Genomic DNA, 57671 nt, shown 5'->3' on the forward strand with positions numbered 1-57671 from the left:
GCGTCCTCCAGCTGCCGCACTTCCTCGGGGGACCAGTCGGCGACCACCCGGGCCAGGCAGGACTGGTTGACCTCGCGGTCTTCGATGAGCCGGCGCCCGCCTTCGTCCGTGATGCGGAGCTTGCGGGCCATGCCGCCGTCCGGATCGGGGACGCGCTCGGCCAGTCCGCAGCGCAGCAGCGCGGCCGTCTGGCGGTTCACGGTCGAGGTGTCGAGCCCGAAAGCGTCCGACAACTGCCCGATGGACATGGGGCCTTGTGTGTCGATCCGGCTGAGCAGCAGGTACGCCGACCGCTCCAGGCGTTCGGCGTCGCGATCGCGCCGGGCCAGCACCTGGTGCCGCGCGAGCAGCATCAGCTCCCGCTCCAGTTTCTCCAGCACCGCGCCTCCCCGCTCCTTGCGACGTCCCATTGTCGCGGACGCTGCAATATGCATGATACATAGCGTGTGTACTATGCACTTCTCGTCGTCATCCGGCGAGCCGCAGCTCAATCCGGAGGACCCGCATGACCGTCACCACGTCCACCGCCTCCCGCGCGGCCGAGATCCTGTCCCGGCCCATCGAACTGAACGGCCTGACCGTCCCCAACCGCATCGCGATGGCGCCGATGACGCGGATGTTCTCCCCCGGCGGCGTGCCCGGTGAGGACGTGCGGGCGTACTACGCCAGCCGGGCCGCGGCGGGTGTCGGCCTGATCGTCACCGAGGGCACTTACGTCGGTCACGACTCCGCCGGGCAGAACGACCGGGTGCCGCGGTTCCACGGCGAGGACCAGCTGGCGGGGTGGGCGAAGGTCGCCGAGGCCGTGCACGAATCGGGCGGCACCATCGTGCCCCAGCTGTGGCACATAGGCATGGTGCGCAAGCAGGGCGAGGCACCGTACGCCGAGGCCCCCGCCGTGGGGCCCTCGGGCATCCGCGTCGACGGCACCGAGGGGACCGGCAAGGCGATGACCCGCGCCGACCTCGACGACGTCATCGGCGCCTTCGCGGACGCGGCGGCGGAGGCGGAGCGGATCGGCTTCGACGGTGTCGAACTGCACGGCGCCCACGGCTACCTGATCGACCAGTTCCTGTGGGAGCGCACCAACCGCCGCACCGACGCCTACGGCGGCGACGCGGTGGCCCGTACGAAGTTCGCCGCGGAGGTCGTCGCCGCGGTACGCGAGCGCGTCGCGGCCGACTTCCCGGTGATCTTCCGCTTCTCCCAGTGGAAGCAGGAGGCCTACGACGGGCGGCTCGCGCAGACGCCGGAGGAGCTGGAAGCGATCCTGGCCCCGCTGACGGCGGCCGGCGTGGACGCGTTCCACGCCTCCACCCGGCGCTACTGGATCCCGGAGTTCGAGGGCTCGGACCTGAACCTGGCGGGCTGGACCAAGAAGCTCACCGGCCGGCCGACCATCACCGTCGGCTCGGTCGGCCTCGACGGCGACTTCCTGCGCGCCTTCGCCGGCGAAGGCGCGGCGCTCGGCGACATCGACAACCTCCTGGACCGCATGGAGCGGGAGGAGTTCGACATGGTCGCCATCGGCCGGGCGCTGCTCCAGGACCCCCAGTGGGCGGCGAAGGTCCTGGGCGACCGCTTCGACGAGCTCGAGCCGTACGACGCGGCGGCGCTCAGGTCGCTCAGCCGGTAGCCGGTAGCCGGTAGCCGGTAGGCGTTGGCCATTGGCCATTGGCTATTGGCCGGACGAACCCGTCCGCACGGCCGGTCCGCGCGTCTAGGGGCCGGTCGTGCCGTCGAGCATCTCGCGCAGGATGTCCAAGTGGCCGTTGTGGCGGGCCGTCTCCTCGGTGAGGTGCAGGAGGATCCAGCGCAGGTCGACGCGCAGGCCCTTGCGGACGGTCTCGGCCCGCTGGTCCAGGGGCGCCGCGGCGACCAGTTCGCGGTACCGGGCGCTCTGTTCGGCGTATGCGTCGAGGAGCTGCGCCAGCGGGAAGTCGACGGCGATCCGCATCTCGCGGTCGGGATCTTCGTCGGTCCAGGGGCCGTGGTCCTCCTCACCGAGGAAGATCACCTGGAACCAGTAGTACTCGACCCAGCGCAGGTGGTTGATCAGTCCGCTCAGGGTCATCAGCGGTGAGCCGGGCAGGAGCGCCTTGCGGGCGTTCTCGGCGGAGACGCCTTCGCACTTGGCGAGGGCGGTGCCCCGTGCGTAGTCGAGGAACGTGGTGAGCTGGGTGCGCTCGTCCCACGCGGGAGGTATGTCGTCGATTCTCGTCATCCCGCGAAGGATCACCGATCGACGCGATGGGTGTCGAGGCATTTTCTGCCGGGTCCGCCCGCACCTCCCGGCCCCGTCCTCTTCCCCGCCGCGCCCGTCAGGGCTTCAGGCCCGCCCGCTTGAGGGCGATCTCGGACAGATCGGCGATGACCCGCGGGTCGCCGCGGCGCCAGGCGTCGGCGAGGCCGCCCGCGGGGGCGGGGATCGTGGAGAGGGCGCGCGGCGGTCCGGTGAGGGCGCGCAGGGCGAGCAGGTCGGCGCCTCCGGGTGCGTCGAGGAGGTCCCGGATGGTGGCGCTGCGGCGGATCCAGCGCACGCGCAAGGGAAGCCACAGCAGCAGGACGAAGGCCACGGGAAGGACGATCAGGGCGAGCGTCGCCAGATTGGCCACCTGGCTGACGACGTCCTGCAGCGACCGTCCCGCGTCGGCGAGTCCGACGCCGGCGTCGGCCGCGGACCGGAACGGCTTCCTCAGCAGGTCGCCGACGAGCGGCACGCCGGAGGCGGTGTCCCCGGCTTCGGTGAGGGCGTTGGCCAGGCCTTGGCCGGAACTTTCGACCTTCCGTCCCGGTTCGGCCAGCCGCATGATCGCGCCGCGGACGGTCAGGGCGAACGTCACCGCGGCGGCGATCAGCAGGACGGCGAACAGGTCCGCGAGGATCTGCCGGTTCCGCCGTGCTGGGGTCTGGGCGTAGAGGCGCATGGGCATGGGCTGCTCCTGTTCCGGCGCCGGCGGCAGGGGTCGGCCGGTCACTCGACCGTATGCCGGACTCGGCCGTCAGGTGGTGTCCTTCGGTGTGCGGCCGTGACACGTCGCCGAGTCGGCGCAGTGCCCATCCCCGGACGCCACCGTCGGACCCGGCGGACCTGCCGGTCCCGTTCCGGGCGACCGGGTCCGTACCGGCTCCTGGTCAGCCCTCGGCGGGAACCGCGGCGAACACGGGGGCGCCGACGGCCCGGTCCAGGCGGTATCGCCTGAGCGACCGGTCGAAGCGGGCGCGGCTGCCCGGCAGGACTCCGCGGAGGTCGGCGATCAGCGCGCCGTCCGGCACCCGGGCGGCGAGGTGCGCGACCACCGGGTCCGCACTGCCGCGCAGCTCGGCCGCGGGGTGCAGGGGCAGTTCGGGGCCGTCCAGCCGCAAGAGGTCCCAGAAATAGTCGGCGTACTGCTGGACGCCCTCCTCGAAGCCGGTCTCCTCGACCAGTTCCTCCGCCGCGGCGATGAGCCGGTCGAGCCAGTGCGGCAGCGAGTCGGCCTCGACGTGGAGGCCGCCCTCGCGGTACTGCATCAGGACCTGGCCCCACCGGCCGTCGGCCTCGATGTCTACCCAGGTGACGCCGCCGCCCCCGTCGTCGGTGACCAGCCAGTGGGGGTGCGGCAGGCCGTGGTCGCCGGCCTGGCGGGGGTGGCCGGTCAGGGCGAATTCCACCGGCGGCACGGCGAAGCCGCCGAGCCGGCCCAGCAGTTCGCGGGCCTCGGCCGGTACCGGGACGGGCCAGCGGTCGAAGTCGGCGGCCTCGACGCCGGGTTGTACCGCGAGGTCGAACGGGACGCGGGCGGCCAGCTCCCGCAGCCGCGCGAGGAGGGTGTCACCGGAGATCATCCGGCCACGCTACAGCCGGACCGGCCCGGACCGGCCCGGACCGGCCCCGTGGTGCAGCCGGGGGGCTCCGCACCGGGCGCGGGTCATCGCGCGCCCGCGCAGTGCCTCGCCGCCGTCGCGGGCCCGCGTCCTGGATCGGGCCGGCGCGCCGGTGGGGTTTCACCTGGTCGGGTCAAGCGAGGCCGGGTGCCTGCCGCGAATGGCCCAGCATCGGGACACCGGGCGGGCCGGACATCGGATGAGACGCCTAACGTCGCTGGCAGAGACATCGGTGCGCGCGGCTTGTGGAGGTGTCATGGCCCGTCGGGGCGGCTTGCTTGCGGGCGTCTGCGCGACCACGGTCGCCGTCGGCCTGCTCCTGACCGGGGGCGCCCGGGGCGGCCCGACGCCGTCGCGGCAGGACTCCGGCGCACATGCCGGGAGCGAGGTCGCGGTGGGGGCCTACCTGCACTACGGATCGCCGGGCGTCGAGCGGATGCGGGGGCTCTCGCGCTGGCTCGGGGGTACGGAGCTGCGTGCCGGGCACACCTATCTGCCGGGCGACACCTGGGCGAACATCGAGGGGGCGCCCGATTCCCTGCGGAGCTGGGCGCGGTGGCGCAACGCGAGAGCCGACCGGCTGTTCGTGCTGAACGTGCCCATGCAGGAGCGCAACGAGGCCCGCTTCCCCGACGCCCGGGTCGCCGAGCTGATCCGCACCGGCGCGCGGGGCACGTACGACCACCACTTCCGGCGGCTGGCCGAGCGCCTGGTCGACCTCGACGTGCCGGACACGGTGATCGTGCTCGGCTGGGAGATGAACGGCTTCGACTACACCCACCGGTGCAAGCCCGACCCCGAGAACTGGAAGAAGTACTGGCGGCGCATCGTGGCCGCCATGCGCTCCGTCAAGGGGCAGGACTTCCGTTTCGACTTCGCCCCCAACCGCGGCGGGGACGCGATCGCGTGGACCCGCTGCTACCCGGGTGACGACGTGGTCGATGTCGTCGGAATGGACTCGTACGACCAGGAACCCGGCCGGACCTTCGACGAGCAGGTCACCCAGCCCTACGGGCTGCGGCACCAGGTCGATTTCGCCAGGGCGCACGGCAAGGAGACCTCGTACCCCGAGTGGGGTCTGTTCCGGCACGGAGACAACCCCGAGTACGTGCGGCGCATGCTGGAATGGATCAAGGAGACCAGGCCGCTCTACCACAGCATCACGGACTTCTGCCCGCACGGCGTGTGGCAGTGCGGGCAGAATCCGCGCTCCTCGCAGGTGTTCCGGGACCTCCTCTCAGGTCGCCGGGCGGGGAGCGGGTGGGTGGCGGGTGCGTGGCAGGGTGGAACGCATGCCATCACTCCTGCTCCGCATCGTCGGTCGAGATCTCCCCGGTCGTGAATGCGGCGGATACCGGGACGTCCATGTCGCCGTGCAGCGCGGGCGCGAGCCCGAAGGAATCGTTCCCGGGGACGCCGCGGAGGCGGTCTGGGAGTTCCCCGTGGAGGTGGTCGCCTCACCGGACGGGAGCCGGGACTTCCGCGGACCTCACGTCCACGGGCGACGCGGGGGCCGGTTCCTGTACCTGACGTGGGGGGAACTGCCGGACGGCGGGGCGTTCACGATGTTCCGCCGGGCCAAGCTGCTGCTCGACGACCTCCCGCCGCGGGTCCTCGAACGGGGCGCGGCGGAAACGGAGCTACGCCTGACGGACCGCTGCGGGATGCCCGTGTGCGCCGCGGTGCGCCCGCCCGGGGTCCTCTGGCGCTGAACGGACGCGGACTCGCCTGGCCCGGCTACCGGACGGCATCGCCGGACGCATCGGCCACCGGGCGTAAACCCGTGGATCTACGCCCCCGCGCGTTGTACATCGGTGAGCCGATGCCGCCCCGGAGGGCACGTGACAGCGTTCCCCTGTGCCCACGGACCGCCCGTCGCGGCATGGTTGACGATGCGTCACCACAGGAGGGGACCATGACCACGCCCATGATCGATCCCATGTCCACGCCCATGAACACCACACCGTTCATCCCCCGCGAGGGCATGACGCGCCGCCGCGTGCTGGGAGCCGCGCTGGCCGTCGGCGCCGCCGTACCGCTGGTCGCCGCCGGCCCCGTGTGGGCCCACCCGGCAGGGCCCGCCGCCGATGACCCGAAGCGGCTCACGCTGCCCGCGCCGACCGGGCCGCATCCCGTGGGCGCGGTCCAGCTGCACCTCGTCGACCGGTCACGCCCGGACGCGATCGCGGGGCCCGGCACGTTCCGCGAGCTGATGGCCACCGTCTGGTACCCGGCCCGGGACGTCACGCGGTACCCGGTGGCGCCCTGGATGCCGGCCGGGGCGTTCCGGGCGTTCCTCGACGACGTCGGGTTCAGCGACCTGGCCTCCCTGGGGCCGCTCACGGCCGGCCACGTGGGCGCTCCGGTGCTCCGGTCGGGCCGCCGGCTGCCCGTCGTCGTGTTCTCGCACGGTGCGCGCAGTCACCAGGGCGACCACACCGTCATGGTCCAGGAGTTCGCCAGCCGCGGATACGCGGCCGTGACGATCGCGCACCAGTACGACACGTACACCGAGTTCCCCGACGGCCGCGTCGCCGTCCCGCTCCGCGACCGGCGGGGGCCGACGCTGCCCGGGGACTACGCCGCCGACCTGCGGTTCGTCCTCGACTGCGTCGAGCGGATCGCCGCGGGGTGCAATCCGGACGTCGACCACAAGAAGCTGCCGGCCGGGCTGCTCGGCTCGCTCGACCCGCGGCGCATCGGCGCCTTCGGCTGGTCGAAGGGCGGGACGGCCACCGCCTGCGCGACGCTCGCGGACGAGCGCATCCGGGCCGGGCTGAGCCTCGACGCCCCGATGGAGATGAACCCGCCGCTGGCCGGCGACCTGGACCGGCCGTTCATGATGATGTCCGCGGACTTCAGCCGGGCCACGCACCCCGCGGTCGCCGCGTTCTGGTCGCTCCTGCGGGGCCGGCGGCTGGACCTTCGGGCCGAGGGAGCCGTGCACATCTCCTACGGGGACAACGAGGCGCTGTTCCCGCAAGTGGCGAAGCTGTACGGGTGGACCGCGGAGCAGCTCCAGGGCGAGATCGGCACCCTGGATCCCGTACAGGCGGTGCGGATCCAGCAGGCCTATCCGCTCGCGTTCTTCGACGGGCACCTGCGCCACCGTCCGGGGCACCTGCTCGACGGACCGTCCCCGGCCTTCCCGGCGGTGACGTTCCTCCCCTGAGTCCCCGGGACGGCGCCGCCGCCCGGGAGAAAATATCTTGGGAGCGGTGTCGATCCGCCCCCGTCCCGTTCGTCGTCATGGTGTGCGGCCACCCCGCCGCACGAGGAGATGACAGGCCCGACAGGGCCTGGGAGGAGCCGGACCATGAAGTACATGCTGCTGATCAACGCTGGTGCGATCGCCGAGGACGGCGGGGCCGCCGAGTGCACGGTCGAGGACTGGATGGTCTACGACAAGGAGGTCAGGGAGGCCGGGATCTGGGTGTCCGGGGAGTCGCTCGCGGACCTGGTCACCGCCACGACGGTGCGGGTCGGCCAGGACGGCACCCGGGCCGTCACCGACGGGCCGTTCGCCGAGAGCCGCGAGGTCCTCGGCGGCTTCTACGTCATCGACGTACCGGACCTGGACGTCGCGCTCGACTGGGCCGCCCGCTGCCCCGGCGCGCGCGGCAGCGGGTCGGTCGTGGTCCGTCCGATCGCCGATTTCGGGGTCTGACGGTGAGGGACGAGGGAACCGGGGACGAGGGGACCGCGGACGAGGACATCGGTGACGAGGGGATCGCCGGGCGCGACCCGTCCGACGGGTCCGTCGACCGGTCTTCCGCCAGGTCCTCCGTGGAGGCGGTGTTCCGGGAGGAGCGCGGCCGGCTCCTCGCCTCCCTCGTCCGCCGCTTCGGCGACCTCGACCTGGCCGAAGAGGTCACCTCGGAGGCCGTCGAGGCGGCTCTGGTGCACTGGCCCGTCGAGGGGGTTCCCTCCAGGCCCGGCGCCTGGCTGCTCACCACGGCCCGGCGCAAGGCCGTCGACCGCCTGCGCCGGGACCAGGCGTACGCCGCCCGGCTCGCCATCCTCCAGGTGGAGGCGGAGCGGGCCGACCCGGCCCCGCCCGCGGACGCCGACGGCGGGCTGCCCGACGAGCGCCTGCAGATGTTCTTCACGTGCGCCCACCCCGCGCTCGCGGCCGAGGACCGCACGGCGCTGACCCTGCGCTGCCTGGCCGGTCTCACGACGCCCGAGGTGGCGCGCGCCTTCCTGGTGCCGCCCGCGACGATGGCGCAGCGGATCGTACGGGCCAAGAGGAAGATCCACGAGGCGCGCATCCCCTTCCGGGTACCCGGCTCCGACGAGTTGCCCGAGCGCCTGCCCGGAGTGCTCCAGGTCGTCTACTCGGTCTTCACCGAGGGGTACGCCGCCAGCTCGGGCCCGCTGCTGCAACGGCTCGACCTGGCCGAGGAGGCCATCCGGCTGGCGCGGATCCTGCGCCGGCTGCTGCCCGCCGAGCGGGAGGTCGACGGCCTGCTCGCCCTGATGCTCCTGATCCACGCCAGGCGCGATGCCCGTACCGGCCCGGACGGCGAGCCCGTGCTGCTCGACGACCAGGACCGCGGCCGCTGGGACCGGTCGATGATCGAGGAGGGCCGGGGCCTGGTGGTTTCCGCGCTGACCGGCGGCCCACCCGGCCCGTACGGGGTGCAGGCCGCCATCGCCGCCCTGCACGACGAGGCCGCCGACCTCGCCGGCACCGACTGGCCGCAGGTCGTCGCGCTCTACGACGTCCTGCTCGCGCTCGCTCCGTCCCCCGTCGTCGCGCTGAACCGGGCGGTGGCGGTGGCCATGCGCGACGGCCCGCAGGCCGGGCTGACCCTGCTCGACGGCCTCGCCGGCGAGCAGCAGCTGCGCGGGCACCGCCCCTATCCGGCGGCCCGCGGGGACCTGCTGCACCGGCTCGGCCGGCTGCCCGAGGCCGCGGCGGCCTACCGGGAAGCGCTCGACCTGGCCGGCACCGAGCCGGAACGCGCCCACCTGCGGCGCAGGCTGGCCGCGGTGCTGCCGCCCGGGCCCGACGGCGGTTCCGGTACCTGACACGGGCCCGCCGCGGGTCGTACGGGGTCATACGGGGCCGCACAGGGCGGTGACCTCCCGCTCGGCGGCCGAGGGCGGGCGGGTACCTCGCCCGGCACGGCCTTCTTACCCACGACGGACGGTCGGCAGTGCTACAACTGGTTTGTGACCTCTCCTTGTAACCCGTACCGGGGACGTCGGTGCGGTCACTGAGCGGCAATCGCCCGCGAAGCGTCGCCCGGCAGGTCTTCGTCCTGCAGGTGGCGGTCGTGGTGCTGCTCGCCGCCGGTGCCGTGCTGGCGCTGGTGCTCCAGTCGCGCCACGACATCGACCGCGAGGCCCGCAGCCGGTCCGTGGCCGTCGCGGAGACCTTCGCGCGCTCGCTCGGGCTGCAGGAGGCCCTGCGCTCACCCGACCCCTCCGCGATCCTCCAGCCCCTCGCCGAGTCGACGCGCAAGGCCACCGGGGTGGACTTCATCGTGGTGATGGACACCGAGGGGATCCGCTACACCCACCCCCTGCCGGACCGCATCGGCAAGCGGTTCGTGGGGACGATCGCGCCCTCGCTCGCCGGTCACGTGTACACGGAGAGCGTCGACGGTCCGCTGGGCAACGAGATCCAGGCCGTGGTGCCGGTGTTCTCCGGCGACGGACGGGTCGTGGCACTGGTGTCGGCCGGCCTCACCGTCAAGAACCTCACCGGAGCGGTGGACCGGCAGCTCCCCGTGATCCTCGGTGTCGCCGCGACCGGCCTCGCCCTGGCCACCGGGGGAGCGGCACTGATCAGCAGACGCCTCCGGCGCCAGACCCACGGCCTGGGCCCCCTGGAGATGACCCGGATGTACGAGCACCACGACGCGGTGCTGCACTCCGTCCGCGAGGGGGTGCTGATCACCGACGGCACGGGGCGGCTGCTGCTCGCGAACGACGAGGCGAAGCGGCTCCTGCGGCTTTCCCCCGGTGCCGAGGGGGCCCTCATCCGGGACCTGCCCGGCCTCGACCGGCAGGTGTCCGAGCTCCTGCTGTCCGGTCGGGAGGCCACCGACGAGGTGCACGAGGCCGGGGACCGGCTGCTGGTGATCAGCCAGCGGCCGACCCGGACCGGCGGCGGACCCGAGGGCGCGGCCGTCACCATCCGTGACTCCACCGAGTTGCGCGTGCTCAGCGCACGGGCCGACGCGGCCCACAGACGGCTGAAGCTGCTGTACGACGCCGGCACCGGCATCGGCACCACCCTCGACGTGGAGCGGACGGCCCAGGAGCTCGCCGACGTCGCCGTACCGCGCTTCGCCGACTTCGCCACCGTGGACCTGGCCGAGACCGTGCTCCACGGGGACGAGCCCGCCCCGGACTCGGACCTGCGCCGTACCGGGGTCAGCGGCATCCGCGACGACTCGCCCCTCTATCCGCGCGGCAGGCTGATCGACTTCCTGCCCTCCACACCGCAGGCCCGCGGCTTCGCCAGCGGCCGGGCCGAGGTGGTGGCCGACCTGGCCGACGCGCCCGGCTGGCACGCCCAGGACCCGCGCCGGGCCCGGGAGATCGTCGACTTCGGGATCCACTCCCTGATCACCGCCCCCCTCACGGCCCGCGGGGTCACCCTCGGCGTGGCCAACTTCTGGCGCTCGCGCAAGCCCGAACCCTTCAACGAAGACGACCTCTCGCTCGCCGAGGAGCTCGTGGCACGGGCGGGCGTCACCATCGACAACGCCCGCCGCTACACCCGCGAGCACGCCCTGGCCGTGACGCTCCAGCACAGCCTGCTGCCCCGGGAGCTGCCCGAGCAGAGCGCCGTGGAGGTGGCGCACTACTACCTGCCCGCCCACTCCGGGGTCGGCGGCGACTGGTTCGACGTGATCCCGCTGCCCGGCAGCCGGGTCGCCCTGGTCGTGGGCGACGTCGTCGGCCACGGACTGCGCGCCGCGGCGACCATGGGGCAGCTGCGTACGGCCGTGATCAACTTCTCGTCCCTGGACCTTCCCCCCGACGAACTGCTGGCGCGCCTCGACGACCTCGTCCAGTACATCGACCAGAGCGGGGAGGGCGGCGTCACCGACGGCGAACTGATCGGGGCGACCTGCCTGTACGCCGTGTACGACCCGGTGACCCAGCGGTGCACGATGGCCCGCGCGGGGCACGTACCGCCCTTCGTGGTGCGTCCCGACGGAACGGCGGAGATGCCCGACCTGCCCCCGGGCGCACCGCTGGGGCTCGGCGGGTTCCCCTTCGAGTCGGCGGAGCTGGACCTGAGCGAGGGCTCGCAGCTGGTGCTCTACACCGACGGCCTGATCGAGGACCCGGGCCGCGACATCGACGAGGGCCTGGAGCTGCTCCGCTCGGCCCTCTCGCACGCGGGCCCGGGGCCCCACGAGACCTGCCGCGCGGTCCTGAAGGAGCTGATGCCGGTGCGCCCGCGGGACGACGTGGCCGTCCTCATCGCGCAGACGCACGCGCTGGGCGCGGACCGCATCGCCGACTGGGAGGTGCCGTTCGAGCCGACGGCCGTGGGGGGCGTGCGGGCCCGCGCCGTGGAGAAGCTCGACGAATGGGGCCTGTCCGAGCTCGCCTTCGGCACCGAACTCGTACTGAGCGAGCTGGTCACGAACGCCATCCGGCACGGCAGCGCACCGGTCCGCGTCCGGCTGCTGAACGACGGCCGGCTGCTGACCTGCGAAGTCTCCGACGGAAGCAGTACCGCACCCCACCTGCGGTACGCCGCGACCACCGACGAAGGGGGTCGCGGGCTCTTCCTCGTGGCCCAGATCGGCGGCCGATGGGGCACCCGGTACACGCCCACCGGGAAGATCATCTGGTCCGAGCAGCCGCTGCCGGAGCACTGAGCGCTGCCGGAGCACGGAGCGGTCGGGCTCAGGTCACGCTCCGGCGTACCGCGAGGGCGGCGACGTCGTCGTCGAGGCGTCCTCGCCTGTAGCGCAGAAGATCGCGGTGGAGGGCCGCGAGCAGCTCGCGGGGCGGTGTCGTCGGCTGCCGGAGCATCCAGCTCGCCAGGGGGAAGAACTCGCCGTCGCGGGCGCGGGCCTCGGCGATCCCGTCGGTATAGAGCAGCAGCAGGTCGCCGGGTGCGAAATCGTAGCTGTCCACGGTGTAGTGATCGCCGACGAGCTCCGCGAGGCTGATCAGCGGCGAGGGATCCGCGGACTCCAGGACGCGGAGCCTTCCGCGGTGCAGGAGCATCGGCGGGGGGTGTCCGCAGTTCAGGATGCCGATCCGCCCGCCCTCGTGCGGGATCTGGACGAGGAGGGCCGTGGCGAAGCGCTCCATCGCCCCCTCCGGGGGAAAGGCGGCGTTGTACCGGGTGCTGCTGGCGTCCAGCCTGCGGGCGACGTCGACCAGGTCGGTCTCACCGTACGCCGCCTCCCGGAAGGCGTTGACGATCGTCGCGGCCGCCCCCACGGCCGGCAGGCCCTTGCCCCGCACGTCACCGATGAGCAGTCTGATCCCGTAGGGCGTGTCGACCACCTCGTAGAAATCCCCGCCGATGCTGGCCTCCGCCGCGGCCGCGAGGTACAGGGACTCGATCTCGATGGTGCCCAGGCGGTGCGGCATGGGGCTCAGCACCACCTGCTGCGCGGCGTCGGCGACGAGCCGCACCTGGAAGAGGGTGCGCTCCCGCTGGAGCCGGACGTGGCTTCCGTACGCCGCCGCCACGGTGACCGCGATGATTCCCGAGGCCGTCCACCAGGTTCCCAGATCGGGGAAGACGAGGCTGAGGCCGATCATCAGAAGGAGACAGGCCGTCCCGAGCAGGACCGTGGGGAGGACCGGCCACATGGCGGCGGCCAGGGCCGGCGCCGCGGGGAGGAGGCGGCTGAAGGCCATGTCCGGCGGAGTCGTGTAGGCCAGGGCGGCGATGACGACGGTCAGGACGACCGGCGACAGCCGCACAAGCCTTCCCGGGCCTGGGCGCCTACGGCGCCACGATGGTCCAGACTCGATCACAATTGTCAGGGTATCCACCGAACGGAGGCACGGCGCGCTGGCGGACCTATTCGGCTTCCCGCCCCGCCCGAGCCCGCCCCGCCCGGCTCCGCCCTGGTCACGGGATCCGCGTCAGGCGCCGACGGACGCGCGCCGGATCGCGTCGCGTGCGTGCCGCACGTCATCCTCGGTCGTCGACCCGTGCCTGTGGTTCCATCCCCGAGAAGGCAAGGCTCGCGGTGGCCTTACCAACTCCTTTGCGGGGGCCTACCTTTGAGGCATGAAAACTCGGCATCCCGGCCCGCTCGCGGAAGTTGTGTCACCCGTGTCGGCCGGATGGCGGCTGCTGTTCGTGCCCAGCCGGACCCGCGAGCTGGCTGTCGCGCTCGGCGGGAGCATCATGGTCCCGCCGGTGGTCGCAGCCCCGCTTCTGCTAGGTGCTCTGGCGGCCGCCGTGATCTCGGGGAGCTCGCTCGCCTGGGGCATTTTCTGGGTCCTACTGGCGCTCACGGTGGTCGCGGTGATCGTGCTCGCCGTGGCCATGGTGTTCGCCACGGTCGCCCTGATGGTGCGGTGGGTCGAGTTCCGCCCCCTGGGAGCTCCGGCCCAGGTCGTGATCGCCCGTTTTCTGCGTTCGTCGACCATGACGATGGCTGATCTGCAGCGAGTCGTCGTCATCGAGCGACTGAGTCTGGGGCAGCGCAAGTCGATCAAGGTGGTGTTGCATATCGGCAGCGAGACGGTGGAGTGCGAACCGATCACGTCCGCGGCGTTCTCCCGGGTCGACGCACAGGCGCTGACCGACTGGTTGACCGAACAACTCGGCCAGGTCCAGGTGGCGGTGGAGCATCAGACGGAGGTCAAGCGAGACTTCGTGCGTCCGGACGCGTGGTGGGCCCCGTCCCACACCGCGAAGGTGTGGCAGGTACCGGTCGGCGAGGTCGACGGCATAGCCGCCCAGCGCGGCGTCGAAGGCTATCGGTACACGCCCCGGGCACACGCGATGTACAGCCCTGCCACTTCGGTCACCGTCTACGACCCGGGCCGGGCCTACGAGGTCGGCGAAGAACTCCGCGCGGAACGCGCCGCCGGCCGGGCCGCCGACAGCACGGCGGCCCCCGGCCCGGCCGAGGATGACGCGACGGATTCCCGCTGAGCCGGTCGGGCCTGTTCTGACCCGGCTCGCAGACCGCGGAGCCGTCAGGGCGGGGGCAGGTTCTGCTCGGACCAGACGGTCTTGCCCTCCACGGTGTAGCGGCTGCCCCAGCGGTGCGAGAGCTGGGCGACGATGTACAGGCCGCGACCGCCCTCCTCGTGGTTCCTCGCGCGCCGCATCCTCGGCTGCGTGTTGCTGGAGTCCGAGACCTCGCAGGTCAGGGTGTCGGCCCGGATCAGCCGGAGCCGCACCGGGCCGCCGGCGTGGCGGATGGCGTTGGTGACCAGTTCGCTGACGATGAGCTCCGTGCTGAAGGCGAGCTCGTCGAGGTCCCAGGCGGTCAGCTGATCCAGGACGAGACCGCGCGCCTCGCCGACGATCGCGGGATCGGCCTCGAGCACCCACGTCGCGAGGGAGTCTTCGCCCACCATGCGGGTACGGGCCAGCAGGAGCGTGACGTCGTCCCTCAGGCGGCCCGGCGGCAGCCCCTCCACGATGTCGTGCCGGGCCCGGCGCAGCGGCCGGCCGAGTACGTCCGTACGCAACAGGCGATCCGCCAGGTCGCGCATTCCCTCGTCGACGTCGCCCTCTCCGCGTTCGATGAGGCCGTCGGTGTACAGGGCGAGGACGCTTCCCGGCGGCAGATCGCGTTCGACCGGCTCGAAGGGCCAGCCACCGACGCCCAGGGGCGGGCCGGGGCTCAGCTCGACGTACTCCACGGTTCCGTCCGGGCTGACCACGGCCGGAGGCGGATGCCCGGCGCTCGCCATCACGCACCTTCCGGTGACCGGGTCGTAGACGGCGTACAGGCAGGTGGCGCCGGCCGGTCCGATGCGCAGCAGCGTGCCCGCGTCGCCCTCGTCCGCGTCTTCGCTGTCGGCCTCGGCGACGACCTGCAGGACCATGTCGTCCACGTGCGCCAGCAGTTCCTCGGGCTCCAGCTCCAGGTCAGCCATCGCGCGTACGGCGCTGCGCAGGCGACCCATCATGGCCGTGGCGTGCAGCCCGTGACCGGTGACGTCCCCGACCACCAGGGCGACACGGGCCGAGGACAGGGGGATGACGTCGAACCAGTCGCCACCCACTCCGCTGTCCGCGTCGGCGGGCAGGTAGAGGCCGGCGGCCTCCAGCGCGGGCGTCTCCGCGGTGGCCGGGGGCAGCAGGCTGCGCTGCAGGCCCACGGCGGTACGGCGCTCCTTGGTGTACCGCCTGGCGTTGTCCACGGCCACGGCCGCACGGGCCGCGATCTCCTCCAGGAGCGCGAGGTCGTCCTCGTCCAGCGGGGGAGCTTCCCCCGTGCGCCAGATGGTGATCCTGCCGAACCCGATGCCCCGCGCGCTCAGCGGCGCCGTCATCGCCGAATGCGCACCCGGCACGGCAATGGCCCACTCCGGCGCGGCGTCGTCCTCGGGCCCGGGTTGGAGCTCGGGCTGGGGTTCGGTGGCGCGGTTTCCGAAGCCGGTGATCAGCTCCCCCCGGCACTCCCGCGCGGCGGGCGCGGCCGGACCGGCCGCCGCGGGAGGAGCCGCGAAATGGACCGTGGCCGTACGCAGCACGTCCGATTCGGCTCCCGCCACGGCCATCCGGATCAGCGGCTGCGCGGGATGCCCGTCGGCGGCCGGTTCACCGCCGGTCAGAACGGTCTCCGAGAGATCCACCGCGGCGCAGTCGCCGAAGGCGGGCGCCAGGATGCCGACCAGGTCCTCGACGGTGCGCAGGACGGACAGCGAGCCGCCCAGGGCCCCGGTCGCCCGGTACAGCAGGTCCAGGCGCCCGCGCGAGCGCTCGTGGTCGGTCACGTCGGTGAACACCGCCGCCACGCCCATCGTCCGTCCGTCGGGTGCCTGCAGCCGGAACGCCTGGATGGTCACGACCCGGCCGCCCCGGGGGTCGTCCAGGGTGCGCGCGGTCGTGTTGAAACCGATCAGGGGGTTCCCGCTGCGCAGGACCCCGCGCAGCCGGTCCTCGACGATCCGCGCGTCCTCGGCCCACAGGAAGTCGCCCAGGCGCCGGCCGTACAGGTCGACGGGCACTCCGGTGTAGGGCAGCAGGTGCGTGTTCGTCCGGAGCAGGCGCAGGTCCGCGTCGAAGAGGGCGAGGCCCACTCGGCTCTGGAGGAACAGTTCGTGCGTGAAGGCGTGGTCCTGCCGCCATCGGGCGGCCTGTTCCAGGGGCGAGGCGAGCACGAGGCGGCGGGCCGTGTCCCCGCCCTCCCCGCCGACCAGCGGGACGACGCGGAACTCGATCTCCAGGGTGCGCCCGGAGCCGTGCCGCAGGGTGGCACGGCCCTCCCACCCCTCCCGTCCCGCCTGCTCCCGCTGCCCGCCCTGCGCCAGAACCGCTTCCCAGCTGCCCGGGTTCGCGAGGAGGTCCCGGGCCGGCCGACCGCACACCTCCGTGGACCGGCGCTCCAGGAGGGCTTCCGCGGCCGGTGTCCAGGCGACGACCGTCCCGGCACCGTCCAGCAGCGCCGCGGCCGTGTTCGTGACAGCGAAGGGATAGTCCTGGTTGCCCTCAGTGGCGCGCATGCGTGCCCATCTCGTCCGCCGGTCCCTCTGTGCCCATGCTGGTCGATGTCCGCAACGAGGGCCAGGGGCGCTACGCCATCCGGTTCGGGCCCTCAGGCGAGGTCGAACCGGTCGAGGTTCATCACCTTGTCCCAGGCCGCCACGAAGTCGCGTACGAGCTCCTCCCCGCCGTCCTCGGACGCGTACACCTCCGCGACGGCTCGGAGCTGGGAGTTCGAACCGAAGACGAGATCGACCGCGGTCGCGGTCCACCTGACCTCGCCGGTGGAGCGGCTGCGGCCCTCGAAGACGTTCTCGGCGGTGGCCGAGGCCTTCCACTCCGTGCCCATGTCGAGCAGGTTGACGAAGAAGTCGTTGGTCAGGGTTCCCGGCCGGTCGGTCAGGAGTCCGTGGGCGGCGCCCCGGAAACCGGTGTCGAGCGCGCGCATGCCGCCCACCAGAACCGTCAGCTCCGGCGCGGTCAGGGTCAGCATGAAGGCGCGGTCCAGGAGGAGGGTCTCGGGCGACAGCTTCTCGCCGGGCCGCAGGTAGTTGCGGAACCCGTCGGCCGCGGGTTCGAGCACGGCGAAGGACTCCACGTCGGTCTGCTCCTGCGAGGCGTCCGTGCGACCCGGCGCGAAGGGGACCGTGACGGCGTGCCCGGCGTTCCCGGCAGCCTGCTCGACGGCCGCGCATCCGCCCAGCACGATCAGGTCCGCGAGGGAGACCCGCACTCCACCGCCCGCGGCGGCGTTGAAATCCTGCCGGATCCGGTCGAGGGTCCGTACGGCCTCCGCCACCTCGGGCAGGTCGTTGACCGCCCAGTCCTTCTGCGGAGCGAGCCGGATCCGGGCGCCGTTGGCCCCGCCCCGCTTGTCGGTGCCGCGGAAGCTCGCCGCCGACGCCCAGGCGGTGGTGACCAGTTGGGGGACGGACAGCCCGGAGGAGAGGATCCGCGCCTTGAGGTCGGCGATCTCCGCGCTCCCGACGAGGGCGTGATCCACGGCGGGGACGGGGTCCTGCCACAGCTGGGGCGCGGGGATCCACGGCCCGAGGTAGCGGGAGAGGGGCCCCATGTCACGGTGCAGCAGCTTGTACCAGGCCTTGGCGAAGGCCTCCGCGAGCTTGCCGGGGTTCTCGTGGAAGCCCTTCGCGATCGGCCCGTAGACCGGATCGAGCTTCAGGGAAAGGTCCGTGGTCAGCATGATGGGAGCGTGCCGCTTCGACGGATCGTGGGCGTCGGGCACGGTGCCCTGGGCCGAGGGGTCCGTCGGGGTCCACTGGCGCGCGCCGGCCGGGCTCGTCGTCAGCTCCCAGTCGTACCGGAACAGGTTGTCCAGGTAGCCGTTGTCCCATCGCGTCGGCTCGGAGGTCCACGCCCCTTCGAGTCCGCTCGTGATCGTGTCGGGACCCGCGCCGCTCCCGGCCGCGTTCTTCCACCCGCAGCCCTGCTGCTCGATCGGCGCGGCCTCCGGCTCCGGGCCGACGTACTCGGGGCTGACGGCGCCGTGGCACTTGCCGAACGTGTGGCCGCCGACGATGAGCGCGACGGTCTCCTCGTCGTTCATCGCCATGCGCGCGAACGTCTCACGGATGTCCTTGGCGGCCGCGATCGGATCGGGGTTTCCGTTGGGACCTTCCGGGTTGACGTAGATGAGCCCCATCTGCACGGCTCCGAAGGGACCGGTGAGTTCCCTGTCCCCGCTGTAGCGCTCGTCGCCGAGCCAGGTGCCTTCGGTCCCCCAGAAGATCTCCTCCGGCTCCCAGATGTCCTCGCGCCCGAATCCGAATCCGAACGTTTCGAATCCCATGGATTCCATGGCGCAATTCCCGGCGAAAACCAGAAGGTCGGCCCACGAGACCTTACGGCCGTACTTCTGTTTCACCGGCCAGAGCAACCGGCGCGCCTTGTCGAGACTGGCATTGTCCGGCCAGCTGTTGAGCGGGGCGAAACGCTGTGCGCCCGACCCGCCACCGCCCCGGCCGTCGGCGATGCGGTACGTGCCCGCGGCGTGCCAGCTCATCCGGATGAAGAGCGGACCGTAGTGGCCGTAGTCGGCGGGCCACCAGTCCTGCGAGGTCGTCATCACCCCGAAGACGTCCCGCTTCAGCTCCTCGACGTCGAGGGCCGAGAACGCCTTCGCGTAGTCGAAACCCGCGCCGAGCGGATTGGCGCCGGAGGACGGCTGGTGGAGCACCTGGAGGTCCAGCTGGTTCGGCCACCAGTCCCGGTTCGTGCGGGGCCGGGCCGGCCCGGGGGTGGGGGAGGGAATGGCTGGGTTTTCGCTGTCGCTTCCGGACACGTCCGTCCTTCTTCCTTTTCCGATTCCGAGTCGATGCGTCCGTATGGTTTCGCACGGCGAGCCGGAGCGGTGTGAGAACACGCGGAGCACGATTCTCGGAATGGCCTGATGTCCTTCGCGGCGGAAGGGAAGCCGGGCCTCGGCTACCGGGACCTGCGGGCGTGCAGGACGTACGCCTCCAGGGGGAGGGGGGTGTGGCCGACCAGCTCCAGTCCGGCGTCGGCGAGGAGACGGGCGTAGTGCTCGCGGCGGCGTTCGCGACCGCCGACGTTGCACATCATGTGGAGGTCCCAGGCCGTGGCCAGCGAAGGGGAACCGTCGGCGGGCAGCAGCCGTTCGACGATCAGCAGGTCGGCGTCGGCGGGCATCGCGCGGGCGCAGTGGCGCAGGATCTCCCGGCACCGGTCGTCGTCCCAGTCGTGCAGGATGCGGGAGAGGACGTACACGTCGCCGCCGTGCGGTACGTCGGCGAAGTCGCCGCTGCGGTAGTCGCACCGGGCGCCGCAGCCGGCGGCGTCGAGCGAGCGTCGGGCCGCCTCGACGGCGTGCGGGCGCTCCAGGAGCACGCCCCGCAACGTCGGGTGCGCGGTCAGGACGCGCCCGAGGAGTTCGCCGTTGCCGCCGGCGACGTCGACGACGGTCCGGGGGGTGGAGGCCTGGGCCGCGGTGGTGATCACGGGGTGGGCGGGGAGCGGTTCGAACATGCGCGAACTGGCCGCCATGGAACGGTCGAAGAGATCGGCGAGTTCGGGGTCGCGTGCGAAGTGGTCGAAGTGGTTCTCGCCGAAGAGGTGGTCGAAGGCGGGACGTCCGGTCCGTACGGTGTGGTCGAGGGCGGCGAAGGAGCCGTAGAAGGGGCCCGCGTACATCAGGGCCAGTGGGCGCATGGTGTCCGGGGAGTCCGCGCGGAGCAGGGCTCCCAGGGGGGTGAGGCGGAAGCTTTCCGCTTCCTCCGAGGGCTGGGTGTCCTCGGCGTGCCCGGCGTGCTCCGCGGTCACGGCGCCGAGCATCGTGAGGTAGCGCAGGAGCGTGGCGAGGTTCTCGGGTCGGGTGGCGGTGCGCCGGGCGAGTTCCCGGGTGGTGGTGGCCGCGTCCGGGTCCATGGCGTCGGCAAGGCCCAGGCGCGCGAACGAGGCGAGCGCCTGGGTGGTCCACCCTCCGGTGAGGAGGCGCAGGAGGGCCTCGGCGGGCCGGCCCGCGTCGGGACGCCCCCGCGGGTCCGCGCGGAGGTGGTCCTCCAGGGCGTCCCGGTGGTCGCCGGGCGTGTAGAGCTCCAGGCGGCGGTAGCCGCACGCGCCGGCCGCGGGGGTGGTGAAGTAGAGGACGGTGCCGTCCTCGTGCGGGTTGTACCCGCCGCCGTCGGGGCGGGCGCCGTGGCGGGCGAGCACCGCGCACAGGCCGCGCAGGACCAGCGGGTCCGGGTGCTCCAGTTCGAGGGCCAGGTGTGCCTCGTGGCCCCGGGCGCGTTCGTGCGCCGCGAGCGCCTCCAGATCCGAGTGCGCGGGCACCGTGAGGGCGAACACCTCCACCGCGCGGCTCTCTCCGGCCGGACCGTGGACGCGGGGCCGCAGGATCCGGACGTCGAGTTCCGCCAGGTCACGGCGGTGGCGCCGGGCGAGCCGTTCCCGTACGACGACGCTGGGCTGGGACGGGGTGTCGACGGCGAGCCCGCAGTCGGCGAGCCGGCGGCGCAGGTCCTGCGGGTCGGTCGGGAAGAGCAGCAGGCCGGCGTGGGCGAAGCGGCAGTGCGGGGCCAGGGACCGCAGTTCGGGGCCGCGCAGACCCGGCAGCAGGAGGGGCAACAAGGTGGCGGTGTCGTGTTCCCGGACGAAGGCGACGGCCGCGCGCAGGCGGGCCGTGTCGTCGGTGGGCATCGTGGCGGCGGGAGGCGTCGTGGCGTGGGGAAGCATCGTTTCGCCTCGGGGCGGCGATCCGGCGGGGAGCGTCGCTTCGGCGGGGAGGGTCGTCGTCATCGCGGAGGTTCCTCGGGCGGTGCGGGGGCGGATGCTCCGGTGGAGCGGGCGTGGTCGATGGACCGGCTGTGCGGGGGCGGCGAGGGGGAGGGCGCGGGGAAGGAGGGTGCGGGGAAGGAAGTGGCCCGGGGAAGGGCGGGTGGTCATACGCCGACGTAGTTCTCGGCGAACCAGTCCTGGTGGGCGCGGGAGGTGCGCAAGGAGTCGAGGCGGGCACGCCGCAGGGAAGCCTGAAAGAACGATCCGCCTGATTGCTCCGGGCCCGGGATCGCGTGCAGCAGGCCGGTCATCCACTGGGTGAACTCCTGGGCGCGCCAGATGTGCGCCAGGCACTGCGCCGAGTAGCGGTCGAGGGCTGCGCCGTCCCCTCCGGAGAGGGTCTCGGCGAGTGCGCCGCCCAAGATCTCCGCCTCCAGCACGGCGAGGTTCGCGCCCTTCGCGGCGGCCGGCGCCGTCAGGCTCGCGGCGTCTCCGGCGAGGAGGAGCGAGCCGTGGCGCAGCGGTTCGACCACATCGCAGGCCAGGTCGACGACCCCGCGCTCGATGATCGGCCCCCTGTGCAGCGGACCGTGTTCCGCGGCGCGCATCCGCAGGTCGAGTTCGTCCCAGATCCGTTCCTCGGACCAGGCGTCGGCGGGGGCGCCGCGCCGGCACTGGAGGTAGTACCGCGTGACCTGCGGGCTACGGGCCATGTGGCCGGCGAAACCGCGGTCGTGGACGGCGTACCCGACGGCGTCGAGGCTGGGCGGAGCTTCGGCGAGCAGGCCGAGCCAGCTCACTCCGTGGTCGTGGTGGTGGCGGACCGCGGCGGGCGGCAAGGAGCGGCGGGAGGCTCCGTGGCGGCCGTCGCAGCCGGCGACGTACCGGGCGTCCCATCGCGTGGGGCTGCCGTCCGGCTCCCGGGCGGTGACGTACGGCCGGGGGCCGTCGGCGTCGTGGACGGCCAGCGCCTCGGTCGCGAAGTGGATCCTGCCACCGGCGTCGAGGTAGTGCGCCAGGAGGTCCGTGACCAGGTTCTGCTGCGGGTAGACGGTGTGCTGCTCGCCCCGGCCCAGGGAGCCGTAGTCGAGGCGGAAGCTGCCGTCCCCGGTACGGAACTCGCACGTGCCGTGCGTACGGCCGTGCCGGCGCAGCCCCTCGGCGAGGCCGTGACGGTCGAGGATCCGTACGGTGTTCGGCGCGAGGAAGCCGGCCCGGGCCCGGGTCTGGACGTGCGAGCGGTCGGCGCGTTCGAGAACGACGCAGTCGATCCCGGCGGCGAGGAGGAGGTTGGCGAGCACCAGGCCGGCGGGGCCGGCACCGAGCACGACCACATCGGCCGAGGCGCGTAAGCCTCGGCAATTCAGGCTTTCTGTCATGGCGCGGGAATCATAAGCACGGAAAAACCCGAGGAAGATCATTAGTCACCCACATGCAGCAATAGGGTGAAAATCGCTGGATTCCGCTCTCGTCGGCGGTGAGAACGGTGCCGGTGGCCGCGACAGCCGCGATGGCGGTGCTAGCGGGTGGCGAGCCGCTCCAGCAGGGCGGTGCTCCGTGCCAGCAACTCCCTTTCCTCGGCGGTGAGTTCGACCTCAATGGCCTGAGCCAGCCAGCCGGCCCTGCGGCCGCGCTCCGCTTCGAGCGCGGCCCGCCCCGCGTCCGAGAGCTCGACCAATGACTTGCGGCCGTCCGTGGGGTGCGCGCGGCGCGTGATCAGGTGCTGCTCCATGAGGAGTCCCACGGCGCGGGCCATCGACTGGGGGCGTACGCGCTGATCGGCGGCGAGGTCGCTGGTGGTCATGGCGCCGTCGCGGTCGAGTGCGCCGAGCACGGCGACCTGGCCCAGCGGGATGTGGTCCTCGTGTTTGACGCGTCGGGTGAGCTTGCCCATCGCGGTGCGCAGTTCGGCGGCGATGGCGGCGGCTTCCGGGGTGGGCATAGGGCACTTTACCCCGTTGGTCAGCAAACCTGTGCACCTGACCTGCGCAGTAAGGCTGTGCAGGCCGGCTGTGCAGGCTGGCTGTGCAGGCTGGCTGTACAGCAAAACTGTGCAGCCTTGCTGTATGGTTTGGTTTGTCGGGCTCAGCGCCAGCGTTGTCGCAGCCGGGGCCACGGCAACACGACAACGGGGAGGGACTCCCATGTCCGCGCAGGCAGTCGGCACCACCGAAATCACCGCCGCCACCATCGAGACCGTGACCGCCCGCCGGATCATCGACAGCCGGGGCAACCCCACGGTCGAGGTCGACGTCGTCCTGGCGGACGGCTCCCTGGGCCGTGCGGCCGTCCCCTCCGGCGCCTCCACCGGCGCCCGGGAGGCCGTGGAACTGCGCGACGCAGACTCCGCACGCTGGCACGGCAAGGGCGTCGACCGGGCGGTGGCCCACGTCAACGGGGAGATCGCGGCGTCCGTGCGCGGCCGGGACGCGGCGGACCAGGCAGGCCTCGACGCCGCCCTGGTCGCCCTCGACGGCACCGCCACCAAGGCCAGGCTCGGGGCCAACGCCGTCCTCGGCGTCTCCCTCGCCGCCGCGAAGGCCGCCGCGGCGGCCCGCCGCCTGCCCCTCTACCGTTACCTCGGCGGCGCCGACGCGCACCTCCTGCCGCTGCCGATGATGAACATCGTCAACGGCGGAGCCCACGCCGACAACCCGCTGGACTTCCAGGAGTTCATGATCGCGCCCGTGGGCGCGGACACCTTCGCCGAAGCCGTCCGCATGGGCAGCGAGGTCTTCCACACCCTGCGCCGGGATCTGCTGGCCGCCGGTCACGCCACCGGAGTCGGCGACGAGGGCGGGTTCGCGCCCGCGCTGCGCACCGCCGAGGAAGCGCTGGACTTCGTGATGGCCGCCATCGAGCGCACGGGCTACCGTCCCGGCACGGACATCGGCCTGATCATGGACCCGGCGTCGTCGGAGTTCTTCCGCGACGGGGTCTACGACTACGCGGGCGAGGGGGTGCGCCGCACCCCCTCCGAGAACGTCGACTACCTGGTCAAGCTCATCGACAGCTACCCGATCCTGTCCATCGAGGACCCGATGGCGGAGAACGACTGGGACGGCTGGCGCGAGCTGACCGCGCGCGTGGGCGACCGCTGCCAGCTGACGGGCGACGACCTGTTCTGCACCAACGAGACGCTGCTGCGCGAAGGCATCACCACCGGCGCCGGCAACTCGATCCTGATCAAGGTCAATCAGATCGGCACGCTGACCGAGGCGCTGGCCGCGGTAACCACGGCCCACCGGGCGGGCTGGACGGCCGTGATGTCCCACCGCTCGGGCGAGACGGAGGACACGACCATCGCGGACCTGGCGGTCGCGACCGGATGCGGTCAGATCAAGACCGGCTCGCTCTCCCGCTCCGACCGCACGGCGAAGTACAACCAGCTGATCCGGATCGAAGAGGAACTGGGCGGCTCGGCACGCTACGCGGGCCGCTCCGCACTGGGCCGGGGATGAACAGCGGCTAAGGGATGAGCGGGGCCGCGCGAGGGTCGTAGGGCGTCCGTTCGGGTGGCGTTGTGCCCTCGCGGGTGGTAAGTGCGCCTGGAAGTTGACCGGTCCGTGCTGTGCTGAGGCCACGGCCCGAGGGGGTCGTACGCGGGCCCGCCCGCTGTTCGCGGCAGGTTCGGCCCCAACAGCGAAGGAGGACTGATGTCGCGCTACCCGAAGGACCGGCGAAGGCGAAGCAGGATCGGTCAACTGCTGCTCTTCGTCATGGTGTTGACGGTTCCGCTCTTGGACGTTTCCGGGGCTCATGCCGCCGCGGTGCACTCCAAACAGGGCCCCGACTGGGATGCCATCGCCCGCTGTGAATCCGGCGGGAATTGGCGGGCGAACACCGGCAACGGCCATTACGGCGGACTGCAGTTCACCCAGTCGAGCTGGAAGGCGGCCGGAGGCCGCAAGTACGCACCGCGTGCCGACCTCGCCACGAAGTCGGAGCAGATCGCCACGGCGAGGAGGCTCGCCAGGATCCAGGGAATGGGGGCCTGGACCTGCGCACGCCGTAGATGAGGGGCACGCTCCGGCAGGGCTGCCCCACAGCCCTGTCGGAGCGGCCCGCACGCGACCTCGCGATGACCTTGTCTGTGGGTCTGTGCACCATGGCTGACCTGCTGTTTCATCCGGAAGGCAACCGGGGTGGGGGTATGCCGTGCGGATGCGGGTCCCGGGGCCCTGTGTCAGCTTGGTACGAGTGGGGGCTGGACCGCGGGGGGCGTCTTTCCCGAAGGGGTGCATCACAGATGAACCGACTTCTCGCCACGGCCGTGAGCACGGCCGCCGCAGCGCTTCTCGTGGCCGGCGGGGCCGCCTCGGCCTTCGCCGCGGCGCCCACCGACGACGCGACCACGGAGCTGTGCAGCAGTCTGACCGAACTCAAGGCCGACAACGCGAAGTTGCGTGCGCTCGACCCGGCGACAGCCACCAAGGACCAGATCAAGGACGCCCACAAGGCCGTCCAGGACGACTGGAAGACCGTCGCCGAGTCCACCGCGCAGTTCAACGCCGCCCAGAAGGACGCGGTCAAGAACGCGACCAATGACGTGAAGAAGACGTACGAGGACCTGCCCGGCGACACCACCGGCGCCGAGGTTCTCACCAAGCTCACCCCGGACCTGCAGAAGCTCGACACGGCCGTCGCGAGCGCCCAGACCGGCCTGCAGTGCGGCTGACGCGGGACTGACGCGGGGCTGGACATACGGGGCTGACACGGACGCACCGCCGGGCGGACCGGTCGGGGTGCGGGCGGCGCGCGGTAGGGGCGCCCCGCCCGCACCCCGACCGGCCCGCCCGGCGGCGGAACGCGGGCCCATGGGTCAGCCGCAGGCGGCCGTCAGCGCGGCGGTGAACTCCCCGGCCAGTTCGGTGATCACGGGGAGGTCGAAGGCCAGCGCGTTGTACTGCAGCCAGCACCGCAGGCCTCCGTCCGGCTGCTCGACCACGGTCAGCTCGGGCACGCCCAGGTCCCCGCCCGGCAGCGGCCAGGGTACGGTGCTCCCGCGGGGCAGCTCCCAGGGCGCGCAGGCCAGGCCGGGCAGTTGGGCCGGCGCGGCCCAGGCCTCGTAGCGGAGCCAGGCCGCGAACGGTACGGACGGGCTGAACTCGGCGAACGGGTACAGCTGGTGGTCCAGCGCCTCGCTGTACGTGGTCCGCAGCCGGTCCACCAGTTCGGCGAAGCCGGGCCCCCCGCTCGCGTCCACCCGGAGCAGCAGGGACTGTACGAAGCAGCCGATCGTCCGCTCGGAGTCCGGGCTCGGGCGGCCGGGTACCGGGGTCATCACCACCAGGTCGGGACGGCCGCCGCGGCTCGCCAGCAGTGCGGTCCAGGCCGCCGTCACGGCGAGGAAGGGGGTCGCGCCCAGCTCGGCCGCCCTGGCCCGCAGGGCTTCGGCCAACGGTGCCGGTACCTCGAACTCGTGCGCCTGCGTGAGGACTTCCTCCACCGCCCGGCGGCCGGCGAACTGCTCCAGGGCTTGCGGCGCCCCGGCCAGCGCGGCCGCGAAGTGGGCCCGGGAGGCCGGCCAGTGCGCGTTCGCCCGGTCCACCAACTCCTGGTAGCCCGGCCCCGAACGGGCCGGCGGGGCCGACCGGCCGCGCCGCAGCGCGGAGTAGAACACCCCGAGGTCGGCCAGCAGCACACCGACCGACCAGCCGTCGGAGACCATGTGGTGCACCGCGACCAGGACCACGTGGTCGGTCTCCGAACGGCTCACCACCAGGAGCCGTGCCATCGGGTCGACGGCCAGGTCGGTGAGGCGGTCGCGTTCGGCCAGCAGCAGGGCGTCCACCTCCGCGTCCGAGGCCCCCGGGGCGTGGGCCAGCGTGATCCGCACCCGGGGCTCCTCGTCCAGGACCGCCCGCACGACCCCGTCGCCCGCCGCCTCGAACCGGGTCCGCAGCGCCGGATGGCGCCGGACCGCCTCGGTGAGCGCCAGGCCGAGCGTTTTTGGCTCCAGCCGGTCGGTCACCCGGAACAGCGCCGTCACCGCGCCGGCGTCGCGGCCGGGGGCCTCGGCCATCCAGCGGAAGAAGTTCTCCTGCTGCGAGGTGAGCGCGATCGCGTGCGGCTGCGCGCGGAGCGCGGCCAGGTAGGGCGTCACCGTCTGCGTCCCGGCGGACGCGCTGCCGCAGGCGGCCGCACGCCGGTCGGGGTGCTCCACCCACGCGGCCTGGGAGCGCAGCGAGGGCCGCTCGAAGACCACGGCGGTGCCCGCCCGGACCCCGAACTCGGCGCTGATGCCGGCGGCGAGCTGGACCGCCCGGAACGAGTCGCCGCCGAGCGCGAAGAACTCGGCGGCCACGTCGGTGACCGGCCGTCCGAGGAGACGCCGCCAGAGCGCCGCCAGCCGGAGTTCCGTCGGGGTGGCCGGGGCGACCGCCGGACCGGTGGGCTCCGCGGGCGCGTCGAACAGGGGGCGTAGCCGGTGTTTGACCACCTTGCCGCTCGGATTCCTGGGCAGCTCGGCGGCGAGCAGGATCCGTACCGGCAGTTCGGGCCTGCTGAGCCGGGCGCTCAGGAACAGCCGCAGCTCGTCCAGGTCCAGACCGCCGGGCCCGGCCACCACGACCGCCACCGGGACGGAGCCCATCACGGGGTGCGGCAGGCCGAGCGCCGCGGCGTCCGCGACCGCGGGGTGCTCGTACAGCACCTCCTCGATCCGCAGGGTGGAGACCTTCAGCGCGCCGCTCTTGATGACGTCGCTCTCCCGGTCGACCAAGTACAGGTAGCCGTCCGCGTCGAGGCGTCCGACGTCGCCCATCCGTACCCAGCCGTCCCGGAACACCTTCGCGCCGTCCCCGGCGGGGCCCAGGTAGCCGCGGGGCGGTCCGGGCTGGCGCAGCCAGACCTCGCCGACCTGCCCGGCGGGCAGCGCGCGTCCGTCCGCGTCGAGGATCCGGAGGTCCCGGGGGTCGGAGGGGCGGCCCAGCGAACCGGGGCGGCGGGTGTCGACGACGGTGGAGATCTGTGCGGGCGAGGCCTCGGCGGAGGTGTAGGTGTTGACCAGCGTCGCGCCCGGCAGCGCCGCGGCCAGTGCGGCCGCCACCGGCACGGGCAGTGCGGCGGCGGAGGAGTTGACCAGGCGCAGACTGCTCAGGTCGTACCGCCCGGCGGTGCCCGCGTTGACCAGTTCGATCGCCATGGAAGGCACCAGGAAGGCGGTGCCGACGCCGAACTTCTCTACCGTGACGCCGAATTGGTCCGCGTCGAAGCGCGGCAGGCTGAGCGTGGTGGGCGCGGCCGTCAGCGCGCCCAGCAGCATCACCTGGCCCGCGTTGGTCCCGATCGGGAAGGCGTGCAGGGCGTGCCGCGAGTGCGCGTAGGCGCGGCGGCGGGGACGGGTGGCCAGACCGGCGGTCAGGTTTCCGTGCGCGGCGAGCACGCCCTTGGGCGCGCCGGTGGTGCCGGAGGTGCCGATCACCTGGGCCGGGTCGGCCGGTCCGACCCGGTGCGGCGGGCCGGCCGGCGGCTCGGGGTGCGCCGCCAGCAGGGCGTCCAGGTCCAGCTCCGTCAGTCCCCGGACGGTGGCCGGTGCACCGTCCCGCAGGACCGTTCCGGCTCCGGCCAGCGCGGCCAGGGCGGCGGCATCGGCCGCGGACAGGTCCTCGCGGACCGGGACGGGCACCCCGCCCGCGTACTGGACGGCGAGGAAGCCCACGGCGTACCGCTCCCAGCGCGCGTTGGCGAACCGCAGCAGCACCCGGTCGCCCGGTCCGACCCCGGCGGCGGCCAGCCCGACGGCGGCGCGCAGCGCCTCCTCGCGCCAGCGGCGGTAGCTCAGTTCCCCGCCGCCGACGACCTGCAGCGCCACGTGGTCGGGGTGTTCGGCGGCCCGGGCGTCGAGGAGTTCCGGGACGGTCGTCGCGGTGGGCGGCACGGTGGTGGCGATGGCGGTCTCCGGTGCTGTTCGGTGGGAGGTCCGGGCAGCAGGGTCGAGCCCTGCTGCCCGGCGGTGCGTCTGCTGGCCGTGCGTCTGACGGCGGTCCGGTGGAGCGGCCGTCCGGTGGAGCGGCGGCCCGGTGGAGCGGCGGTCCGTGCGGACCGGTCTGGGTCGAGGCATCGGCGGTGGGTCAGTCCAGCCGGCCGGCCGCCTCCTCCTCGCTGAGGGCGTCGATCTCCGCGATCAACAGGGCCTCGATCCGGGCTGCCAGGGCCGCCGGGGTGGGACTCTCGAAGACGTCGCGGATCGACACGTCCAGGCCGACGCCGGCCCGGATGCGCGCGGCGACCCTGGTGACCAGGAGCGAGTCACCGCCGAGGCTGAGGAAGTCGTCCAGTACGCCGACCCTCGGTACGCCGAGCACCTCCTGCCAGAGGTCCACCACCAGGGCCTCGGCATCGGTACGGGGCGCCAGGTACCCGGCGCCGGCCCCCGCCGGATCCGGGTCGGGCAGCGCCGCCGCGTCGAGCTTGCCGTTGGCGGTGAGCGGGAGGGCGTCGAGCAGCACCACGCTGTCGGGCACCATGAAGGCCGGCAGCCGCAGCGCCAGGTGCTCGCGCAGCTCGCCCGGCCGCGGCGCGGCCGCCGGGGACCGCTCTCCGGCGGCCGGGGACCGCTCTCCGGCGTACGGCCGCAGGACGGCGTACGCGATCAGCCGGCGGCCGTCCCGGACGAGCACGGCCGCCAGGCCGACGGCCGGATGGGCGGTGAGGGCGGCCTCGATCTCGGCGGGCTCGATCCGGTATCCGCGGATCTTCACCTGGCCGTCGGCGCGGCCGAGGAACTCCAGCTGTCCGTCGGTGCGCCACCGGGCGCGGTCGCCGGTGCGGTACATCCGGCCCTGCGGGGCGTCGGTGAACGGATCGGGGAGGAAGGCCTCCGCGGTCAGCTCGGGCCGGGCCACGTAGCCGCGCGCCAGGCCTGCGCCGCCGATGTAGAGCTCGCCCTCGGATCCGGCGGGCAGCAGGCCGCCGCGCTCGTCCAGGAGGTAGAGCCGCACCCCCGGGAGCGGACGGCCGAGCGGAGGGCGCTGCTCGACGGCGGGGCGGCCGGCGGGGCCGTCACCGGGTCCACCGCCGAGGCCGTCACCGCGCTCGCCCGACCGCTCTCCGGCGAGCTCGCCCGCGGTGACGATGACGGTGGCCTCCGTCGGGCCGTACGTGTTGACCAGCCGGACGGTGTCGCCGTGCCGCTCCCGCCACCGGGCGAGCGTGGCGGCCCGCGCCTCGGAACCGCCGAGGACCACCAGGCGCAGCGCCGGCGGCCACGGGGCCTGGTCTCCGAGCGAGACCAGTTCCTCCCAGTAAGCGGTGGGCAGGTCCAGTACGGTGACGGACCGTCCGGCCCCGCCGCGCAGCAGGTCGGGCAGCATCCGGCCGCCGCCGGGCAGCAGGACGACACAGGCGCCCGCGGTGAGGGCGGGCCAGATCTCCTCGGCGTGGGTGTCGAAGCCGATGGAGGCGAACTGGACGATCCGGTCGCCCGGCCGGAGCCCGTAGCCCTCCGGTCCGGCCATCCACCGGACCCGCTCGGCCAGAGCCGCGTGCTCGACGGCGACGCCCTTGGGGGTGCCGGTGGAGCCCGAGGTGTAGAGGACGTACGCGAGGCCGTCCGGGGCGGTCCCGGGCAAGGCGGGGGCCGTGCTCCCGACCTCGATACCAGCGGACCTCAACTGCCACGCTCCGGTGTCCGGTTCGCCGACGGCCAGCACCGGGACTCCGAGGTCCGGGTGCTCTCCTCCGGTGAGCAGGAGGGCGGCGTCCGCCTCGCCGAGCATCAGCCGCTGCCGCTCGGCCGGGTGTGAGGGGTCCAGCGGCAGGTAGCCCGCGCCGGCCTTCCAGATCGCCAGCAGGGCGGTGACCAGTTCCAAGGACGGCTCGATCCGGACGCCCACCGCGCGGCCGGCCACCGGGCCCAGCCTACGGGCCAACTCATCCGAGGCGCGGTCGAGTTCGGCGTAGGTCCGGACGCTGCCCGCGCATTCGAGGGCGGGTGCGTCGGGGTGGGCGGCGACCTGGTCGGCGAAGCCGCGCAGGATCGTACGGGCGTCGTCCCCGGCAGCGGACACGACGGGTCCGGCGCCGAGGGCGAGCAGCGCGGCGCGCTCCTCGCCGGACGGCAGCCAGTCGCCGTGCAGCCGGACGGCCACGTCCTCGATCGCCCGGCCGAGCAGGTCGCGGACCCGGCGCGCCAGGGCCTCGACCGTGGCGCGTTCGAAGAGCTCCCGGTCGAAGCAGAACGAGAGCGTCATCCCGCCGTCCGGGGTCCGCCAGCTGTCGAGCAGCAGATCGGTCTTGGCCCGGTCGAAGCCGGAGTCCATGTCCGCCGTACGGACACCCGCGGGCAGCGGGGTCCGCCCGTCGGCGCCGGCCAGCTCGTACTGGCTCTGGTGGACGAACACCGCCTGGTAGAGCGGGCCGACGCCGGGCAGCACGGGCAGCCCCAACTCGGCGGCCACCCGCTCGACCGGGACGTCCTGGTGGCTCAGCGCGGCCATCGTGGCGGAACGGACCCGGCGCAGCACGGTGTGGAAGTCGGGGTCGCCGGTGAGGTCCGCGCGGATCACCCCGGTGCGGGAGAAGTAGCCGAGGAGGGCTTCGTGGGCGGTCTCGTTGCGGCCGGCCAGCGGGGTGCCGACGGCGAAGTCGTAGGTGCCGCTCCAGCGGGCCAGTACGCACTGGTAGGAGGCGAGCAGCACCATGAACGGGGTGCAGCGCTGCTCACGGGCCAGGGCGTCGAGTCCTGCGACGAGCTCGGGACCGAGGGCGAGCTCGGCGAAGCCGGCCGGATGGGCGGGCTCGGCGGGCCTGGGGTGGTCCAGCGGCATCCGCAGGGCGCCGACGCCGGCCAGGCGCCCGCTCCAGTAACGGACCGCCTCCTCGGCCGCTCCGCCGTCCAGCCTGGTCCGCTCGGCGCGCGCGAAGTCGCCGAACTCGACTTTGAGCTCGGGTAGTTCGGCCGGACCCTCGCCGGTCTCCTCGCGGTACAGCGCGAGCAGCTCGCGCCACAGCACCGTGAACGACCAGCCGTCGGAGACGATGTGGTGGACCACCACGCTCAACGCGTGCTCGTCGTCGCCCGCGCTGACCAGGACGGCCCGCAGCGGCGGGCGCTCGCCCAGGTCGAAAGGGGCGTTGACGAAGGGGGCGCAGGCCGCGGTGAAGGACTCCTCCGTGGCATCCGGTATCGGGACCAGGGTGAGCTCCACGTCCCGTACGGGCTCCACGAGCTGGACGGGCTGCTCACCGTCCAGGGCGAACCGGGTGCGCAGCACCCGGTGCCGCTCGGTGAGCCGGGTGAGCGCCGTGCCCAGAGCGCGCGGATCGATCGGACCGCTCCAGCGCCGGTTCAGGTACATGTTGAACCCGGCGTCCCGCGGGCCCAGTTGCTGGAGGAACCAGAGGCGGCGCTGCTCGTCGGTCAGCGGGTGGCGGGCGATCGGGGCGGGTGAGGCCGGGGAGGTGAGGGCGACGGGGGAGATCGGTGAAGTCATCTGTTCGTCTCGCTCTTCGTGCGGGCCTGCAGGGTCTCCAGGCCGATCAGGTCGTCGGACTCGGCGTCCGGGACTTCCCGGTCGAAGCGGGCCAGGACGGGAATGCAGAGGCTGATCAGGACCAGTACGGCCATGGCGAGGCCGAACACCAGGTAGAGCAGGCCGATGCCGCGCCCGTCGCCGGTGCCGATCAGCGCGCCGACGCTGGAGGCCAGCGCGCCGCCCTCGTCCATCAGGGGCTGGAGCAGCTCGGGCCCGGCCGGGGCGACCAGGGCGAAGCCGATGGGCAGGGTGGACCAGGCGACGAGGGTGTTCACCGCTATCACCCGGCCGTGGAAGCGCATCGGCACCTTGGTCTGGATGACCGTCGCGTAGATGCCGTTGAGCAGCGCCAGCCCGTAGGTCATGCCGAACGCGCCGACGGCGACCACGGTCACCGAGGGCCGCAGGCCGGTGACGACACAGGCCGCGGCGAGACCGAGCGTGGCGAACAGGACGCCGCGCAGGCGCATCCGGCGCGGGCCTCCCCAGATCAGCAGGGTGAGGCCGCCGAGGACGGCGCCCAGGCCGGCCGCGGTGGAGACCCAGCCGGCCGCGGCCGTCGAGGCGAAGGAGAGCACGAGCGGGGTGACGAGCAGGAACAGCGGGGAGAGGAAGATGTTCAGCGCCGCGAACCAGAACAGCATGGCCCTGAAGTGGCGGCTTCCGAGGGCCCGTTGGAAACCCGCGCGGATCTCCGTGGCGACGCTCTCGCGCCGGGTGGCGGCCATGACGTCGGGGAAGCGCACGGCCAGGGTGACGCCGGTGGCGATCAGGTAGCTGACGACGTCGAAGACCAGGATGCCGCCGAGGCCGATCACGTGCAGGATGCCGACCGCGATCAGCGGAACGAGGAACTGGGCGAGGCCGAGGGCCATCTGGACCACGCCGTTGGCGCGGCCGAGGAACCGCTTGGGCACCAGCTGCGGCACCGCCGAGCCCCATGCGACGCGCTGGAAGGCGAGTGCGGCGGAGAGCAGGGAGATCATCAGGTAGCAGTGCCAGATCTCCAGCGAGTCGCTGAGGTACAGCGCCAGCAGCGCCGCCTGGGTGAGACCGGCCGCGATGTCGCCGCCCAGCATCACCCTGCGGCGGTCGCCGCGGTCGACGATGGCGCCGGCCAGCGGGGCGGCGACGATGCCGGGCACCAGGCCGAAGGCGGCGAGCAGGCCGAGCTGGAACAGCGAGCCGGTCTGCAGGTAGATCCAGATCGGCAGGGCGAACTCGGTGAGCGCCGAGCCGATCATCGAGAGCTGCTGGCCGGTGGCGATGGCCAGGAAACGGCCCATGGTCGGACGGACGGGCGGGCGCGGGCGGGCCCTACGGGACTTCCACGGGCTCCCGGACCGCTCCGGCTCCTCCGGCTGACCGGGCTCCGGCCCGGAGCGAGGCCCGGGGTGCGGCTCCGTCGCGAGGGCGGACTCCGTCCCCGCCGCGTCGCGGGACAGCCCGGCCAGCCACCAGGTGGCGTCGGCGGTGCGTTCGTGGCGCGCCTCCTCGCCGGCGGCGATCGAGCGGTGCACCCCGGTCACGATGCCGGCCAGTTCCTCGGCGCGGTACTTGAGGTAGAAGTGCCCGGCCTCGTCCAGGACGACCACGGCGGCCGTACCGGTGATCCGGTGCCACTCGCGGAAGCGCTCCTCATAGAACTCGGTCGCCGGATCGCGGTCGCCGCACACGGCGATCACCGGCGCCGTGATGGCGCCGCCCTCGCTCTCGTACAGCTCGCCGAAGTAGCGCTCGGCGCCCTTGGTGCCGACCCGGCGGTTGTGCACGATCAGCCTCAGCTGGTCCTCGTCGACCTCGTCCACGTCCAGGCCCGCCGAGGCCAGGGCGTTGATCATGCCCTGGTCGCTGCGCAGCCGGGCGGCCAGCTCGGCGAACCGCTCGGCCAGCGCCGCGCCGCGGCCCCTCGGGCGGGCGAAGGGGAAGATGCCTCCGAGGTGGACGGCGTCGATCTCCCGGCCGGCGGCCTCCACCCGGCGGGCGATCTCCACGGTCAGCCGGACGCCGACCCCGCAGTGCCCGTAGAGCACCAGGGGTCCCGGGACGGTGGCGACGATCTCCTCGGCGCAGAGCCGGGCGACCTCGTCGATGTCCATGGCCTCCTCGCCCAGTTCGTGGCCGGGGACGGCGATGGAGTGCAGGGCCCAGTCCTCGGGCATGGCGTCGGCGAGCGGCTTGTAGATCAGTGCGCTGCCGCCGCCGTAGGGGGCGCAGACCACACTGGCGGCCGCCTTGCGGCGCTCGGGGGTGAGCAGGTGCAGCAGCCGGCGCGGGCCGCGGTCGGCCTCGGGCGTGGCCACCAGTTCGGCGAGCCGGCGGACCGTCGGGTACTTGAAGAGGTCCATCACGCCGACCGGTGTGGCCAGGTCGGGGAAGGCGCGGCGCATCCGGGCGACCACCTGGGTGGCGAGCAGGGAGTGGCCCCCGAGCTCGAAGAAGTCGTCCAGCGCGCCGACGCGGGGGAGCTCCAGCAGCTCCGCCCACATGGCGGCGATCACCTGCTCGGCGCCGTCCTCGGGGTCGACGTGGGTACCGGCGGCCGGCCCGTCCGCGGGCGCGGGCAGCGCCTTGCGGTCGACCTTGCCGTGGGCGAGCAGCGGCAGCCGCTCCAGCACCACGTACCGGGCCGGAACCATGTAGTCCGGCAGGACCTCGCCCAGGGTGGCGCGCAGATCGGCGGCGGTCGGCGGTTCGCCGCCCTCGGGGCGTTCCAGGTAGGCGACGAGGTTCTGCTTGACCCCCTCACCGCGCGCCAGGACCACCGCCTGGGTGATGCCGGGCAGGGCGGTCAGCGCGGCCTCGATCTCCCCGGGCTCGACCCGGTAGCCGCGGACCTTGATCTGGTCGTCGCCGCGGCCGAGGTAGTCCAGGGTCCCGTCGGAGCGCCAGCGTGCCAGGTCGCCGGTGCGGTACATCCGCGGGCCACCGGTTCTGGGGGCGCCGCCGGACGGGGCGGGCGCGGACGGCTCCGCGTCGGACGGGGCGGCGTACGGGTCGGGCAGGAAGCGCTCGGCGGTCAGGTCCGGCCGGCCGAGGTACCCCCGGGCCAGCCGGTCCCCGCCCAGGTACAACTCGCCGGTGACGCCCGGCGGAACGGGGTTGCGGGCCTCGTCCAGCACGTAGCAGCGCCCGCCGGCCAGGGGACTGCCGATCGGGGTGTTGCCCGGAGCGTCCAGGCCGTCGGCGGTGACCTCGTGGACGGTGATCCCCACCGTCGCCTCGGTGGGGCCGTAGTGGTTGAACACCGTGCACCGGCCCAGCGCGGCGATGCCCGCCGCCCAGGACCAGCTGCTGGCCTCGCCGCCGAGGACCAGGGTGCGGCGCGGCAGCAGCCGCTCCATCGGCGCGTCGGCGGTCAGCGCGGCCAGGTGGGAGGGGGTCATCTTCAGGTGGTCGATGCCCGCCCGCTCGATCTCCGCGGCCAGCTCCACGCCCGCGATCCGGCGGGGCAGCAGGTGGACCCGGCCGCCGGTCGTGAGCGCCAGGTAGAGCATGGTCATGCTGAAGTCGAAGGAGAGCGACTGCAGCAGCCCGTAGGAGCCCCCGGGCTCGATCCGCAGCCGCTCGCGTGCGCCCGCGAGGTAGTTGAGGATCTGGCGGTGCTGTACCGCGACGCCCTTGGGCGTGCCGGTGGAGCCCGAGGTGTAGATCACGTACGCCAGGTGGTCGGCGCCGGAGACCTCCTCCAGCGGCGCCCCGTCCCCTTCCTGGGCGTCGGCCGCGTCGCCCGCGTCGTCCGCCAGCAGGTCGGCCGCCGGGTGGTCGCCGAAGCGCGCCCGCAGCACGGTGTCGGTGATCAGGACCTTGGCCCCGGCGTCGGCGACCAGGTGGGCGAGCCGGGCGGGGGGCTGTTCCGGGTCGAGCGGCAGATAGCCGCCGCCGGCCTTGAGTACGGCGACCAGGGCGACGGCCAGTTCGGCGGACTGCTCCAGGCAGACGGCGACCCGGTCGTCCGCGCCCACGCCCAGCGCCCGAAGGCGTCTGGCCATGGCGTTCGCGCGCCGGTCGAGGTCGGCGTAGGTGAGCGTGCGGTCCTCGAAGACCAGCGCGGGAGCCCGCGGCGTCCGGGCCGCCGCCTCGGCCAGCGCCCGGGTGAGCGTCGCGGGACCGCCGTCCGGCAGCGCGGGACCGGCGGCCCAGGCGCCCAGTACGTCCGACCGCTCGGCCGCGCTCAGCAGCGGGAGCCGGTCGACCGGCACCGCGGGGTCGGCGACGCCCGCCGAGGTCAGCAGTTCGAAGCTCTCGACGAGGCGGTCGACGGTGCCGGCGTCGAAGAGGTCGGTGCGGTAGGTGAGCAGGCCGTACAGGCCGCCGTCCGGCTCCTCGCGCATGTAGAGCGCGAGGTCGGCGTGGGTGGTGGTGGCCTCGTAGCCGAAGCCCTCGGTGTCCAGGCCCGCCGTGGGGGCGGTGGCGCGGTCGCCGTAGTTCTGGAAGGCGAAGGTGGTCTGGAAGACGGCGGCGCGGCTCACGTCGCGTTCGACCGCGAGATCGCTGACCATCTGCTCGAACGGCACCTCCTGGTGCGCGTACGCGTCGAGCGTGGTCTCGCGGACCCGGCTGATCAGCCGGCCGAAGTCGAGATCGGCGGAGAGCCGGGCGCGGATCGGCAGCATGTTCACGAACGCGCCCACGACGCCCTCGAGTTCATGGTGGAGACGACCGGCGACGGCGGAGCCGACCGCGAAGTCGCGCTGGCCGGAGTGCCGGCCGAGGAGCGCCTGGAACGCGGCCATCAGCACCATGTACGTGGAGGCACCGAAGGACCGGGCGACCTCGGCGACCTGGCGGGAGAGTTCGGGGCTCCAGCGGAACTCGGTCGCGGCTCCGTCGAAGGTGAACAGCGGCGGGCGGGGCCGGTCGGAGGGAAGTTCCAGCGCCGGGACGCCGTCGAGTTCGTTGCGCCAGTGCTCTCGGGAGGCGGCGAGTCGTCCGTTCTCCAGACGGTCCCGCTGCCAGGCCGCGTAGTCGCCGAACTGGACTGCCAGAGGAGGGAGTTCGCCAGGAGTGCCGTGGGCGTGGTGGGCGTAGCGGAGGTCGAGCTCGCGGTTGAGGAGGTCGATCGACCAGCCGTCGCAGATGATGTGGTGCATCACCAGAGCCAGGACGTGGTCCTCCTCGGCGATCCGGACCACGAGGGCGCGCACCAGCGGGCCGGTCTGGAGGTCGAAGGGTTCGGCGATCAGCGCGCCGAGTTCGGCGGCGGCGCGCGCCTGCGGGTCCGGGTCCGCGCTGGCGTCCAGGTGCCGGGCCGCGAACGGTGCGGGCTCGGCGACCCGGACCTCGGCCGTGCCGGCCTCGGTGGTGGTGAAGGTCATCCGCAGACTCTCGTGCCGGGCCACCAGGTCGGTCAGCGCGGAGTCCAGCGCGGTGCGGTCGAAGGGGCCTCGGAGCCGGCGGGCCGGCGCCAGCGTGTAGGCCGTGGAGCCGGGAGCGAACTGGTCCATGAACCAGAGCCGTTCCTGGCCGCTGGAGAGCGGCGGAGCGGTGTCCGCCGGGCGGGGGGCCACCACCCGGGCGGGGGCCGAGGCGCCGCGCAGCCGCTGGCTGAGGAGGGCGCGCTTGGCTGCGGACCAGTCGGTGGGCAGATCCTGGGTATCCGTCATCGAGTTCCTGTTCGGACGTGCGGCGGGGGAGTCGGAGGGTGCGGACACGGCGGGGCCGACCCCGCGACCGGCGTGCCGGGCGCGGGGTGGGGGCGAGGGCGGCGTCCTGGGTCGTCTCTTTCGGATCTTGTCGGCCGAGCTCGTGGCGTCTGGTGCCGTGCCTGGGCGTGCTGTCGGGGCGCTCGCGTACTGGGCGTACGTGGTCGCCTCGGCAGTGCGGCCAGGCGCGGTGCCAGGCGCCGCGGGCCCGGCAAGATCCGAAAGAGACGACCTACTGGAGTTCCCTGACGGCGGCAGCGATGCCGGCCGGGGTGGGGACGTCGAAGAAGACGTCGAAGTCGAGTTCCACGCCGAGCGCGTCGCGGATCCGGACGGCGATCTGGATCACCGTCAGCGAATGCCCGCCGAGGTCGAACAGGTCGTCCTCGGGGCCGACGTCGGGCAGGTTGAGCACCTCGGCCCAGATCCGGCGGACGGTCGCGGTCGTCTCGTCCTCGGCGTGAGCTTCGGTGCCGGCTTCGGCGGCCTGCGGCGCCGGGGTCTCGCGCGGCGGGGGTACGGGCAGGGCCCGCCGGTCCAGCTTCCCGTTCGGGGTGAGCGGGAGCCGCTCCAAGGTGAGCCAGCGCTGCGGCACCATCGCGGCCGGCAGGGTGCGCATCAGGTGCTCCCGCAGGTCGGCGGGGGCGGGCGCCGGGGCGCCGGCGGCCGGGACCAGGTAGCCGGCCAGGAAGGGCTCGCCGTCCTCCTCGGCGCGGACGGCGACGGCGGCCTGGGCGAGGGCCGGGTGCTCCAGCAGGGCGGACTCGATCTCGCCGAGTTCGATCCGGTGACCGCGGATCTTGACCTGGTCGTCGATGCGTCCGAGGAAGTCGAGTTCGCCGTCGGCCGTCCAGACGGCGCGGTCCCCGGTGCGGTAGAGCCGGGCGCCGGGCGGACCGAAGGGGCTCCGCACGAACCGCTCGGCGGTGAGTTCGGGCCGGCCGAGGTAGCCGTGGGCGACGCCGTCCCCGCCGATCAGCAGCTCCCCGGGGATGCCGAGCGGGGTCGGGCTCAGCTGCTCGTCGACGACGTAGGTCTGGGTGTTGGCGATGGGGCGGCCGATCCTCACCTGGCGCGGATCGGCGGGGAGTTCGGCGCAGGTGGACCAGATGGTGGTCTCAGTGGGCCCGTACACATTGAACAACCGGGCGGTGTGCGAGCGCAGTTCACGGGCGAGCGGCAGCGGCAGCGCCTCGCCGCCGGCCAGGCCGGTGACGGCGCCCAGCGCGTCGGCGGGCGGCGCGCCGGCCCCGCTCGCCGCGGTGAGCATCACCCGCCATCCGGACGGGGTGGCCTGGACGTGGGTGACGCCCTCCGCGGCGATCAGCGAGAGCAGCCCGGGGCCGTCGACGGAGAGGCCGTCCGGAGCCAGCACCAGGCGGCCGCCGGTGATCAGCGGCAGGTAGAGCTCCAGCGCGGAGATGTCGAAGGAGAGCGAGGTCAGCCCGAGCCAGGCGTGCTCGGGGCCGGAGCCGAGCCGGTCGGCGAAGGAGGTGAGCAGGTTGACCAGCGCCCGGTGGCCGACCGCGACACCCTTGGGGCGGCCCGTGGAGCCGGAGGTGTACAGGACGTACGCCAAGTCCCCCGGGCCGGGGGCGGCCCCGGGGGCGGACCCGGCCGGGGCCTGCGCCGACCGGGCGGGGACCCGTAGGACCACGGGGGCCGCGGCGGTCACCACGGGCGCGGGCTCACGGTCGGCGAGCACCACGACGGCTCCGGAGTCGCGCAGGACGAGGGCCAGGCGCTCGGCCGGATAGCCGGGGTCCAGCGGCAGGTACGCCGCGCCGGTGGCGAGGACCGCGAGCAGCGCGGCGGGCAGGTCGGCGGTGCGGTCCAGGTGGAGGGCGACCAGATCGCCGGGACGGACGCCTCCGGCATCCAGGACATCCGCCAACTGTGCGCTACGGAGCATCAGTTCGCGGTAGGACAGGTGGCGGCCGGAAGCGCTGACCGCGATGGCCTCGGGGGTGGCGGCGGCCTGGGCGCGGACCAGGTCGAGCACGGTCCGGTCGGCGGGGTAGGGGCGGTCGGTGGCGTTCGGCGCGGTGGTGACGGCACGGAGCTCGGCCGCGTCCAGCAGGGGAAGGTCCACCAGCCGGGCATCGGGGGCGGCGACCGCGCCGGAGAGCAGGGTGCTGTAGTGACCGGCGATGCGGCGGGCGGTGTCCGGGGCGAGCACGGCCGGGTCGTACTGGAGGCTGAAGTCGATTCCGCCGCCCGGGGCGCCGTCGGTGCCGGGGGCTTCGACGGCCTGGAGGTGGAGGGTGTTGCGGGCGGTGCGGTTGTGCACGGCCCAGGCCACCCGGGCGCCGGTGCCGGCGAATTCCGGGTCCGGGCCGCGCCGGCGGTAGCCGAGCGAGACCGCGCTCAGGCCGACGCGGGGGCTCAGCCCGGGGACGGCGGTGCCGAAGGGCACGCCGCGGTACGGGTAACCGGCCCGCAGCTCGGCACGGACGGCCCCGGCGAAGTCGGTGAAGGTCTGTGACGCGTCGCCCGCCGGCGAGTGGACCGGCAGTTCGTTGACGAACAGCCCTATTTCTCCGGCGAGTTCGGCTGTCCGGGTCGAGAACGGGACGGAAACCGGCACCGCTTCGCCGCCGTACCGGCGCAACAGCCCGTGCAGGGCCGCGAGCAGGAACTCGAAGACGGTGGTACCGGCGAGGCCGGCCGCCGTGGCCAGCTCGCCGGCCTCGGCGCCGTCGAGGCGCCACTCGACCGCCTCACCGGCCCCGGCGACGGTCGGGGTGCGCACCGCGCCGGGCAGCACCGGGTCGGTGGCGGCGGCCCAGCGCGGGCCGAACCACTCGGCGGCGCCGCGTACGGCGCCCGGATCCGGGGCCGGTGCGGTCGGTGCCGTCCGCGCGCCGCCCGGCACGTCCGCCCGATCCTCGGTCGGGGCCAGGGGTGCCGGGCCGTACGCGGCTGCGAGGTCCCGGGTCAGGACGTCCTTGGAGTTTCCGTCGAAGACCGCGTGATGGGCGGTGACCAGCAGCTCGGCGCTGCCGTCGGCGCGCCGGTGCAGGGTGAAGCGGCTGAGGGGTCCGGTCTCCAGGACGAACGGGCGGGCGGCCTCCTCCTCCAGCTTCTTCTCCAAGTCGGCCTCGTCCGCCGGAGCTTCGAGCCGCACCAGTTCGGGCCGCCGGGCCGCCGGTTCCTGCCAGACCTGGCCGCCACGCTCCACCAGCCGGGCGGCCAGAGCCGGGTGACGCCTGATCACCGCGTCCACCGCGCGGGCCAGCGCCTCCGTGTCGATCCGGTCGAAGGAGATCCGCACCGGCATGTGGAAGGCCTCGCGGGCCAGTCCCAGCCGTTCGGTGAGCCAGACGCCCTGCTGGGCCGGCGAGGCCGCCGTGCGGTCGGGCAGGGGGAGTACTTCGGACATCGGCGGCTCACTTAGGACGTCGGAGCAGGGTGGCGGAGCAGCACGGGTGAACGTGCGGACGCGGCATGGGGCGCGGCCTGCCGCACGGTGGGGCCCAGGTCACCAACGGGCAGGCCGCAGCAAGCGGGTTTGGTGACGCAATGGGCCACGGTGTGGCGTCCGGTCCTCCCCCGGGGACCGGCCGATGGCCGTGAACGGTCAGGGCCGCCGGACGTCCGGGGATATCCCGGGACGTCAGATGACTCACCTCGGGCCCCCGCCCGATGAAGACAATTGGTCCAGACCTGTCGAGAGATTCGCACAACGCCCATGGAGCGTCAAGGGGCGTCCATTGCCCGGATTCGACTGCCATGTGCGGTCGATCTGTACCGGAGTCCTCCCAAACATCCTCCCGAGTGAACACGTTTGACGGTTGGTCACCTCGCGTTGGTTGGCTGGATGACGCCGTAGTGGCCCACGGGGGAGCGGGGCGCGGTGCGCAGGGGCCGATCCGGTCCTGGTGGCGCTGACGGTGCGCTGTGACCGGGCTGCGCCAGTGGCTCGTCATTTGCTTTCGAGACGATGCGAAAGGGTGCCGCGGCGGCCCGCGATTTTGTCGCGGCGCTCTCTTCCGGTCCGTGCGGCCCGGACGGGCCGGCCGCGCACCTGAGTCTCCACGCCTCTCTACTGAAAATTCCGTCAGTAGGGGTTGCGCAAGGTTCGAAGTCGCCCCAGGCTCCACATCGCAGGCCCAGTGGTCGGGATCGAGACATTGGCATCGTCGGTCGGGCCTGGGGCTACCCGTGTTGGCTTGCTTGTAAGGAACATGCGACTTGGCCATTGACTGGAATTTCAGTCAGTCCCTACGGTGAGCGCAGCCTGATCGGCTCTGGAGGGGCGAGGCGGCTCAACGGCCGTGCGCATGCCCGTATATGGGAGATCAAATGGGAACAATCGCCTCAGAGGTATCGGATTCGACACCTCCTGCGGGCATCGAAGTACACTCGATCGACTGGGTGCCCCTCGAGGAACGGCACGGCAAGCCTTCGAGCGTCGGGGCCATCTGGTTCGTGGGCAGCCTCAACCTCACGGGCCTGGCAACCGGCGTCGTGACGCTCTCCATGGGGGCCTCGCTCCTCTGGACGGTGGTCGCCACGGTTCTCGGTTCGCTCTTCGGAACGTTCTTCATGGCGTTCCACTCGGCCCAGGGCCCACAACTGGGCCTGCCTCAACTGGTGCAGTCACGGCCCCAGTTCGGTTACCTGGGCGCCGCGTTCACCGTGTGGGTTTTCGCCCTCGTCAACTACGTGGCCTTCAATACGTCCGACGCCCTGCTGTCCGGGCAGGCGCTGAACACGCTCACCGGCATACCGAACGGACTCGGCTACGCGCTGGCCGCCGTGGTGGCGGCCGTCATCGCCCTGTTCGGATACGAATGGATCCACCGGCTGAACAAGTGGCTCACCTGGCCCTTCGTCGTGATCACCGCGGCGATCACCGGGGCCGCGCTGTTCGGCGGAGGGCTGCCGGACGGAGTCTGGGACGCCGGCCCGTTCGAACTCGCCCCGTTCATGCTCGTCTTCGTCTTCGTGGCGGGCTTCCAGCTGGGCTGGGCGCCGTACGTCTCGGACTACTCGCGCTACCTCCGGCCCGACGTCCCCGTGCGCAGCACCTTCTGGTGGACCTACCTGCCCAGTGCGGTCTCCGGGATCTGGGTGTTCGTCCTCGGCGCCGTCGTCTCGGCCGCCGCCCCCGAGGGCACCGACCCGGTGACCGCCCTGAAGCTGTCGGCGGACCGGCTGTTCAGCGGGTTCGGCACGGTCGCCGTCGTCGTACTGCTGGTCGGGCTGCTCTCCATCATGGCGATCAACCAGTACGGCGGCAGTCTCACCATGATCTCGATCGTGGACTCCTTCCGGCCGGTCAAGCCGACGCGGATCATCAGGATCGCGACGATCGGGATCATGATGGTGGCCGTCGGGACGGTCTCCATCCTCGTCGGCATCGATCAGTTCAACTGGTTCTTCGCCAACGTGGTCGTGGTGCTGACGTACTTGTTCATCCCGTGGACGGCCATCAACCTGGTCGACTTCTTCTTCGTCCGACGCGGCCAGTACGTCGTCAAGGAGATCTTCAACCCGAACGGCATCTACGGCCGATGGGGATGGCGGGGGAACCTCGCGTACGTGATCGGGCTGGCCTTCATGGCGCCTTTCATGGTCATCACGGGCCTCTACATCGGCCCCGTCGCGGAATCCCTCGGTGGCGTCGACTACTCGATCTTCGTCGGCCTGCCGGTGTCCGGCGCCCTCTACTGGTTCTTCGCCCGAAGCCTCGACCTGGACACCGAGCGCCGGATGGTCCGGGAGGAGGGCTTGCTCGACGAACTCCACTGACCAACTCCACTGACCAACTCCACTGACCAACTCCGCCCACCAACTCCGCTGACCAGCACCGTGCCCGCATCTACAGAACTGCCACGAAAAGGGAGCACCACGTGAAGACAGAGAACGACGGCCAGAAGCCGGCCATGAGCCGCCGAAGCCTCCTCGCCCGCACCGGAGCGGCCGCGGCCGCGCTGGCGGTGGGTCCGGTCCTCGGCGGCATCCAGCCCGCCATGGCCGCGTCCTGGCGCGTACCCGGGGAAGACGCGTCGCACAAGCGGACCTGGATGGCCTGGCCGTCCAGTTCCACGATCTGGGGCAGCGTGCTGTACAAGATCCAGACCGACATCGCCAAGCTCGCCAAGGAGATCGCCAAGTACGAGCCGGTCATCATGTGCGCGGACGGCTCGTCGGCCGCGTCGACGGCCAGGAGCATGTGCGGGTCCACCGTCACGGTGATCAGCTCGGTTCCCGTCTCGGACTGCTGGATGCGGGACACCGGCCCGCTGTTCCGCGTGGACGGCGCCGGCGGCCTGGACTCCATCGGCCTGAACTTCAACGCCTGGGGCGAGAACGCCACGAGCTTCTACGGGATCCCCGCGTCCGCCTACAACAAGGACCGCGTGCTCGAGCAGAACCTCGCCGCCTACAACGGGACCCCGTTCGCCCGGACGTCCGTGGTCGGCGAAGGCGGCGGTGTGGAGTACGACGGCGACGGCACTCTGATGGCGACGGAGAGCTGTTGGGTGAACTCCAACCGGAACCCCGGCAAGACGCGGAGCCAGATCGAGGCGGAGCTGCTCGCCAAGTTCGGCGCCACGAAGATGATCTGGCTGCCCGGTGTCACCGGAGAGGACGTCACCGACGGCCACATCGATGGCACCGCACGCTACATCAAGCCCGGTGTGGTGATGGTGCAGTTGGCCGGTGCGGTGCGGCCGGCCGTCTGGACCGCCAATGCCAACGCCATCCACAGCGTGCTGGCGAACGCGACCGACGCCAGGGGGCGCCGGCTCCAGGTCCTCACCATCGAGGGCCCGGACACCCTGCCGCGGATCTCGCGGAGCAAGCAGGCGGCGTTCCTCAGCTCCTACATGAACTGGACGGTGACCAACCAGGCGATCATCACCACCCAGTTCGGCGACACCGCCAAGGACGCGGCGGCCAAGACAGCCATCGCGGCCGCCTACGGCAGGCCCGTCGTACAGCTCAACCTGGACAACCTCTACGGCAACGGCGGCGGTGGCGCGCACTGCGTCACGATGCAGGAGCCCAACCGCTAGGCGACAGGCCCGGGTCTCACGCCCGAGACCCGGGCCGGCCGTCCCCGCTCCGAGCGGGGACGGCGTTCCGTGGCCCCGTCGGCTGGGGCACCTCAACCCGGAATGGCTCGATGATCGCGCGCCCACAGGCTCGTTGCTCCTTTGAATTGAAGGGGCGGGGTAGGTTTCAGCCTTCCTAACATCTGTTAGTGTGCCCGCGCTTGGTGTTCGTCCATCATTCCGTTTCCCCTCGCGCGCGGAGCGCCCGAGGGGTGTTGCGAGGTGTCTTGTACGTGTACAGCGCTCCGTTTTCCCCCACCGAGGCCAGAGCCGCACGAGCCCGCATGGGTCTGACCCTGGCCCAGGTGGCGGCCTCCATGACCTCCTGCGGCGCCCCGGTCCACCCGGAGTTGGTCCAAGGGTGGGAGCAGGGCTGGAACGTGCCGTCCGACCAGCACCTCTTCGCGCTGGCCGATGTGCTGTGGTGCGACACGGTCACGCTCATGGGCACCGCGCCGAGGACGCTCGTCGAGTTCCGGCTGGCCCGCCGGGTCGGTGCGGAACGGCTGGCGTACCGCCTGGGCATGGATCCTTCCGAGTACCGCAAGGCCGAGTCGACCGGGCAATGGCGTGGGGATGCCCGGCAGACGCGGGCTCTGGTCGAGATCCTGGGGCTGTCCTTGCGCGGTCTGGTCGGGATCACGGGCCGCGGGGGCGAGTTGGAGGAGCACCTGCGGTCGGGGATGGCCGGGAGGTGGAAGGCCCATGTCGATCCGGTGGTGGAGATCGTCGCCGTGGACCCGACGAGCGTGGGCGATGCGCTGCGGACCATGCACGGGGAGTTCTACCGTTTCTCCGAGCGGTACATGGGACACCTGGTCGCCCGCAACGACGACTCCAGGCTCAAGGAGATAGCGGCGGAGCGCGCGGCGTACCTGCGCCGACTGCCCGACCGCTTCTGGGAGTTGGTCGGCGAGGACAACTAGGCTGGGGCAAAGGGAGGATGGGGCGGCGGCGGTGCGCGCCGGGACAGCGGGCCGGGCGGGCGGGGAGTCCGCCGCGGCCCGCCGTCGCGGTCGACCGGCCGACCGGTCAGTGGGCGAATGCCCCCGTGCCCGGACGGGCCGTACCGCCGTCGTCGTCGATGTCGTCCCAGTCGATCTCCATGGTGCTGCGGCTGGTGAAGACGTTGAAGAGCAGATTCAGGGCGATGGCCGTGAGGGCGCCCAGGGTGATCCCGCTGTCGAGTACGGCCCGGAGGCTGTCCGGCATCCGTTCGAAGAAGGGCGCGACCGTCGTCGGCAGTAGTGCGGCGCCGAGACTGACCGCCAGGATGAGGGTGTTCCGCTCCTCGCGCAGATCGGCCTTGCCCAGGATCTGCACGCCGACCGCGGCGACGATGCCGAACATGGATACCGCCGCCCCGCCCAGGACCGGATGGGGGATCGAGGCGACCAGGCTGCCGGCCTTCGGCAGCAGTCCGAGGACGATCATGAACACTCCGGCCGCCACCACCACGTAGCGGCTCATGACCTTCGACATGCGCACCAGGCCGATGTTCTCCGCGAACGCCACGTACGGGAACGAGTTGAGGACGCCGCCGAGCACCGTCGCCACACCGTCGGCGCGCAGGGCGCGCGCGACGGTGTCGCCGTCGACCCTCTTGCGGGTGATCTCCCCGATGGCGTAGACGTCCCCGGTGGTCTCCACCATCGTGATCAGCGCGACGACGAGCATCGCGATGACCGGGAACGGTTCGAACCGGGGCATGCCGTAGTGGAACGGTGTGGTGACCCCGAACCAGCCGGCCTGCTCCACGACGCCGAAGTCGACGTCCCCGAAGAGCCAGGCGACCGTCGTGCCCGCCACGAGCCCGAGCAGCACGGCGAGACTGCTGAGGAGCGGCTTGCCGATCCGCACCAAGGCCAGGATGAAGAGCAGGGTGCCGAGCGCGTACGCGAGGTTCTTCGGAGCCCCGTATTCGGGCGTCCCGATGAGGTGCGCGCCACCGGCCGCGTCCTGGAGGGCCACGGGTATCAGGGTGATGCCGATGATGGTCAGGATGGTGCCGATGACGACCGGCGGGAAGTACTTCACCAGCTTGCCGAAGAGCGGGGCGAACATGAAGGTGGCGATGCCCGCCGTGATCACCGCTCCGTAGACGACCAGCAGCCCGGCGGTGCCGCCGCCCGCCCCCGTGCCTATGGCGATCATGGGGGAGACCGCGGTGAAGGTCACGCCTTGGACCAGGGGCAGTCTGGCGCCGATCTTCCAGACCCCGAGGGCCTGGATGAGCGAGGCCACGCCGCAGGTCAGCAGGTCCGCGTTGATGAGGTGGACGAGTTCCTGGGGAGTGAGTCCCAGCGCGTTTCCGAGGAGGACCGGGACGATGACCGCCGCCGCGTAGAACGCCAGCACGTGCTGGAATCCGTACAGGGCGAGTCGGGGGATCGGGAGCGGTTCGTCGACAGGGTGTGTCGTCTGTCGGTAGGTGGCCTGCCGGGAGGGCTGCCGGGGGGACTGTCGGGGCACTCTTGCCATCTCTGCCTTGCCTTCGCGAGGTAGGTGAATGAGAAAACCGCCGCCCTCCAGCCCCGGATGACGGGGCGAGGGCAGGCCGGATCGCACTCAGCCGACGCCGGGCGGTGTTGCCGACAGCGCGTCGCTCTGCATGCAGATGTGTCCTGAGTTGGCAGGACGTCCTTCGATCGGCGCATCGGAACGATCATTGATCATTGGATCCGAAGGCATTCCGGCCGGAGGGCGCTCACCATAGCCAAAGGCGGGGTTTCCTCGCGAGTAACCGGGGGCAGCGGATGGCTTCGGCCGGTCCGGCTAAGGTGGCGCCCCATGAGCGATCACCTCGGCCGGACCGGATCGATGGGCGGGCCTGCCCGCATACGGGTGGCCGGCGCGATGCTGGCATGTTCGGTGCTGCTGCTGGGCGGCTGCACCGACGGTGGGGATCCGGCGGACAGGCCGGCGGCCGAGCGGAACTCTTCGGCGTCACCGTCACCGTCGGCGTCCGCGTCCGCTACCCCCTCGGCCTCGCCCTCGCCGACGGAGTCCTTCGACTCCCCGCCGTTTCCCGGGCCCGAGGCGGACGTGGTCATGGCCAAGATCGCCGGGCGGTGGGGCATGGAGGTCCACCGGCAGGGCCGCTACGGACAGGGGCCGTTGGAGGCGAAGCGGGTCCTCCCGGAGGGGTTCACGCTCTGGGTGCGGATGGACAGGGACGACCAGGGCCGGACGCACCGCGTCGAGTGCATGGCCCTGAACTCGACGTCCGAGAAGGTCGCGGCCACCCTGGCCGAGTGCGCGGACATCGCGCTGGACGGAAGATCGACCCCTCGGCACAAGGAGTGGATCTCCGCGCGACTCGCCGTCGCCGACGCGCCGGACGGCCCCAAGGAGTCCGTCGACGTCCTCACGGAGAACGGCTTCACCATGCGGCTCGTCGCACGGATCACCGGGAACATCCTGACCATCACCCCGGCCGCCTAGCGTCCGGGAGCGTCAGCCCACCGGCGTGAAGTCCTGCGAGGCGATGTACCTGGGGCGGCGCACCGGGGCGGCGAAGGGCTTCACGGGTCGGTTCTCGACGCTGTTGAAGACGAGGAACACGTTGCTGCGCGGATAGGGCGTGATGTTGTCACCCGAGCCGTGCATCGCGTTGCAGTCGAACCAGGTGGCCGAGCCCGCCTTGCCGGTGAAGACCTTGATGCCGCAGGCCGAGGCGAACTGGGTCAGAGCCTCGTCCGACGGGGTGCCCGCGTCCTGCATCTGGAGGGACTTCTTGTAGTTGTCCTTCGGCGTCGCACCGGCACAGCCCAGGAAGCTCCGGTGGGAGCCGGGCATGATCATCAGGCCGCCGTTGCTGGTGTAGTTCGGCGTCAGGGCGATGGACACCGACACGGTGCGCATGTGCGGCAGGCCGTCCTCGGCGTGCCAGGTCTCGAAATCGGAGTGCCAGTAGAAGCCGCTGGCCCCGAAACCCGGCTTGACGTTGATCCGGGACTGGTGCACGTACACCTCGGAGCCCAGGATCTGCCGCGCGCGCCCCACGACGCGCGGATCGGCGGCGAGGGCCGCGAACACCTCGCTGATCCGGTGGACTTCGAACACGGAGCGCACTTCCCGGGACTTCGGCTCCACGATGGACCGGTCGTCGGCCAGCGTCGAGGGGTCACGGAGCAGCCGGTCCATCTCGGCCCGGTAGACCTCCGTCTCCTCGGGCGTGATCAGTTCGTCGACGGACAGGAATCCGTCGCGCTCGTAGCTCTCCAGCTCGTGGGCCCATACCGGGCCCGGCGTGCCGGGCTCGGACCAGACGACGGGGTCCACGCGGCCGGTGAGCACCTCCTCGGAGCCCCGGGTCGGATACAGGTCCTTCGCCGTGCGTGTGGATGCGTAGGTCATGGTGGTGCCTGCCTCTCCTCTCTGTCCTGCTCTGCTGTACGTGCGGCCGCGACTCAGCCCTGGCCGGGCTCGGTGAGCAGCGGGTACACGCCGTTCTCGTCGTGGTCCTCCCGGCCGGTGACGGGCGGGTTGAAGACGCACAGGCAGCGGAAGTCCCTCTTCACGCGGAGGGTGTGCCGTTCGTGGCCGTCCAGGAGGTACATGGTTCCCGGCGTGATCGTGTGCGTCAGGCCCGTCTCCTCGTCGGTGAGCTCGGCCTCGCCCTCCGTGCAGACCACGGCCTCCACGTGGTTCGCGTACCACATGGACGTCGCGGTACCGGCGTACAGGACGGTCTCGTGCAGGGAGAAGCCGACGCGTTCCTTGGCCAGGACGATGCGCTTGCTCTCCCAGGTACCGGATGCCGCCCTGACGTGGCGGTCGGTTCCCTCGAGGTCCCGGAACGATCGGACGATCATGGTGGTGTGCCCTTCGTGGTGTGTGGCGGAGTGCCGGGGGTCAGGCGGTTTCGCGGACGGAGCGGGCGAGGATGTCGAGGCCCTCGTCGAGTTCGTCGCCGGTGACGGTGAGCGGCGGGAGGAGCTTCACGACCTCGCCCTCCGGACCCGAGGTCTCCACGAGGAGACCGTGCTCGAAGGCCTTCCGGCACACCGCCGCCGCACGCTCCTTGTGGGCGAACTCGATGCCCCAGACCAGTCCGCGGCCGCGGTACGTGGCACCCAGCCGGGCGTGTTCGGCGCACAGTTCGCGCAGCGCGCCCTCGATGTGCTTGCCGTGGGCGAGGGTCCCCTCGCGCAGGACGCCGTCGGCCCAGTAGGTCTCCAGGGCGGCCGTCGCGGTGACGAAGGCCGGATTGTTGCCGCGGAAGGTGCCGTTGTGCTCGCCCGGCTCCCACAGGTCCAGCTCGGGCTTGAACAGGCAGAGGGACATGGGGAGTCCGTAGCCGCTGATCGACTTCGACAGCGTCACGATGTCGGGCGTGATGCCCGCCTCCTCGAAGGAGAAGAACTCGCCGGTCCGGCCGCAGCCCATCTGGATGTCGTCGACGATCAGCAGCATGTCGCGGCGCCGGCACAGGTCCGCGAGCGCGCGGAGCCACTCCGCGCGCGCCACGTTGATCCCGCCTTCGCCCTGGATCGTCTCGACGATGACCGCCGCCGGGTGGTTGAGGCCGGATCCCTGATCCTCCAGCAGGCGCTCGAACCAGAGGAAGTCGGGTACCCGGCCACCGAGATAGTTGTCGAAGGGCATCGGGGTGCCGTGGACCAGGGGGACGCCGGCGCCGGCCCGTTTGAAGGCGTTGCCCGTGACGGCGAGGGAGCCGAGCGACATGCCGTGGAAGGCGTTGGTGAAGGAGACGACCGACTCGCGGCCCTTGGCCTTGCGTGCCAGCTTGAGCGCCGCTTCGACGGCATTGGTCCCGGTGGGCCCCGGGAACATCACCTTGTAGTTCAGCGCGCGGGGTTCGAGGACGTGGGACCGGAAGGCCTCGAGGAAGGACCGCTTGGCCGTCGTCGCCATGTCGAGCCCGTGCGTGATCCCGTCCCGCTCCAGGTAGTCGAGGAGGGCCCGCTTCAGAACGGGGTTGTTGTGCCCGTAGTTCAGGGACCCGGCGCCGGCGAAGAAGTCCAGGTAGGCGGAGCCGTGTTCGTCGTACAGCCGGGTTCCCGTGGCGCGCTCGAAGACGACGGGCCAGGCACGGCAGTAGCTGCGCACCTCGGACTCCAGGGTCTCGAAGACGGACAGGACCGGCTCGGTCATGGTCAAGGGAACTCTCCAATGAAAGAGGGGGTGTTGGGTGCGAAGCGATGAATGCGGGGGCACGGCCCCCGGTGGGTTCGGGCCGCGCGCTCAGAAGGAGAGCGGCCCGATGCGGTGCAGGACCTCCGGGGCGTACCCGCGGTCCGGGAACTCCTCCGGAGCGAACAGCACTTCGCGCGTGAGCGTGGCGCCGTGCCGTGCGGCGTACGAGGCGAACAGCCGCTCCGACGCGCGGTTTCCGGGAGAGATGGTGGTTTCGAGGGAGCTCAGTCCGTGCTCCGCCGCCACGCGGGCGGAGAGACCGTCGAGCAGGGCCCGCGCGATCCCCAGACCCCGGACGGATTCGTCGACGGCGATCTGCCAGACGAGCAGGGTGCCCGGGCTTTCGGGCCGCAGGTATCCGCTCACGAATCCGACGGCACGCCCGGAGGCGTCCCGGGCCACCGCGGAGGTGCCGGCGAAGTCACGGCACCAGAGGAGATAGCTGTAGGCCGAGTTGAGGTCCAGCGTCCCGGAGTCGCGGGCGAGGCGCCACAGCAGGCGGCCGTCACCCGGGCGGGGACGGTCGATGCGCGTCGTCGGGGTGGACGGTGCGGCCGGGGTGTTCGGCGGTGTCTTCCGGTAATGGGCCAGTTCTGCATGAGCGGTCATGCGGGCCGAAGCTACCGAGGGTTGGATCGGATTGCACGGCCCCAAGGGGTTACGGGGAGGACGTTGTCCGTGATATATGGAAACGCCTCCCCGAGGTGATGAAACTACCTGCAACGCGCCTGGCTTACCGCGCTAAATCCCGTCATTTCCACCTCACCCTCGGTTTTATAACGAGCGGGTAACGTCTTCGCCGTGTCTCATATTTGCCCCTTGAATGTGACGCCTTACTCGGCGGACCCGGGTTTAGTTCCCGGCTGCCCGGTAAGAAGGTGTCCGGTCAAAAGGAGGCTGCCGTAAGGGTGAGGGTCTGTTCCGCCGAGGTGCGGGCGCCGCCGACCGGGTTGCCGGTGGTGTCGGTCCACGCTCGGGTGGGAGTGGTCTCGGCGAGGCGGCCGGACACCTCGGAGAGGCCGATCACGAGTCCGCTGTAGCGGTTCACGAGCCGATGGGTGCCGGTGGGCCGGCCGTCGGCCGTGAAGTTCGGGATGACGAACCACTGCTGTCCGACGGAGGGCCCGCTCCGCGGTGCCTTCGTCACGCTGGGCTTGGCCGCCCAGGCGCGTCCCGCGTTCGCCTTCGAGTCGACGCCGAGGAGCTGACGGGTGGAGGCGTTGGCGATGCGGTAGGAGCCGTCGCCGTTGGGGGTGAAGATCCACCGGCTGAGGGCCGAAGTGCCCGGGGCGGGGCTGGACGTGGTCGCCGTACTGCCCTGGACCTGGGCGAGGTGGCGGCCGGTGCCGCCGGCGATCGTGTAGGACTTGCCGGGATCGACGACCGCGGCGGGCGCGTTCGTGTCGATCACGGTGTCGTAGTACTCGCCGTCCGCGCCGCCCGAGCAGAAGAACGAGCAGTACGACCGGAACGTCTTGCCGACGACGGTGGAGCCCGTCTTGTTCACGGAGTCCAGGACCCACCGGTACCAGGAGCCGGTGCGGTACGTGCCGGAGTCGCCGGCGAGCCGCCACTTCTGGGTGGCGAGGTTGTCGGTGACGTAGAAGCGCTGCGGCTCGCTGCCGTCCTGGTTGACCGCCTCGGGCTGGCCCACGTACATCCCCAGGTAGGCGTTGTAGGCGATGTTCATCGTCAACAGGTCCGACTTCGGCGGTAGTTCACCGGCGGCTTGCTGCTCCTGGACGTTGCCGGGGTTCGAGGGGTCGTAGTCCTTCGCCACGGGGGTGTACCCGGTGGTGTGGGTCGCGTCGACGGGCTCCATGTTGCTTTCCACGCCGCCCGTTCCGGGCTGGGACCACGAGCCGTCGTACCACTTCTGCCACGAACCGGGCGCCATCTTGCCCGACATGGGGGCGCGGGCGACGTGCGCCCGGCTGCCCGCGGTCCACGCTCCGGGGACGCCGCCCTTCGGGATGACGCGGGAGTTGTAATAGACGTAGAAGTAGCCGGAAGCGGTGTCCACGAACAGTCGGGCGTCACCGTTGCCGTAGTGGTACGTCTCGTGCGGGAAGGCCGCGGTGTCGCCGCGCCGGGTGCTGTAGGGCGAGGTGAGCACATGGTCCTTGATGGCCCACGTCCTGCCCTGGTCCTTGGACACGGCGTAGTCGATCGCGTCGTAGTGCAGGCCGTCGCCGAAGGGCCGCGGGGTGAACTCGTTGTGGACCAGCCCGTACCAGTCGCCGGTGTCGGGATCCACCCAGACGCCCATCAGGTCGCAGTAGTTCTTCTGCGCGTAGTGGGTGGTGTCCGGCGCGTACGTGGCCTCGCGCCCGGTCGGGCTGTTGTTGCAGCGCCACGTGGTGTCGTCGTTGCGGTCGTTGGCGTTCGCCGGATCGACCGCGGTGCTCAGCGAGGCGGACCGGGTGGCCGAGTCGAAGTCCTTGCCGGTGTAGAAGGTCCACTTGCGCGGGTCGTTCGCGGCGTACAGGGCGTGGGCCGACTGGTAGTAGAACGCGCCGTTCTTGTCGATGTACGTGGCGGCGGGGGTGTCGTCGGGATGGGTCCAGGGACCCTTCGCGCCGATGGAGACGGTGTACGTGGCGGCGGGGGACTGGGCCGATGCGGGGGCGGTGGCCAGGGTGCCGAACAGGACCGCGGCCGTGGCGGCGAGCGCGATGGCGGTCCTCGTCGCGGGAGGGGCTGACACGGGTACTCCTCTCTGCTCACAACAGGGCGTCAATTAATTTGAATAGAAGCCGAATTAATCAACGGGTGTCAAGGACCGTCACAGAGATCGCCTCAGCCCCGTTGATGCTCCTGTCGAAGTTCGCCCGACGAAGACGTCGTATGAGGTCCATCTCCCTGCGGTCGAGGACGTCGGCAGTGAGAGCTTCCTGGACCTGGGCGAGTTCCCGCCGTTGGATCCCGATGACGAGGCCGGCGAGTTCGGTCGGCTCTTGGGCATGGCTGAGGATCCGTTGACCGCGTTGACCGCGACGGAACGGGGCACTGGAGCCGAGCGCGGTCGGTGGGTCAACGAGACGTCGTCCAGGACGAGTACGGCGACTTCGTTCGCGCGGGCCGGCCCTGGCCGGCCGCGCCGGATGTTCTTTGAACTCTGCTCGGCGGTCAGGCGGATTCCGGCGGCCGCCCGCTCCAGCGGCTGCGCGAGCCGTCCCGGGCGTACTACGGGGGCGAGAGCGGGCTGCTCGACGGCGCCGCCTACGACAGGCTGCGGCTGTCGGTGCTCGCCTGGCAGGCGGAGCGCGCCGGACGAGGTCGCCCAGGACTCCCCGACAGGCCTGGTCGGGGACGGCGCCGCCCCTGCCGGCGGCAGCGCGCACACCGCGCGGCTGCTGAGCCTCGACAACGGCTTCGACCCGGACGGCCCGGTCGCCTGGGGAGCTTCGCTCCAGCGCCGCCGGGGCAAGGGCGTCAGCCACGCCATCGGCACCCTAAAGGCTGTCCCGTAAGTGATCTTGCCGTGTGATGATCTTGGTCATGTCAGGTGTGATCACGGCATCTGAGCCGTCCTGGACAGCTCCGTTCACCGGGCTGAGCCCCCGCGCCTTCGGCAAGCTGGTGACCGACGTACGTCGCGAGGGTGTCGACTCCCCGGGCCGAGGGCGGCCGTGGAAGGTGTCATTGGAGAATCGGGTGCTCCTGGCCGCCGCGTACCGGCGGACTAACCTGACGATGCGGCAACTGGCCCCGCTGTTCGTGGTGTCGAAGTCGGCCGCGGAGCGGGTGATCGACGACCTCAGCCGGAAGCTCGCGCTGCAACCCCGTCGTCGGTTCGCCAAGGACGCGGTGCTGATCGTGGACGGAACCCTGGCGCCCACCCGGGATCACAAGGTGGCCGAGCAGTCGAAGAACTATCGCTACTCCACCAACCATCAGGTGGTCATCGACGCAGACACCCGCCTGATCGTGGTGGTCGGCCAGCCGCTACCAGGCAATCGCAACGACTGCCGGGCCTGGGTGGAGTCCGGTGCGAAGACCGCCGTAGGCAACACGATGACCATCGCCGATGGCGGCTACCCGGGTACCGGGCTCGTGATGTCGCACCGCCGCCGCAAGGGAGAGGACCTGCCCGACTGGAAACAGGCCCACAACAGTCCCACAAGCAGGTTCGCGCCCGCGTCGAGCATGCCTTCGCCCGAATGAAGAACGGGAAGATCCTGCGCGACTGCCGGCTGCGAGGCGATGGAGTGCAGCACGCGATGCACGGCATCGCCCGCCTGCACAACCTCGCCCTCACCGGATAGCCCCCCCCACGCAGGGGAACGGGGTCGCGGGCGGGGCCGGCCTTACTCGAATGGCGTCGCACGGTGACGGTCAATAAAGTTCGCACTCCCAGGGCTCGATGTCCGGCTCCCCAGGAGGCGGCTTCCCGGTGCAGAATGCGTAGAGATAGGTTGCAGCCCGGCGCTCCGCGTACTTCTCATTGACCGGTTCGCCCTGCTCGTCCAGTTCGAGGACGTTGGCGAAGATCGCGACGCAGATCTCCATCTGGGAGGGCGACTCGCGCAACTCTTCCCAGTAGTCGATCCCCTCCAGCATCGGGTGGCCTACCGAGCCCCGGGCGAGCCATCCAGCGAAGCGTCGCAGGGCTCCCGAAGCCCCAGAACTGAGATGCGATGACATGCGAGGAACCTACCCTCAGCCTTCCCAGATCGATCGTCGGCCTCCCGTCTCCAAGGGCGACGGGCTCCTTGGGAGCGGCGCCGAATGGTTGCGGGACAGCCCTTAGAGGGCCTGCCCGAGCGACTGCCCTACCCGCCGCCTTTGGCGTGCGCGTGGAGGTCCTCTTCAGGCAGGAGCAGTTCGAGACCGCGACCACGGCCGGGACGCCCGACAGCCTCCACGTGGTCGCCGCCCTCGCCGAGGCGCAGCAGAAGGCCGACGCGATCGATCGCCGCGCTGCGCCCGGGGTACGGCAGTAGGTTCCCGTACTGGGCCATCCCCTTCAAGCTGCCGGCCGCGGCTGCACCCGGTGCCCGAGCAGCCGTTCCGCGGCCTTCGGCGAGACCCGCCGGGTCGGCAAAGGCTCCACGATCTCGGCCGAGTCGGTCCGCTACGCGATCCCGGCCGAGGCCGACTTCAGTGTCCAGGAATGACGTCAACATTATTCTGCGACAGAATCTTAAGAAGCAAATCGAATTTGGAAATTGGCCCGCCGTGGATATCCATGACTGCAGACAGGGATGAGCGTGCGACGGAAATGTTCCGCCAAATCAGCCGAACCGGGGCGCCTTGGAGGTAATCCTCGAGGCGCTCATCCAGTTCGGTGAAACTCTGCCCGATATATCCACCTGGGCCACGGAAAGCCTCGCCAATCGCGCAGAAGAAACTCGCGACATCCTTGATGTCATCACCTCTCATGATGATCTCTCGAGGGGGAGTCGAATGCTCCCCCTTGGAGGCGGATTCGGCGTATCTGAGCCCGGCTACGGCCAGCCACGCTTCACGGTCCCCGACCCGAAGCGTGCGCCATTCATCACGCCGCGGTGGGGAAATTCGGAACCTCTCCCACAACCCGCGGGCCTCGGCAGGCGGAGGCACCCCCGTTTCTGCCGTGATGACTAGATATTCCGGCGTATCTCCGGCGACTGGCTTGGCGCCCCACAGCGCGTGGCGCCCCATGGGTCGGCCTTCGGTGTCGAGGACAAGGACCTCGATGTCACCCCCAAGCGTCTCGATCGGCGCGTCCAGGGTCGGCCGCACAAGCCTGAAGGTGACTCGGGCGTTCTCGGCTTCAAGGAGCGCGCCGAAGTCGTCGTAGCTGTAGTGCCCGACGAAAAACCCTTCCAGATCACAAGCGAATACGAATTCGTCGCTTCCCTCGAACCAGACGGAGTATTTTACCGACAACGTCGCCCACCTTCCATCGGGGCCCGCTGTACGCGGGCCCGCCCTCACGCAGTCGCTTTCGATCAATCCTGGGGGAGATGCTCGGCGACCAGTGCTGCGAAATCCTCGGGGGTGAGGATGCGGATGCCGAGCTCCTCGGCCTTGGCGCGCTTGGAACCGGCCTTCTCGCCGGCCACCAGGAGGGTGGTGCGCTTGGAGACGGAGGAGGAGGCCTTGCCGCCGGCGCGTTCGATGAGCTCGTTCATCTCGTTGCGCGAGAGAGCGGCGAGGGCTCCGGTCATCGAGCCGGTGACGACCACGGCGTCCCCCGCCAGCGGGCCGGCCTCGCCCGCTGCTGAGGCATCGGCCCCGGCCTCACCCGTGGGGGTGGGGCGCTGGGGCTCGGTGACCTGAGTGCCGACCCGCTGGGCGGTCAACTTGTCGAGGAGCGGGGCGAGCTCGAGGAGTTCGGCGGCGACCACACGGGCCTTCTCGACTCCGATGCCGGGGACCTCGGCGAGGGTGTCGGCGTCGGCGGCGCGGATGGCGGCGAGGGAGCCGAAGTGGGCGGCGATGCGGCGGGACATGGTGCGGCCGGTGCCGCGGACGCCGAGGGCGCAGAAGACCCGGTTGAGGGGTTGGTCGCGGGCTGTCTCGAGGGCGGCGAGCAGGTTGTCGGTGGAGGTCTCGCCCATCCGGTCGAGGCCGAGGAGTTGGTCCCGGGTCA

Annotated in this window: 39 protein-coding genes and 1 pseudogene (2 of these 40 cut by a window edge); 17 read left to right on the top strand and 23 right to left on the bottom strand. The window is 71.9% G+C overall.

Going from position 1 to position 57671, the window contains the following annotated elements:
- Positions 1-410: the 5' portion of a MarR family winged helix-turn-helix transcriptional regulator gene (locus tag OG730_RS38005; RefSeq protein WP_327308549.1), read on the bottom strand. Its footprint begins 136 nt before the window's first position; 410 of the gene's 546 nt are visible here — the first part of the coding sequence; its start codon is at positions 408-410; the stop codon falls past the left edge of the window.
- 95 nt (positions 411-505) lie between these two features.
- Between OG730_RS38005 and OG730_RS38010 the strand changes: the two genes are divergently transcribed.
- Positions 506-1636 carry an NADH:flavin oxidoreductase gene (locus OG730_RS38010; RefSeq protein ID WP_327308550.1) on the top strand — a complete coding sequence of 377 codons (1131 nt, stop codon included), beginning with the start codon at positions 506-508 and terminating at the stop codon, positions 1634-1636.
- An 84-nt stretch (positions 1637-1720) separates the two neighbouring features.
- Here the strand turns inward: OG730_RS38010 and OG730_RS38015 are convergent, their stop codons facing one another.
- The 3 genes from OG730_RS38015 to OG730_RS38025 all read right to left on the bottom strand — a co-directional run bounded on the left by OG730_RS38015 (position 1721) and on the right by OG730_RS38025 (position 3828).
- Positions 1721-2224 carry a DinB family protein gene (locus OG730_RS38015; protein WP_327308551.1) on the bottom strand — a complete coding sequence of 168 codons (504 nt, stop codon included), beginning with the start codon at positions 2222-2224 and terminating at the stop codon, positions 1721-1723.
- Between the two features lie 97 nt (positions 2225-2321).
- Positions 2322-2933, bottom strand: coding sequence for a hypothetical protein (locus OG730_RS38020; protein WP_327308552.1), 612 nt, complete (start codon positions 2931-2933; stop codon positions 2322-2324).
- A gap of 202 nt (positions 2934-3135) precedes the next feature.
- Positions 3136-3828, bottom strand: a complete 693-nt coding sequence (locus OG730_RS38025) for a hypothetical protein (protein WP_327308553.1) — start codon at positions 3826-3828, stop codon at positions 3136-3138.
- 295 nt (positions 3829-4123) lie between these two features.
- Between OG730_RS38025 and OG730_RS38030 the strand changes: the two genes are divergently transcribed.
- The 6 genes from OG730_RS38030 (at position 4124) to OG730_RS38055 (ending at position 11720) form a co-directional block, all read left to right on the top strand.
- The gene (locus OG730_RS38030) at positions 4124-5209 is read left to right on the top strand and encodes a glycosyl hydrolase (protein WP_327308554.1); all 1086 of its coding nucleotides are present in this window, start codon (positions 4124-4126) and stop codon (positions 5207-5209) included.
- The gene (locus OG730_RS38035) at positions 5160-5579 is read left to right on the top strand and encodes a DUF5990 family protein (protein ID WP_327308555.1); all 420 of its coding nucleotides are present in this window, start codon (positions 5160-5162) and stop codon (positions 5577-5579) included. Before OG730_RS38030 ends, OG730_RS38035 begins: the two co-directional genes overlap by 50 nt.
- 203 nt (positions 5580-5782) lie before the next feature.
- A complete protein-coding gene (locus OG730_RS38040) occupies positions 5783-7039 on the top strand; it encodes an alpha/beta hydrolase family protein (protein ID WP_327308556.1) in 1257 nt (418 codons plus the stop codon).
- 144 nt (positions 7040-7183) lie between these two features.
- Entirely contained in the window at positions 7184-7534 is a 351-nt protein-coding gene (locus OG730_RS38045) for a YciI family protein (RefSeq protein ID WP_327308557.1), read from the top strand.
- A 62-nt stretch (positions 7535-7596) separates the two neighbouring features.
- On the top strand, positions 7597-8901 hold the full coding sequence (locus OG730_RS38050; RefSeq protein ID WP_327309580.1) for an RNA polymerase sigma factor: 1305 nt from the start codon (positions 7597-7599) through the stop codon (positions 8899-8901).
- 179 nt (positions 8902-9080) lie between these two features.
- The gene (locus OG730_RS38055) at positions 9081-11720 is read left to right on the top strand and encodes a SpoIIE family protein phosphatase (RefSeq protein ID WP_327308558.1); all 2640 of its coding nucleotides are present in this window, start codon (positions 9081-9083) and stop codon (positions 11718-11720) included.
- 28 nt (positions 11721-11748) lie between these two features.
- On the opposite strand, the gene OG730_RS38060 is transcribed toward OG730_RS38055, so the two are convergent.
- Positions 11749-12786 (bottom strand): PP2C family protein-serine/threonine phosphatase, encoded by a 1038-nt coding sequence (locus OG730_RS38060; RefSeq protein ID WP_327308559.1) that lies wholly within the window; start codon positions 12784-12786, stop codon positions 11749-11751.
- A gap of 358 nt (positions 12787-13144) precedes the next feature.
- On the opposite strand from OG730_RS38060, the gene OG730_RS38065 reads away from it, so the two are divergent.
- The gene (locus OG730_RS38065; protein WP_327308560.1) at positions 13145-13975 is read left to right on the top strand and encodes a hypothetical protein; all 831 of its coding nucleotides are present in this window, start codon (positions 13145-13147) and stop codon (positions 13973-13975) included.
- 44 nt (positions 13976-14019) lie between these two features.
- On the opposite strand, the gene OG730_RS38070 is transcribed toward OG730_RS38065, so the two are convergent.
- The 5 genes from OG730_RS38070 to OG730_RS38090 all read right to left on the bottom strand — a co-directional run bounded on the left by OG730_RS38070 (position 14020) and on the right by OG730_RS38090 (position 22679).
- Positions 14020-16503 (bottom strand): SpoIIE family protein phosphatase, encoded by a 2484-nt coding sequence (locus tag OG730_RS38070; RefSeq protein ID WP_327308561.1) that lies wholly within the window; start codon positions 16501-16503, stop codon positions 14020-14022.
- A gap of 92 nt (positions 16504-16595) precedes the next feature.
- Positions 16596-18785: a catalase/peroxidase HPI gene (gene katG, locus OG730_RS38075; RefSeq protein WP_327308562.1), complete on the bottom strand. Its 2190-nt coding sequence runs from the start codon at positions 18783-18785 to the stop codon at positions 16596-16598.
- 143 nt (positions 18786-18928) lie between these two features.
- The gene (locus tag OG730_RS38080; protein ID WP_442815145.1) at positions 18929-20758 is read right to left on the bottom strand and encodes a methyltransferase; all 1830 of its coding nucleotides are present in this window, start codon (positions 20756-20758) and stop codon (positions 18929-18931) included.
- A gap of 143 nt (positions 20759-20901) precedes the next feature.
- A complete protein-coding gene (locus OG730_RS38085) occupies positions 20902-22116 on the bottom strand; it encodes a 4-hydroxybenzoate 3-monooxygenase (protein ID WP_327308563.1) in 1215 nt (404 codons plus the stop codon).
- Positions 22117-22256: 140 nt separating this feature from the next.
- The gene (locus OG730_RS38090; RefSeq protein WP_327308564.1) at positions 22257-22679 is read right to left on the bottom strand and encodes a MarR family winged helix-turn-helix transcriptional regulator; all 423 of its coding nucleotides are present in this window, start codon (positions 22677-22679) and stop codon (positions 22257-22259) included.
- Between the two features lie 202 nt (positions 22680-22881).
- On the opposite strand from OG730_RS38090, the gene eno reads away from it, so the two are divergent.
- The 3 genes from eno to OG730_RS38105 all read left to right on the top strand — a co-directional run bounded on the left by eno (position 22882) and on the right by OG730_RS38105 (position 25415).
- Positions 22882-24198, top strand: a complete 1317-nt coding sequence (gene eno / locus OG730_RS38095; RefSeq protein WP_327308565.1) for a phosphopyruvate hydratase — start codon at positions 22882-22884, stop codon at positions 24196-24198.
- A gap of 195 nt (positions 24199-24393) precedes the next feature.
- A complete protein-coding gene (locus OG730_RS38100; RefSeq protein WP_327308566.1) occupies positions 24394-24756 on the top strand; it encodes a transglycosylase family protein in 363 nt (120 codons plus the stop codon).
- Positions 24757-24986: 230 nt separating this feature from the next.
- Entirely contained in the window at positions 24987-25415 is a 429-nt protein-coding gene (locus OG730_RS38105; protein ID WP_327308567.1) for a hypothetical protein, read from the top strand.
- 144 nt (positions 25416-25559) lie between these two features.
- Here the strand turns inward: OG730_RS38105 and OG730_RS38110 are convergent, their stop codons facing one another.
- The 4 genes from OG730_RS38110 to OG730_RS38125 form a co-directional block, all read right to left on the bottom strand.
- On the bottom strand, positions 25560-28802 hold the full coding sequence (locus OG730_RS38110; RefSeq protein WP_327308568.1) for a class I adenylate-forming enzyme family protein: 3243 nt from the start codon (positions 28800-28802) through the stop codon (positions 25560-25562).
- A 10-nt stretch (positions 28803-28812) separates the two neighbouring features.
- Positions 28813-32175, bottom strand: coding sequence for a non-ribosomal peptide synthetase (locus OG730_RS38115; RefSeq protein WP_327308569.1), 3363 nt, complete (start codon positions 32173-32175; stop codon positions 28813-28815).
- Positions 32172-37823 (bottom strand): non-ribosomal peptide synthetase/MFS transporter, encoded by a 5652-nt coding sequence (locus tag OG730_RS38120; RefSeq protein ID WP_327308570.1) that lies wholly within the window; start codon positions 37821-37823, stop codon positions 32172-32174. Before OG730_RS38120 ends, OG730_RS38115 begins: the two co-directional genes overlap by 4 nt.
- Before the next feature lie 271 nt (positions 37824-38094).
- On the bottom strand, positions 38095-41244 hold the full coding sequence (locus tag OG730_RS38125) for a non-ribosomal peptide synthetase (protein ID WP_327308571.1): 3150 nt from the start codon (positions 41242-41244) through the stop codon (positions 38095-38097).
- Positions 41245-42239: 995 nt separating this feature from the next.
- On the opposite strand from OG730_RS38125, the gene OG730_RS38130 reads away from it, so the two are divergent.
- From OG730_RS38130 to OG730_RS38140, 3 genes are all read left to right on the top strand, one after another.
- The gene (locus OG730_RS38130; protein WP_327308572.1) at positions 42240-43619 is read left to right on the top strand and encodes a purine-cytosine permease family protein; all 1380 of its coding nucleotides are present in this window, start codon (positions 42240-42242) and stop codon (positions 43617-43619) included.
- A 101-nt stretch (positions 43620-43720) separates the two neighbouring features.
- Positions 43721-44890, top strand: coding sequence for an agmatine deiminase family protein (locus OG730_RS38135; protein WP_327308573.1), 1170 nt, complete (start codon positions 43721-43723; stop codon positions 44888-44890).
- A gap of 323 nt (positions 44891-45213) precedes the next feature.
- Positions 45214-45855: a transcriptional regulator gene (locus OG730_RS38140; RefSeq protein WP_327308574.1), complete on the top strand. Its 642-nt coding sequence runs from the start codon at positions 45214-45216 to the stop codon at positions 45853-45855.
- Between the two features lie 106 nt (positions 45856-45961).
- Here the strand turns inward: OG730_RS38140 and OG730_RS38145 are convergent, their stop codons facing one another.
- Positions 45962-47410: a nucleobase:cation symporter-2 family protein gene (locus OG730_RS38145; RefSeq protein ID WP_327308575.1), complete on the bottom strand. Its 1449-nt coding sequence runs from the start codon at positions 47408-47410 to the stop codon at positions 45962-45964.
- 309 nt (positions 47411-47719) lie between these two features.
- Here OG730_RS38145 and OG730_RS38150 point away from each other — a divergent pair, with 309 nt between their 5' ends.
- The gene (locus OG730_RS38150; protein ID WP_327308576.1) at positions 47720-48373 is read left to right on the top strand and encodes a hypothetical protein; all 654 of its coding nucleotides are present in this window, start codon (positions 47720-47722) and stop codon (positions 48371-48373) included.
- Positions 48374-48385: 12 nt separating this feature from the next.
- On the opposite strand, the gene thpD is transcribed toward OG730_RS38150, so the two are convergent.
- The 5 genes from thpD to OG730_RS38175 form a co-directional block, all read right to left on the bottom strand.
- A complete protein-coding gene (thpD, locus tag OG730_RS38155; RefSeq protein ID WP_327308577.1) occupies positions 48386-49288 on the bottom strand; it encodes an ectoine hydroxylase in 903 nt (300 codons plus the stop codon).
- A gap of 53 nt (positions 49289-49341) precedes the next feature.
- The gene (locus tag OG730_RS38160) at positions 49342-49746 is read right to left on the bottom strand and encodes an ectoine synthase (RefSeq protein ID WP_327308578.1); all 405 of its coding nucleotides are present in this window, start codon (positions 49744-49746) and stop codon (positions 49342-49344) included.
- A gap of 40 nt (positions 49747-49786) precedes the next feature.
- Entirely contained in the window at positions 49787-51055 is a 1269-nt protein-coding gene (gene ectB / locus OG730_RS38165) for a diaminobutyrate--2-oxoglutarate transaminase (protein WP_327308579.1), read from the bottom strand.
- A gap of 84 nt (positions 51056-51139) precedes the next feature.
- The gene (gene ectA / locus OG730_RS38170) at positions 51140-51700 is read right to left on the bottom strand and encodes a diaminobutyrate acetyltransferase (protein WP_327308580.1); all 561 of its coding nucleotides are present in this window, start codon (positions 51698-51700) and stop codon (positions 51140-51142) included.
- Between the two features lie 277 nt (positions 51701-51977).
- A complete protein-coding gene (locus tag OG730_RS38175) occupies positions 51978-53798 on the bottom strand; it encodes an RICIN domain-containing protein (RefSeq protein WP_327308581.1) in 1821 nt (606 codons plus the stop codon).
- A 794-nt stretch (positions 53799-54592) separates the two neighbouring features.
- Here OG730_RS38175 and OG730_RS38180 point away from each other — a divergent pair.
- Positions 54593-55359, top strand: a pseudogene (locus tag OG730_RS38180) (transposase).
- Between the two features lie 70 nt (positions 55360-55429).
- Here OG730_RS38180 and OG730_RS38185 read toward each other — a convergent pair.
- Positions 55430-55738, bottom strand: coding sequence for a DUF7677 family protein (locus tag OG730_RS38185; protein WP_327308582.1), 309 nt, complete (start codon positions 55736-55738; stop codon positions 55430-55432).
- Between the two features lie 152 nt (positions 55739-55890).
- Between OG730_RS38185 and OG730_RS38190 the strand changes: the two genes are divergently transcribed.
- Positions 55891-56037 (top strand): hypothetical protein, encoded by a 147-nt coding sequence (locus OG730_RS38190; RefSeq protein WP_327308583.1) that lies wholly within the window; start codon positions 55891-55893, stop codon positions 56035-56037.
- Between the two features lie 157 nt (positions 56038-56194).
- Here OG730_RS38190 and OG730_RS38195 read toward each other — a convergent pair whose 3' ends face one another.
- Positions 56195-56965 (bottom strand): barstar family protein, encoded by a 771-nt coding sequence (locus OG730_RS38195; RefSeq protein ID WP_327308584.1) that lies wholly within the window; start codon positions 56963-56965, stop codon positions 56195-56197.
- A 62-nt stretch (positions 56966-57027) separates the two neighbouring features.
- Positions 57028-57671: the final stretch of an NAD-dependent DNA ligase LigA gene (ligA, locus tag OG730_RS38200; RefSeq protein WP_327308585.1), read on the bottom strand. Its footprint extends 1414 nt past the window's final position; 644 of the gene's 2058 nt are visible here — the last part of the coding sequence; its start codon lies beyond the right edge, outside the window; its stop codon occupies positions 57028-57030.

The organism is Streptomyces sp. NBC_01298 (assembly GCF_035978755.1).
Lineage (GTDB): Bacteria > Actinomycetota > Actinomycetes > Streptomycetales > Streptomycetaceae > Streptomyces.

Coding starts and splice junctions, on each gene's coding strand:
- OG730_RS38010 (WP_327308550.1), top strand. CDS start 506: ATGACCGTCACCACGTCCACCGCCTCCCGCGCGGCCGAGATCCTGTCC.
- OG730_RS38015 (WP_327308551.1), bottom strand. CDS start 2,224: ATGACGAGAATCGACGACATACCTCCCGCGTGGGACGAGCGCACCCAG.
- OG730_RS38020 (WP_327308552.1), bottom strand. CDS start 2,933: ATGCCCATGCGCCTCTACGCCCAGACCCCAGCACGGCGGAACCGGCAG.
- OG730_RS38025 (WP_327308553.1), bottom strand. CDS start 3,828: ATGATCTCCGGTGACACCCTCCTCGCGCGGCTGCGGGAGCTGGCCGCC.
- OG730_RS38030 (WP_327308554.1), top strand. CDS start 4,124: ATGGCCCGTCGGGGCGGCTTGCTTGCGGGCGTCTGCGCGACCACGGTC.
- OG730_RS38035 (WP_327308555.1), top strand. CDS start 5,160: ATGCCATCACTCCTGCTCCGCATCGTCGGTCGAGATCTCCCCGGTCGT.
- OG730_RS38040 (WP_327308556.1), top strand. CDS start 5,783: ATGACCACGCCCATGATCGATCCCATGTCCACGCCCATGAACACCACA.
- OG730_RS38045 (WP_327308557.1), top strand. CDS start 7,184: ATGAAGTACATGCTGCTGATCAACGCTGGTGCGATCGCCGAGGACGGC.
- OG730_RS38070 (WP_327308561.1), bottom strand. CDS start 16,503: ATGCGCGCCACTGAGGGCAACCAGGACTATCCCTTCGCTGTCACGAAC.
- OG730_RS38080 (WP_442815145.1), bottom strand. CDS start 20,758: ATGACGACGACCCTCCCCGCCGAAGCGACGCTCCCCGCCGGATCGCCG.
- OG730_RS38085 (WP_327308563.1), bottom strand. CDS start 22,116: ATGACAGAAAGCCTGAATTGCCGAGGCTTACGCGCCTCGGCCGATGTG.
- OG730_RS38090 (WP_327308564.1), bottom strand. CDS start 22,679: ATGCCCACCCCGGAAGCCGCCGCCATCGCCGCCGAACTGCGCACCGCG.
- eno (WP_327308565.1), top strand. CDS start 22,882: ATGTCCGCGCAGGCAGTCGGCACCACCGAAATCACCGCCGCCACCATC.
- OG730_RS38100 (WP_327308566.1), top strand. CDS start 24,394: ATGTCGCGCTACCCGAAGGACCGGCGAAGGCGAAGCAGGATCGGTCAA.
- OG730_RS38105 (WP_327308567.1), top strand. CDS start 24,987: ATGAACCGACTTCTCGCCACGGCCGTGAGCACGGCCGCCGCAGCGCTT.
- OG730_RS38110 (WP_327308568.1), bottom strand. CDS start 28,802: ATGCCTCGACCCAGACCGGTCCGCACGGACCGCCGCTCCACCGGGCCG.
- OG730_RS38115 (WP_327308569.1), bottom strand. CDS start 32,175: ATGACTTCACCGATCTCCCCCGTCGCCCTCACCTCCCCGGCCTCACCC.
- OG730_RS38120 (WP_327308570.1), bottom strand. CDS start 37,823: ATGACGGATACCCAGGATCTGCCCACCGACTGGTCCGCAGCCAAGCGC.
- OG730_RS38125 (WP_327308571.1), bottom strand. CDS start 41,244: ATGTCCGAAGTACTCCCCCTGCCCGACCGCACGGCGGCCTCGCCGGCC.
- OG730_RS38140 (WP_327308574.1), top strand. CDS start 45,214: ATGGGTCTGACCCTGGCCCAGGTGGCGGCCTCCATGACCTCCTGCGGC.
- OG730_RS38145 (WP_327308575.1), bottom strand. CDS start 47,410: ATGGCAAGAGTGCCCCGACAGTCCCCCCGGCAGCCCTCCCGGCAGGCC.
- OG730_RS38150 (WP_327308576.1), top strand. CDS start 47,720: ATGAGCGATCACCTCGGCCGGACCGGATCGATGGGCGGGCCTGCCCGC.
- thpD (WP_327308577.1), bottom strand. CDS start 49,288: ATGACCTACGCATCCACACGCACGGCGAAGGACCTGTATCCGACCCGG.
- OG730_RS38160 (WP_327308578.1), bottom strand. CDS start 49,746: ATGATCGTCCGATCGTTCCGGGACCTCGAGGGAACCGACCGCCACGTC.
- ectA (WP_327308580.1), bottom strand. CDS start 51,700: ATGACCGCTCATGCAGAACTGGCCCATTACCGGAAGACACCGCCGAAC.
- OG730_RS38185 (WP_327308582.1), bottom strand. CDS start 55,738: ATGTCATCGCATCTCAGTTCTGGGGCTTCGGGAGCCCTGCGACGCTTC.